At 74.2% G+C, this 56493-nt stretch carries 54 protein-coding genes (1 of these 54 only partly in view); 29 read left to right on the plus strand and 25 right to left on the minus strand.

Going from position 1 to position 56493, the window contains the following annotated elements; all coding sequences use genetic code 11:
* The first annotated feature begins 209 nt into the window (after positions 1–209).
* A complete protein-coding gene (locus K1Y72_RS08160) occupies positions 210–3023 on the plus strand; it encodes an aconitate hydratase (protein ID WP_220164793.1) in 2814 nt (937 codons plus the stop codon).
* An 80-nt stretch (positions 3024–3103) separates the two neighbouring features.
* On the opposite strand, the gene K1Y72_RS08165 is transcribed toward K1Y72_RS08160, so the two are convergent.
* Positions 3104–3775: a winged helix-turn-helix transcriptional regulator gene (locus tag K1Y72_RS08165; RefSeq protein WP_220164795.1), complete on the minus strand. Its 672-nt coding sequence runs from the start codon at positions 3773–3775 to the stop codon at positions 3104–3106.
* Between the two features lie 112 nt (positions 3776–3887).
* Between K1Y72_RS08165 and K1Y72_RS08170 the strand changes: the two genes are divergently transcribed.
* Positions 3888–4712 (plus strand): class I SAM-dependent methyltransferase, encoded by an 825-nt coding sequence (locus K1Y72_RS08170; protein ID WP_220164796.1) that lies wholly within the window; start codon positions 3888–3890, stop codon positions 4710–4712.
* Positions 4713–4724: 12 nt separating this feature from the next.
* Here the strand turns inward: K1Y72_RS08170 and K1Y72_RS08175 are convergent, their stop codons facing one another.
* Complete coding sequence (locus K1Y72_RS08175) at positions 4725–5441, minus strand: SDR family oxidoreductase (RefSeq protein ID WP_258572103.1); 717 nt, start codon at positions 5439–5441, stop codon at positions 4725–4727.
* 85 nt (positions 5442–5526) lie between these two features.
* On the opposite strand from K1Y72_RS08175, the gene K1Y72_RS08180 reads away from it, so the two are divergent.
* The 5 genes from K1Y72_RS08180 (at position 5527) to mug (ending at position 8833) form a co-directional block, all read left to right on the plus strand.
* On the plus strand, positions 5527–6111 hold the full coding sequence (locus K1Y72_RS08180) for a TetR/AcrR family transcriptional regulator (protein ID WP_220164798.1): 585 nt from the start codon (positions 5527–5529) through the stop codon (positions 6109–6111).
* A 60-nt stretch (positions 6112–6171) separates the two neighbouring features.
* A complete protein-coding gene (locus tag K1Y72_RS08185; protein WP_220164800.1) occupies positions 6172–7113 on the plus strand; it encodes an aldo/keto reductase in 942 nt (313 codons plus the stop codon).
* A gap of 83 nt (positions 7114–7196) precedes the next feature.
* Positions 7197–7412 carry a hypothetical protein gene (locus tag K1Y72_RS08190; RefSeq protein WP_220164801.1) on the plus strand — a complete coding sequence of 72 codons (216 nt, stop codon included), beginning with the start codon at positions 7197–7199 and terminating at the stop codon, positions 7410–7412.
* 115 nt (positions 7413–7527) lie between these two features.
* Complete coding sequence (locus K1Y72_RS08195; protein ID WP_220164802.1) at positions 7528–8247, plus strand: sulfite exporter TauE/SafE family protein; 720 nt, start codon at positions 7528–7530, stop codon at positions 8245–8247.
* 13 nt (positions 8248–8260) lie between these two features.
* A complete protein-coding gene (mug, locus tag K1Y72_RS08200) occupies positions 8261–8833 on the plus strand; it encodes a G/U mismatch-specific DNA glycosylase (protein ID WP_220164803.1) in 573 nt (190 codons plus the stop codon).
* Positions 8834–8863: 30 nt separating this feature from the next.
* Here mug and K1Y72_RS08205 read toward each other — a convergent pair whose 3' ends face one another.
* From K1Y72_RS08205 to idi, 7 genes are all read right to left on the minus strand, one after another.
* A complete protein-coding gene (locus K1Y72_RS08205; protein ID WP_220164804.1) occupies positions 8864–9304 on the minus strand; it encodes an ASCH domain-containing protein in 441 nt (146 codons plus the stop codon).
* A 227-nt stretch (positions 9305–9531) separates the two neighbouring features.
* Complete coding sequence (locus tag K1Y72_RS36040; protein ID WP_258572149.1) at positions 9532–10125, minus strand: class F sortase; 594 nt, start codon at positions 10123–10125, stop codon at positions 9532–9534.
* Positions 10122–11018, minus strand: a complete 897-nt coding sequence (locus tag K1Y72_RS36045) for a hypothetical protein (protein ID WP_258572104.1) — start codon at positions 11016–11018, stop codon at positions 10122–10124. The genes K1Y72_RS36040 and K1Y72_RS36045 overlap by 4 nt, the downstream gene beginning before the upstream one ends.
* A gap of 165 nt (positions 11019–11183) precedes the next feature.
* Positions 11184–12005 carry a carbohydrate ABC transporter permease gene (locus K1Y72_RS08215; RefSeq protein WP_308286950.1) on the minus strand — a complete coding sequence of 274 codons (822 nt, stop codon included), beginning with the start codon at positions 12003–12005 and terminating at the stop codon, positions 11184–11186.
* Complete coding sequence (locus K1Y72_RS08220; RefSeq protein WP_372452849.1) at positions 12002–12928, minus strand: carbohydrate ABC transporter permease; 927 nt, start codon at positions 12926–12928, stop codon at positions 12002–12004. Before K1Y72_RS08220 ends, K1Y72_RS08215 begins: the two co-directional genes overlap by 4 nt.
* Positions 12925–14214 carry an ABC transporter substrate-binding protein gene (locus tag K1Y72_RS08225; RefSeq protein ID WP_220164806.1) on the minus strand — a complete coding sequence of 430 codons (1290 nt, stop codon included), beginning with the start codon at positions 14212–14214 and terminating at the stop codon, positions 12925–12927. Before K1Y72_RS08225 ends, K1Y72_RS08220 begins: the two co-directional genes overlap by 4 nt.
* A gap of 128 nt (positions 14215–14342) precedes the next feature.
* The gene (gene idi, locus K1Y72_RS08230) at positions 14343–14918 is read right to left on the minus strand and encodes an isopentenyl-diphosphate Delta-isomerase (RefSeq protein WP_220164807.1); all 576 of its coding nucleotides are present in this window, start codon (positions 14916–14918) and stop codon (positions 14343–14345) included.
* Between the two features lie 152 nt (positions 14919–15070).
* Between idi and dxs the strand changes: the two genes are divergently transcribed.
* The gene (gene dxs, locus K1Y72_RS08235) at positions 15071–16987 is read left to right on the plus strand and encodes a 1-deoxy-D-xylulose-5-phosphate synthase (RefSeq protein ID WP_220164808.1); all 1917 of its coding nucleotides are present in this window, start codon (positions 15071–15073) and stop codon (positions 16985–16987) included.
* 22 nt (positions 16988–17009) lie between these two features.
* On the opposite strand, the gene K1Y72_RS08240 is transcribed toward dxs, so the two are convergent.
* Entirely contained in the window at positions 17010–17375 is a 366-nt protein-coding gene (locus K1Y72_RS08240; RefSeq protein WP_220164810.1) for a hypothetical protein, read from the minus strand.
* A gap of 144 nt (positions 17376–17519) precedes the next feature.
* Positions 17520–18851, minus strand: coding sequence for an FAD-dependent oxidoreductase (locus K1Y72_RS08245; protein ID WP_220164812.1), 1332 nt, complete (start codon positions 18849–18851; stop codon positions 17520–17522).
* 259 nt (positions 18852–19110) lie between these two features.
* Here K1Y72_RS08245 and K1Y72_RS08250 point away from each other — a divergent pair, with 259 nt between their 5' ends.
* Positions 19111–19512, plus strand: coding sequence for a hypothetical protein (locus K1Y72_RS08250; RefSeq protein WP_220164814.1), 402 nt, complete (start codon positions 19111–19113; stop codon positions 19510–19512).
* 924 nt (positions 19513–20436) lie between these two features.
* Positions 20437–20952 carry a hypothetical protein gene (locus K1Y72_RS08260; RefSeq protein WP_220164818.1) on the plus strand — a complete coding sequence of 172 codons (516 nt, stop codon included), beginning with the start codon at positions 20437–20439 and terminating at the stop codon, positions 20950–20952.
* A 4-nt stretch (positions 20953–20956) separates the two neighbouring features.
* Here the strand turns inward: K1Y72_RS08260 and K1Y72_RS08265 are convergent, their stop codons facing one another.
* The 4 genes from K1Y72_RS08265 to K1Y72_RS08280 all read right to left on the minus strand — a co-directional run bounded on the left by K1Y72_RS08265 (position 20957) and on the right by K1Y72_RS08280 (position 26671).
* Positions 20957–21544 carry a Uma2 family endonuclease gene (locus K1Y72_RS08265; protein WP_258572105.1) on the minus strand — a complete coding sequence of 196 codons (588 nt, stop codon included), beginning with the start codon at positions 21542–21544 and terminating at the stop codon, positions 20957–20959.
* 125 nt (positions 21545–21669) lie between these two features.
* Positions 21670–23166, minus strand: a complete 1497-nt coding sequence (locus K1Y72_RS08270; RefSeq protein ID WP_220164821.1) for an amino acid permease — start codon at positions 23164–23166, stop codon at positions 21670–21672.
* A 218-nt stretch (positions 23167–23384) separates the two neighbouring features.
* Positions 23385–25472, minus strand: coding sequence for a 3-hydroxyacyl-CoA dehydrogenase NAD-binding domain-containing protein (locus K1Y72_RS08275; RefSeq protein ID WP_220164823.1), 2088 nt, complete (start codon positions 25470–25472; stop codon positions 23385–23387).
* A complete protein-coding gene (locus tag K1Y72_RS08280; protein WP_220164825.1) occupies positions 25469–26671 on the minus strand; it encodes a thiolase family protein in 1203 nt (400 codons plus the stop codon). The genes K1Y72_RS08275 and K1Y72_RS08280 overlap by 4 nt, the downstream gene beginning before the upstream one ends.
* 218 nt (positions 26672–26889) lie before the next feature.
* On the opposite strand from K1Y72_RS08280, the gene K1Y72_RS08285 reads away from it, so the two are divergent.
* Positions 26890–28578, plus strand: coding sequence for an AMP-binding protein (locus K1Y72_RS08285; RefSeq protein ID WP_220164827.1), 1689 nt, complete (start codon positions 26890–26892; stop codon positions 28576–28578).
* A gap of 7 nt (positions 28579–28585) precedes the next feature.
* Here K1Y72_RS08285 and K1Y72_RS08290 read toward each other — a convergent pair whose 3' ends face one another.
* The 3 genes from K1Y72_RS08290 to K1Y72_RS08300 form a co-directional block, all read right to left on the minus strand.
* Positions 28586–29587 (minus strand): hypothetical protein, encoded by a 1002-nt coding sequence (locus K1Y72_RS08290; protein ID WP_220164829.1) that lies wholly within the window; start codon positions 29585–29587, stop codon positions 28586–28588.
* A gap of 96 nt (positions 29588–29683) precedes the next feature.
* A complete protein-coding gene (locus K1Y72_RS08295; protein WP_220164831.1) occupies positions 29684–30568 on the minus strand; it encodes an SMP-30/gluconolactonase/LRE family protein in 885 nt (294 codons plus the stop codon).
* A gap of 65 nt (positions 30569–30633) precedes the next feature.
* Positions 30634–31635, minus strand: coding sequence for a TY-Chap domain-containing protein (locus tag K1Y72_RS08300; protein WP_220164833.1), 1002 nt, complete (start codon positions 31633–31635; stop codon positions 30634–30636).
* A gap of 103 nt (positions 31636–31738) precedes the next feature.
* Here K1Y72_RS08300 and K1Y72_RS08305 point away from each other — a divergent pair, with 103 nt between their 5' ends.
* The 4 genes from K1Y72_RS08305 to K1Y72_RS08320 all read left to right on the plus strand — a co-directional run bounded on the left by K1Y72_RS08305 (position 31739) and on the right by K1Y72_RS08320 (position 35479).
* Complete coding sequence (locus tag K1Y72_RS08305) at positions 31739–32101, plus strand: hypothetical protein (RefSeq protein ID WP_220164835.1); 363 nt, start codon at positions 31739–31741, stop codon at positions 32099–32101.
* Between the two features lie 86 nt (positions 32102–32187).
* Complete coding sequence (locus K1Y72_RS08310; protein WP_220164837.1) at positions 32188–33711, plus strand: FAD-dependent oxidoreductase; 1524 nt, start codon at positions 32188–32190, stop codon at positions 33709–33711.
* Between the two features lie 14 nt (positions 33712–33725).
* Entirely contained in the window at positions 33726–34856 is a 1131-nt protein-coding gene (locus K1Y72_RS08315) for a hypothetical protein (protein WP_220164839.1), read from the plus strand.
* 5 nt (positions 34857–34861) lie between these two features.
* Positions 34862–35479: a TetR/AcrR family transcriptional regulator gene (locus K1Y72_RS08320; protein ID WP_220164841.1), complete on the plus strand. Its 618-nt coding sequence runs from the start codon at positions 34862–34864 to the stop codon at positions 35477–35479.
* A gap of 10 nt (positions 35480–35489) precedes the next feature.
* Here K1Y72_RS08320 and K1Y72_RS08325 read toward each other — a convergent pair whose 3' ends face one another.
* Together K1Y72_RS08325 and K1Y72_RS08330 are read right to left on the minus strand one after the other, a co-directional pair.
* Positions 35490–36743 (minus strand): ribonuclease D, encoded by a 1254-nt coding sequence (locus K1Y72_RS08325; protein ID WP_220165146.1) that lies wholly within the window; start codon positions 36741–36743, stop codon positions 35490–35492.
* Between the two features lie 70 nt (positions 36744–36813).
* Positions 36814–37392 carry a DUF3000 domain-containing protein gene (locus tag K1Y72_RS08330; RefSeq protein WP_220165147.1) on the minus strand — a complete coding sequence of 193 codons (579 nt, stop codon included), beginning with the start codon at positions 37390–37392 and terminating at the stop codon, positions 36814–36816.
* A 315-nt stretch (positions 37393–37707) separates the two neighbouring features.
* Here K1Y72_RS08330 and hemE point away from each other — a divergent pair, with 315 nt between their 5' ends.
* Positions 37708–38715 (plus strand): uroporphyrinogen decarboxylase, encoded by a 1008-nt coding sequence (gene hemE / locus K1Y72_RS08335; protein ID WP_258572156.1) that lies wholly within the window; start codon positions 37708–37710, stop codon positions 38713–38715.
* On the opposite strand, the gene K1Y72_RS08340 is transcribed toward hemE, so the two are convergent.
* Complete coding sequence (locus K1Y72_RS08340; protein WP_220164843.1) at positions 38712–39653, minus strand: DUF4349 domain-containing protein; 942 nt, start codon at positions 39651–39653, stop codon at positions 38712–38714. The genes hemE and K1Y72_RS08340 overlap by 4 nt on opposite strands.
* A 185-nt stretch (positions 39654–39838) precedes the next feature.
* Between K1Y72_RS08340 and hemG the strand changes: the two genes are divergently transcribed.
* The 3 genes from hemG to K1Y72_RS08355 all read left to right on the plus strand — a co-directional run bounded on the left by hemG (position 39839) and on the right by K1Y72_RS08355 (position 42617).
* Positions 39839–41350: a protoporphyrinogen oxidase gene (gene hemG / locus K1Y72_RS08345; protein WP_220164845.1), complete on the plus strand. Its 1512-nt coding sequence runs from the start codon at positions 39839–39841 to the stop codon at positions 41348–41350.
* Positions 41250–41945 carry a hydrogen peroxide-dependent heme synthase gene (gene hemQ, locus K1Y72_RS08350; RefSeq protein WP_220164847.1) on the plus strand — a complete coding sequence of 232 codons (696 nt, stop codon included), beginning with the start codon at positions 41250–41252 and terminating at the stop codon, positions 41943–41945. The genes hemG and hemQ overlap by 101 nt, the downstream gene beginning before the upstream one ends.
* A gap of 75 nt (positions 41946–42020) precedes the next feature.
* Positions 42021–42617, plus strand: a complete 597-nt coding sequence (locus K1Y72_RS08355) for a hypothetical protein (RefSeq protein WP_220164849.1) — start codon at positions 42021–42023, stop codon at positions 42615–42617.
* A gap of 16 nt (positions 42618–42633) precedes the next feature.
* Here the strand turns inward: K1Y72_RS08355 and msrB are convergent, their stop codons facing one another.
* Complete coding sequence (msrB, locus tag K1Y72_RS08360) at positions 42634–43035, minus strand: peptide-methionine (R)-S-oxide reductase MsrB (protein WP_220164851.1); 402 nt, start codon at positions 43033–43035, stop codon at positions 42634–42636.
* 88 nt (positions 43036–43123) lie between these two features.
* Between msrB and K1Y72_RS08365 the strand changes: the two genes are divergently transcribed.
* A complete protein-coding gene (locus K1Y72_RS08365) occupies positions 43124–44176 on the plus strand; it encodes a DNA polymerase domain-containing protein (RefSeq protein ID WP_220164853.1) in 1053 nt (350 codons plus the stop codon).
* Between the two features lie 68 nt (positions 44177–44244).
* Here K1Y72_RS08365 and K1Y72_RS08370 read toward each other — a convergent pair whose 3' ends face one another.
* Complete coding sequence (locus K1Y72_RS08370) at positions 44245–46203, minus strand: Xaa-Pro dipeptidyl-peptidase (RefSeq protein ID WP_258572106.1); 1959 nt, start codon at positions 46201–46203, stop codon at positions 44245–44247.
* Positions 46204–46416: 213 nt separating this feature from the next.
* Between K1Y72_RS08370 and K1Y72_RS08375 the strand changes: the two genes are divergently transcribed.
* Complete coding sequence (locus K1Y72_RS08375) at positions 46417–46632, plus strand: DUF4236 domain-containing protein (protein ID WP_258572107.1); 216 nt, start codon at positions 46417–46419, stop codon at positions 46630–46632.
* Positions 46633–46707: 75 nt separating this feature from the next.
* Here K1Y72_RS08375 and leuA read toward each other — a convergent pair whose 3' ends face one another.
* The gene (leuA, locus tag K1Y72_RS08380) at positions 46708–48390 is read right to left on the minus strand and encodes a 2-isopropylmalate synthase (protein WP_220165153.1); all 1683 of its coding nucleotides are present in this window, start codon (positions 48388–48390) and stop codon (positions 46708–46710) included.
* 277 nt (positions 48391–48667) lie between these two features.
* Here leuA and K1Y72_RS08385 point away from each other — a divergent pair, with 277 nt between their 5' ends.
* The 5 genes from K1Y72_RS08385 to K1Y72_RS08405 all read left to right on the plus strand — a co-directional run bounded on the left by K1Y72_RS08385 (position 48668) and on the right by K1Y72_RS08405 (position 53429).
* Positions 48668–49369, plus strand: coding sequence for a FadR/GntR family transcriptional regulator (locus tag K1Y72_RS08385; RefSeq protein ID WP_220164855.1), 702 nt, complete (start codon positions 48668–48670; stop codon positions 49367–49369).
* 60 nt (positions 49370–49429) lie between these two features.
* On the plus strand, positions 49430–49927 hold the full coding sequence (locus K1Y72_RS08390; RefSeq protein ID WP_308286951.1) for a GNAT family N-acetyltransferase: 498 nt from the start codon (positions 49430–49432) through the stop codon (positions 49925–49927).
* 180 nt (positions 49928–50107) lie between these two features.
* Positions 50108–50326, plus strand: coding sequence for a hypothetical protein (locus K1Y72_RS08395; protein WP_220164857.1), 219 nt, complete (start codon positions 50108–50110; stop codon positions 50324–50326).
* A 335-nt stretch (positions 50327–50661) separates the two neighbouring features.
* Positions 50662–51681 (plus strand): alpha/beta hydrolase, encoded by a 1020-nt coding sequence (locus K1Y72_RS08400; RefSeq protein ID WP_220164859.1) that lies wholly within the window; start codon positions 50662–50664, stop codon positions 51679–51681.
* Positions 51682–51803: 122 nt separating this feature from the next.
* Complete coding sequence (locus K1Y72_RS08405) at positions 51804–53429, plus strand: alpha-amylase family glycosyl hydrolase (RefSeq protein ID WP_220164861.1); 1626 nt, start codon at positions 51804–51806, stop codon at positions 53427–53429.
* Positions 53430–53478: 49 nt separating this feature from the next.
* Here the strand turns inward: K1Y72_RS08405 and K1Y72_RS08410 are convergent, their stop codons facing one another.
* Positions 53479–54888: an MFS transporter gene (locus K1Y72_RS08410; protein WP_220164863.1), complete on the minus strand. Its 1410-nt coding sequence runs from the start codon at positions 54886–54888 to the stop codon at positions 53479–53481.
* Positions 54889–54912: 24 nt separating this feature from the next.
* On the opposite strand from K1Y72_RS08410, the gene K1Y72_RS08415 reads away from it, so the two are divergent.
* From K1Y72_RS08415 to K1Y72_RS08425, 3 genes are all read left to right on the plus strand, one after another.
* Positions 54913–55347: a MerR family transcriptional regulator gene (locus tag K1Y72_RS08415; RefSeq protein WP_220164865.1), complete on the plus strand. Its 435-nt coding sequence runs from the start codon at positions 54913–54915 to the stop codon at positions 55345–55347.
* Positions 55348–55378: 31 nt separating this feature from the next.
* Positions 55379–56296, plus strand: a complete 918-nt coding sequence (locus tag K1Y72_RS08420; RefSeq protein ID WP_220164867.1) for a TIGR03854 family LLM class F420-dependent oxidoreductase — start codon at positions 55379–55381, stop codon at positions 56294–56296.
* Positions 56297–56442: 146 nt separating this feature from the next.
* Positions 56443–56493, plus strand: the 5' end (the start) of a protein-coding gene (locus K1Y72_RS08425; RefSeq protein ID WP_220164869.1) for a hypothetical protein. The gene runs 1047 nt beyond the window's last position; only the first 51 of its 1098 coding nucleotides appear in the window; it begins with the start codon at positions 56443–56445; its stop codon lies beyond the right edge, outside the window.

The following is a 56493-nucleotide window of genomic DNA, read 5'->3' on the forward strand; positions in this document are numbered from 1 at the left end:
TGATGTCGAGATAAATCGGAGATAGCTTGACGTCAAGAGAAAACCTGCCGAAGTTAGGCGGCCCTGAGTCCCGGGCGACCGCGCGGCTGCGGCAGGATACGTAGGGATAAGCAGAGAGCAGTAACGCCCCGACCTACCAGCGGGGACGACCCCGGCGCCCGCCGGCCCGGGGCCGCATAACAGACAGTGAGCACCGATGCCGTGCAGTCATGTCCCGGACCGGACGCGCGGCGGTGACGGAGGAGGAGTCCGTGTCCGCGAACAGCTTCGACAGCCGCAGCACACTGCAGGTGGGCGAGAAGTCGTACGAGATTTACCGGCTGGACGCCGTCGAGGGCTCGGCCCGTCTCCCGTACAGCCTGAAGGTGCTGCTGGAGAACCTGCTGCGCACCGAGGACGGTGCGAACGTCACCGCCGAGCACATCCGCGCGCTCGCCGGGTGGGACGCGCAGGCGCAGCCCAGCAAGGAGATCCAGTTCACCCCGGCCCGCGTGATCATGCAGGACTTCACCGGCGTGCCGTGCGTGGTGGACCTGGCGACCATGCGTGAGGCCGTGCGCGACCTGGGCGGCGACCCCACCAAGATCAACCCGCTGGCGCCGGCCGAGATGGTCATCGACCACTCGGTCATCGTCGACTACTTCGGCTCGCCGGACGCCTTCGAGCGCAACGTGCAGGTGGAGTACGAGCGCAACAAGGAGCGCTACCAGTTCCTGCGCTGGGGCCAGACCGCGTTCGACCAGTTCAAGGTCGTCCCGCCCGGCACCGGCATCGTGCACCAGGTGAACATCGAGCACCTGGCCCGCGTGGTGTTCGACCGCGACGGCGTCGCCTACCCCGACACCTGCGTCGGCACCGACTCGCACACCACGATGGAGAACGGCATCGGCGTCCTCGGCTGGGGCGTCGGCGGCATCGAGGCCGAGGCCGCGATGCTCGGCCAGCCGATCTCCATGCTGATCCCGCGCGTGGTCGGCTTCAAGCTGACCGGCGAGCTGCCGTCGGGCACCACCGCCACTGACCTCGTCCTCACGATCACCGAGATGCTGCGGCAGCACGGCGTCGTCGGCAAGTTCGTGGAGTTCTACGGCGAGGGCGTCGCGGCGCTGCCGCTGGCCAACCGCGCCACCATCGGCAACATGAGCCCCGAGTTCGGCTCCACCTGCGCGATCTTCCCGATCGACGACCAGACCCTCGCGTACCTGCGCCTCACCGGCCGCACCGACGAGCAGATCGCGCTCGTCGAGTCCTACGCCAAGGAGCAGGGCATGTGGCTCGACCCGTCGGTCGAGCCGGAGTTCTCCGAGTACCTGGAGCTGGACCTCGCGACGGTCGTCCCCTCGCTCGCCGGCCCGAAGCGCCCGCAGGACCGCATCTCCCTCGCCGAGGCCAAGCAGGCGTGGCGCAGCGACGTCGCCAACTACGCCGGCGGCAGCGTCAAGGGCCCGGCCGACGAGTCGGTCGCCGAGTCCTTCCCCGCCTCCGACGCCCCCGCGATCAGCGGGAGCGGCAACGGCGACAAGCCGCGCGTGCACGGCTCCGGCGACGAGGGCCGCCCGAACGACCCGACGCCGGTGCGGCTGGAGGACGGGACCGAGTTCGTCCTCGACCACGGCGCCGTCGCGGTCGCGGCCATCACCTCCTGCACCAACACCTCCAACCCCTTCGTCATGGTCGCCGCCGGCCTGCTGGCGAAGAAGGCGGTGGAGAAGGGCCTCACCCGCAAGCCGTGGGTGAAGACCTCGCTGGCCCCCGGCTCCCAGGCCGTCACCGACTACCTGGAGCGCGCCGGCCTCAGCCCCTACCTCGACAAGATCGGCTACAACCTGGTCGGGTACGGGTGCACCACCTGCATCGGCAACACCGGCCCGCTCCAGCCGGAGATCTCCAAGGCGATCAACGACAGCGACCTCGCCGTCACCGCCGTCCTGTCGGGCAACCGCAACTTCGAGGGCCGCATCAGCCCCGACGTGAAGATGAACTACCTGGCCTCGCCGCCGCTCGTCATCGCCTACGCGCTGGCCGGCACGATGGACATCGACATCCTCAACGACTCCCTCGGCGAGGGCGCGGACGGGAAGCCGGTGCACCTCAGCGACATCTGGCCGGCGCCCGAGGAGGTCGCCGAGATCGTCAACTCGGCGATCGGCCAGGAGATGTACGTCCGCAACTACGCCGACGTCTTCAAGGGCGACGACCGCTGGCGCGGCCTGGACATCCCGACCGGCGACACCTTCGAGTGGGACGCCTCCTCCACCTACGTGCGGAAGGCCCCCTACTTCGACGGGATGCAGACCGAGCCCGCGCCGGTCGCCGACATCCACGGCGCCCGCGTGCTCGCCAAGCTCGGCGACTCGGTCACCACCGACCACATCTCGCCGGCGGGCTCCATCAAGGTCGGCACCCCGGCCGCGCAGTACCTGGACGCCAACGGCGTGGCGGTCAAGGACTTCAACAGCTACGGCTCGCGCCGCGGCAACCACGAGGTCATGATCCGCGGCACGTTCGCCAACATCCGGCTCCGCAACCAGCTCCTGGACGGCGTCGAGGGCGGCTACACCCGCGACTTCACCCAGGACGGCGCGCCGCAGTCGTTCATCTACGACGCCTCGCAGAACTACCAGGAGGCCGGCGTCCCGCTGGTCGTCCTCGCGGGCAAGGAGTACGGCTCGGGCTCGTCGCGCGACTGGGCCGCCAAGGGCACCGCGCTGCTCGGCGTCCGCGCCGTCATCGCCCAGTCCTACGAGCGCATCCACCGCTCGAACCTCATCGGCATGGGCGTGCTGCCCCTGCAGTTCCCCGAGGGCGAGTCGGCCGAGTCGCTCGGCCTCACCGGCACCGAGACCTTCGAGATCACCGGTGTGGAGAAGCTGAACGAGGGCGAGACCCCGCGCGAGGTCACGGTGAAGGCCGACGGCAAGGAGTTCCGCGCCGTCGTCCGCATCGACACCCCGGGCGAGGCCGACTACTACCGCAACGGCGGCATCATGCAGTACGTGCTGCGCAACCTGCTTCGCAAGTAGGCAGAACGCGATTTCCGAGGGCCGCTCCCTCCCGGGCATCCGGGAGAGAGCGGCCCTCTCCCGTTCCGGGACCGGCGCTCCTAGGGGCGCGGCACGGGCGCCGTCTCCATCAGCAGGAACCACTCGGGCAGGCGGCGGCGCAGCGGCTCGGGCCCGTCCAGGCGGAGGTCGCCCGAGCGGAGCGCGGCCGTCCAGCTCTGGTCGCCGCGCCAGACGCCGACCAGCGAGCGCAGCACGGCCGTCACGGTGACGGTGACCTCGTGGCCGGGGTCGAAGTCGCAGACGTCGGCGTCGTCGCGGTGGATGACCAGCCACCAGTCGCGGCTGCCCGCGGGCGCCTCGGGGAAGCGGAACCGCACCACCGTGCGCGCGGCCGGGACGGCGCCGTGGTCGATGCGGCGGCGCATGTCCCACATCAGCAGCCGCGGGTCGAGGTCCCGGTCGCCCATCTCGCCGATCCAGCGGGTGCCCCAGACCGCCAGCGCCTCCACGACGGGACGCAGCTCGCGGCCGGGCTCGGTCAGCTCGTAGCAGACCTCGGTGCCGATCTCGCGCCGCTCCACCACGCCCGCCCGTACGAGCTGCTGGAGGCGCTTGGACAGCAGGGTGGGCGACATCCGCGGGACCCCGCGGCGCACCTCGTTGAAGTGGCGGCTGCCCGCCAGCAGCTCGCGGACGATGAGCAGCGTCCAGCGCTCGTCCAGCAGCTCCATCGCCTTGGCCACCGGGCAGAACTGGTAGTACGACCCCATCCTCGAAGGCTAGGCCGCGCCTCCCCGCCCCGGCCAGTACAGATCCAGGACTAGGTGGCCGGTACCGGCGTTCCTACGCTCAGCGGTGTACGGGGAACGAGGGGAGAACGCCATGGGCGAGCAGGACCGGGACGACACCGTCCTGAAGGGCAGGCACCGCGCGATGTGGGCGTCGGGCGACTACGCGGCGGTGGCCGCCGAGGTCATCCCGGCGCTCGGGCCGGTGCTGGTGGAGGCGTGCGGGGTGCGCGCCGGGCAGCGGGTGCTGGACGTCGCGGCGGGGTCGGGCAACGCCGCGATCCCCGCGGCGCTCGCGGGCGCCGACGTGGTGGCGTCCGACCTCACGCCCGAGCTGCTGGAGATCGGCCGCGCGGACGCCGCCGCGCGCGGCGCCGAGCTGGAGTGGCGGACGGCCGACGCCGAGGCGCTGCCGTTCGGCGACGCCGCGTTCGACGTCGTGCTGTCGTGCGTCGGCGTCATGTTCGCGCCGCACCACCGCGAGGCCGCGGGCGAGCTCGTCCGGGTGTGCCGGCCGGGCGGGACGATCGGGCTGGTCAGCTGGACGCCCGAGGGGTTCATCGGGCAGATGTTCGCGGCGATGAAGCCCTACGCGCCGCCGCCCCCGCCCGGCGCGCAGCCGCCGCCGCTGTGGGGCGACCCCGGCCACGTCGCCGGGCTGCTCGGCGACCGCGTCGAGGAGCTGGCGGCCGTCCGGCGGACGGTGCGCATCGACCGGTTCGGCAAGCCCGCGGAGTTCCGCGACTTCTTCAAGGAGCGCTACGGGCCGACCATCACCGCCTACCGCAACCTGGGCGGCGACCCCGAGCGGGCCGCCGCCCTGGACGAGGCGCTGGACGACCTGGCCCGCCGCCACGACCTCGGCGGCGGCGCCATGGAGTGGGAGTACCTGCTGGTCACCGCCCGCAAGCGCGGCTGACCGGAGCCGGGGTCACGGCGCGAAGCCGCCGTTCACCGGGATGACGGCGCCGGTCACGTAGCCGTTCTCCAGGGTCAGCACGACGGCCCCGGCGACCTCCTCGGCGGTGCCCACGCGGCCGGCCGGAAGGCCGGCCGCGTACTCGGCGAACAGGGCCTCGCGCTGCGCGGCCGGCACCGCGTCCCACCAGGGCGTCGCGATGACGCCCGGCGACACCGCGTTCACCCGGCGCGGCGCGAGCTCGGCCGCGAGCGGCCCGACCATCGCCTCCAGCGCCCCGTTGATGGCGGCGAGGCCGCTCGTGCCGGGCATCGCGGCCCGCGCGGACGAGGCGGTCAGGAAGGTGACCGCGGCGTCCTCGGTCAGATGCGGCAGCGCCGCTTGCAGGATCCGCAGGTGCAGCCAGAACTTGCCCTCGAACCCGGCGCGCAGGTCGGCGAGGTCCAGGTCGGCGATCGGGCCGCCGCCCGAGCCGCCGCTGAGGGCGAGGACCAGCGCGTCGTAGGCGGTGCCCTCGGCGAAGAACGCGGCGAGCGCGCCCTCGTCGGCGGCGTCCACCCGGCGGGCGGTGGCCTTGCCCTCGATCCCGGCGGCGGTCGCCGCGAGGCGCGCCTCGTCGCGGCCGGTGAGCACGACCTCGGCGCCGCGCGCGGCGGCGAGCGCGGCGGTGGCCGCGCCGATCCCCGAGCTGCCGCCCATGACCAGCACCCGGCGTCCGTCCAGCGTCATGATGACGCCTCCCTTTGTCGAGACTTGATGTCTCGACAAGTATTTGCCGAGACCGCCGGTTTCGTCAAGCCGGTAGGGTGGGACCATGCAGAGCGAGGAGGACGGGCGCCGCGCGCACACCGGGCGCCGCCGCAACGAGGCCGCGCGGCGGGCCATCCTGGACGTCGCGGTCGAGCTGCTCGGCCGGTCCGGCGGCGAGCCCGTCACGATCGACACCATCGCCGCGGCCGCCGGCGTCGGCAAGCAGACGATCTACCGCTGGTGGCCGTCCAAGGGCGCCGTCCTGCTGGAGGCCCTCGCCGAGCGGGCGGACGGCGACATCCCGCTGCCCGACACCGGCACGCTGGAGGGCGACCTCACCGCGTTCGTCACCGCCACCTTCGCGGTGAGCGGCCACCCGAGGACGGCGGCGGTGCTGCGCGGCACCATGGCCGAGGCGCAGCGCGACCCGTCCGCCGGCGAGCGGATGCGCGCCTTCATCGCCGTCCGCCGCGCCACCCTGCGCACCCTGTTCGACCGCGCCGACCTGCGGCCCGGCACCGACGTCGACCTGCTCGTCGACCAGATCTACGGGGTGCTCTGGTACCGCATCCTCGTCGGCCACGCCCCGCTGGACGCCCGCGCCGCCGCCGCGCTCGCCCGCACCGTCGCCGCCGCCGCGCAGGAGTGACGCGCCGGCGGGCGGGGAGGACACGGAATACCGGCACCGTTCCCGACCTTGCGAAAGAACATGGCTGACCTCACCAAGAAGATCGGTTCCCTGGACGTCTTCCCGCTGTCGCTCGGCGGCAACGTCTTCGGCTGGACGGCCGACCGCGACGCGTCCTTCGCCGTCCTCGACGCCTACGCCGCGGGCGGCGGCAACTTCGTCGACACCGCCGACGGCTACTCGGCCTGGGTGCCCGGCCACCAGGGCGGGGAGTCCGAGGAGACCATCGGCGCCTGGGTCGCCGGCCGCCGCAACCGCGACGACGTCGTCATCGCGACGAAGGTCGGCGCGCATCCGCGGTTCAAGGGGCTCGCCCCGGCGAACATCAAGGCCGCCGCCGAGGCGTCGCTCCGCCGCCTCGGCACCGACCGCATCGACCTGTACTACACCCACTTCGACGACACCTCCGTGCCGGTCGAGGACATCATCGGCGCCCTGGACGAGCTGGTGCGCGCGGGCAAGGTCCGCGAGATCGCCGCGTCCAACATCTCCGCCGAGCGGCTGGAGGCGTCCCTCGCCGCCAGCGAGCGCGACGGCCTCGCCCGGTACGCGGCGCTCCAGCCGCACTACAACCTGGTGTCCCGCGACACCTACGAGGGCGAGCTCCGCGACGCCGTGACCCGCCACGGCCTCGCCGCCGTCCCGTACTACGGCCTCGCGTCGGGGTTCCTCACCGGCAAGTACCGGCCCGGCGCCGACGTCGACAGCCCGCGCGCCGGGCGCGCCGCCGAGTACCTGAAGAGCGCGCGCGGCCCGAAGGTGCTGGAGGCGCTCGACACCGTCGCCGCCGAGCAGGGCGTGGAGGTCGCCGCCGTCGCGCTCGCCTGGCTCGGCGCGCAGCCGACCGTCGTCGCGCCGATCGCGAGCGCGCGCGGCGTCGACCAGCTCCCGCCGCTCCTCGCCGCCGCCCGCACCGAGCTGACGGCCGACCAGCTCGCGCTGCTGGACCGCGCGTCAGCCTGACCACGCGTTCGCCTGACCGAAGATCGAGCCGCCCGTTGCCCGCCCGTGGCCGTGCCGGGCCGCGGACCGGGCATGAGGCACCCATGGACAGGTACCAGAACGACCAGGGGGACCGCCGCGACGGCGACCGGACGGACGACCGCGACATGGACGGCGTGGACGGGGGGATGGACCCCGGCATGAACCGCGACATGGACGGGGGCCTGGACGACGGCGACCGCCAGATCGGCGCGGACGGCGACTACGGGCCCGACGACCGCATGGGCGAGGACCGCGACGACCGCGGCACCAGCATGTAGCACGGGCATGTAGCACGACCCGCGTCCGGGCCGGGGGGAACCCCGGCCCGGACGCGGGTCGCCGCTTGGGCGGCCATCCCGGGCGGAAATGCCGGGTTGTACCGTTCCAGGCGTGATGCCCCCCATGGAATTCCTGCTGGTCGGCGGCCTGGCCGCGCTGCTCGGCGCGGTGGTGCAGAGCAGCGTCGGGCTCGGCGTCGGGCTCGTCGGCACCCCCGTGGTGACGCTGCTGTTCCCCTCCCTCATGCCCGGCGCGATCCTCGTCGCCGCGACGGTGCTGCCGCTCGCCACGCTCGCGCGGGAGGTCCGGCACGCCGACCTGCGGGGGCTCGGCTGGGCGTTCGCCGGGCGGGTCGCGGGCACGCCGCTCGGCGTGTGGGTGGTCGCGGCGGTGCCGTCCCGGCCGCTCGGCGTGCTGGTCGGCGGCACCGTGCTCGCCGCGCTCGCCGGCACCGTCTGGCGGGGCGCCGTCCCGCGCAACGCCGGGACGCTGGCGGCCGCCGGGGTGCTCGCGGGCGCCGTCGGCACCGCCTCGGCGATCGGCGGCCCGCCGATCGCGCTGCTCTACGCCCGCGAGAAGGGATCGCGGGTGCGCGCCACGCTCGCGATCTTCTTCACCACCGGCGCGCTGATGTCGCTGCTCACCCTCGCCGCCCTCGGCCACCTGCCCGGCCGGCAGGTCATCGCCGGGCTCGCGCTCTGCCCGTTCGTCCTGGTCGGTTTCCTCGTCGCCGGCCCGCTCCGCCGCTTCCTCGACGGCGGCCGGACGCGCGCGGCGATCCTCGTCGTGGTGGCGGCCTCCGCGCTCACCCTCATCGCGCGCAGCCTGGCCTGAGTAGCCTGGTCCGATGCGTCCCACCAAGGCCGAGCAGGAGGCCGCCCGCGACCGCGTCATCCCCGACCTGCTGCCGCCCGAGGGCACGCCGTTCCGGGTGCTGTTCTGCGGCATCAACCCCGGCCTGTACTCGGGGGCGACGGGGCACCACTTCGCCCGTCCGGGCAACCGCTTCTGGCCCGCGCTGCACCGGTCGGGCTTCACCCAGCGCCAGTACGCGCCCGCCGAGCAGGACCTCCTGGGCGCCCGCGGCCTCGGCATCACCAACCTCGCGCCCCGCACGACCGCCCGCGCCGACGAGCTGACGGCCGAGGAACTGCGCGAGGGCGGCCGCGCGCTGCGCGCGCTCGTCGAGCGCCGCCGCCCCGCCTACCTCGCCGTCCTCGGCGTCACCGCCTACCGGACCGCCTTCGCCAGCCCGCGCACGCAGATCGGCGAGCAGGAGCAGGGCTTCGGCCCCGCCGGCCTGTGGATCCTGCCGAACCCCTCGGGCCTCAACGCGAGCTGGCAGCTCGACCGCATCGCCGCCGAGTTCGCCCGCCTCCGCGAAGCCGCCGACGCCGCCGTCGCCGACAGCCGGGCCTGACCCGGCGCCGACGGTCAAGCGCGGGGGCGGTCAGGGGCGGGGGTTCAGGGCGGCGGTGTTGGCGAGCATGGTCTCGACCTCGGCGACCAGGGACGGCTTGGGCTCCCAGGGGTCGGGGCGGCCGAGGGCGACGATGGGGCGGGGGAGGGGCAGCACGTCGGCGAGGTGCCAGTGGTGGCGGTCGGGGTCGGCCCAGGGGCCGCAGGCGCAGGGGACGCCCCGGACGGCGTCGGAGCAGACGTCGTCCAGGCGGGCGGTCGCGATGACGGCGCCGATGGTGGCGAGCGGGTCGCGCGGATCCCAGCCGGCGGCGAGGATCAGCGGGGAGTCGCACGCCTTGAGGTCCACCCGCATCGAGGCGTGGATCAGGAGGCGGCCCCGGTGGGCGGTGGGCACGCGCTGGTTGGAGACGGTCTTGCCGCCCCGCGCGATGGCGAAGGCCCAGGGCTGCTGAACGCTGATCGCCTGCACGCGGTCACCTCCCGGAATCGGCTGGTCCCATCTTCGCCCGTCCGTGCGGACGGTGATGCCCGGACGGGGACGGAGTAACCGGGGGAGGCGCCCGGACCGTCGCCGCGTGGCCAGGAGAACATGCCCGCAAAGTCAGGTTGACCGGACAACGTCGGGGACGGCCGCCCGGTTCACCCGCAGTTTTTTCACGACCGGGCCGCGCGGGGCAACCTGGCGCGCCGGAAAAGTCAGGCCTGCACCATTCGGGTGTAGGCGATGACGTTGTCGCGGTAGTGCCCGGACGCGGAATCGAACGCCCCGCCGCAGGTCACCAGCCGAAGCGCGGCGTAGCCGGTGCGCTCGGCGTACACCTTCCGCCCGGGGAAATCGGTCTTGGCGACGCGCTCCACGCGCTCCACGGCGAACGTCGCCGTCCGCCCGTCCCGCCGCTTCACCTGGACGCGGTCGCCGGGCCGCAGGTCCTTCAGGCGCGCGAAGACCGCGGGGCGGTGCAGCGCGTCCACGTGCCCGATGATGACGGACGGCCCGTCCTCGCCCGGCGTCGGCCCGCGCTCCCACCAGCCCGCCAGGTTCGGGCGGGACAGCGGCGGCGTCTCGATCCGCCCGTCGGCCCGCAGCCCGAGCTCGGTGACGGGCGCCGACACCCCGAGGCGGGGGATGGCTATGGTGGCCGGCAGCGAGCGCGGCAGCGGGCGCGCGGCTCCGGGCGCCGCCGTGCCGCCCGGGTCGACGGGACCGCCGGAGTAGTCGTCCGACCCGCACGCCGCCAGCGGCGCGACGGCGGCGAGCGCCAGGGCGCCGGCCGCCGCGCGCCGGTTCAGGCGCGCCCCTCGGCGCGCCGCCGGCGCACCGCGAGGACGCCGCCGCCGGTCAGGGCGAGGGCCGCGCCGGCGAGCGGCAGGACGGCGCCGCCCTCGGACGTCCCGTAGGTGCTGCCGTCGCCGGTGTCGGGGGCGCCCACCGGGATCGTCGGGTCGGAGCCCGTCCCCGTGCCCCCGCTGCCGCCCGATCCCGTCCCGGGCGTCCGCTCCGGGTGCGAGCTGTAGGAGACCGACCCGTATCCGGGGCACCGCACGACGAGCTTGACGGTCGACGGCAGCGACGGCTTGTAGTCCGAGCTGCCCTCCCACCTGTTCCCGCCGTTGCCGATCGCGTCGAAGCGCGGCGCGGCGACGAACGACCCCGAGGACGCGCTCGGCTGGACGGGGCAGGTCACGGTGATCGTGACGGCGCCGCCGGGCGTCACCGCGCGGGGCGTCAGCTTCACGTCGTCGGAGCCGAACGAGAAGCGGCCGCCGCCACCGCCGCCGTCCGACGGCGGCGGGGTCGTCGCGGGCGGCTTGCCGGCGCCCTTCGGCACCGTGACCGACAGCTCGAAGGTGCGGAGGCCGCCCTTGGTCAGGCAGGCGAAGCGGGTGACGTAGGAGTGGCCGCTCTCCAGGGAGCCGGCGGTGGCGCCGAACGCGCTCCACGCGCCGTCGCCCTCGTCGGCCCAGTCCTCGGGCTCGCCCTTGGCGAAGATCTCGTTGGGGGAGAGGGCGTACGGCCGGGACGCGCAGCCCGTCACCGAGAGCGCCAGGTTGTCGCCGACCGACGCCGGGAAGGCGCCGGCGGTGATCTTCGGGGGGTCGTCCGCGGCGGCGGCGGGCGCGGCCGCGCAGGCGAGCGCGGCGCCCGTGACGGCGCCCGCCACGGAGAAGCGGGTGATGCCCATGGTGCTCCTTGCCTGGGGGGTGGGCTCGGACCATCGGTCGTGCGGGGGGACGCGCCGCGCGGTACGGGGGTTGTCGCCGTGACCGCCGGGGAGCGTGGCGCGCCCATCGCGCAGTGTAAGGATCATGTGGTGGCCGGGGCGCCGGGACGCGGTGGCCGGATGAGGTCAGCCCTTCAGCGCCCCCGCCATCAGCCCGCGCATGAAGAACCGCCCGAGCAGCAGGTAGACCAGCAGCGTCGGCAGCGACGCGAGCAGCGCCGAGGCCATCTGCTGGTCGTACTGGACGGCGACCGCGCCCGATCCGGCGGTGTTGTTCAGCATCACCGTGACCGGCCAGCTGTCGGGCGCGCCGAGGAACACCGCGAACAGGAAGTCGTTCCACAGCGAGGTGAACTGCCAGATGACCGTCACCGCGAACGCCGGGCCCGACACCGGCAGCACCACCGAGGCGTAGGTGCGCAGCATCCCGGCGCCGTCCACCCGGGAAGCCTCGATCAGCTCGTCGGGGATCGTCACGTAGTAGTTCCGGAAGATCAGCGTGCAGATCGGCAGCCCGTAGACGACGTGCGCGAGCACCAGGCCGCGAATGGTGCCGACGAGCTCCATCCGGGTCAGCAGCCCGGCGAGCGGGATCATCACCGCCTGGTAGGGGATGAACATGCCGAACAGGAACAGCGTGAAGACCGCGTCGGCGCCGCGGAACCGCCACTTGGCGAGGACGTAGCCGTTCAGCGAGCCGAGCGCCGCCGAGATCACCGACCCCGAGATCGCGATCTTGAAGCTGTTGGCCAGGCCGGGCCGCAGCACCGGCCACGCCGCCTTCCAGCCCTCGACGCTCCAGTGCCGCGGCAGGCTCCACGCCGCGCTCGGGTCGGCCTCGGCGAACGGCTTGAAGCTCGTCACCAGCAGCACGTACACCGGGATGAGGAACACGACCGCGAAGGCCAGCAGCAGCGCCGGGCGGACGAGCCGCAGGACGCCGCTCACCGCGGCCGCTCCGCCCGCACCGTCCACACCAGGTAGGGGACGACCAGCAGCGCGACCGCGAACAGCAGGTAGCCGGCGATGGTGGCGCCGTTGGCGGGGTCGTGCCGGTCGAACACCTCGACGTAGGTCGCGACGGCCGGGACGTAGGTGATGATCTGCTTGCCGGCGATCGCCATGATGAGGTCGAACACCTTCAGCGAGATGTGCCCGAGGATGATCAGCGCCGACAGCGTCACCGGCCGGAGCTGCGGGAACACCACGTACCGGTAGACCTTCCACTCCGAGGCGCCGTCGACGCGGGCGGCCTCGCGCAGGTCCTCGGGGACGCCGCGGAACCCCGCGAGGTAGAGCGCCATCACGTACCCCGACATCTGCCAGATCGCCGGGACCGCCATCGCCGCCATGCCCCAGTGCGGGTCCTGCCACCAGTCGTTGGCGAGCCCGCCGAGGTGCACCTTGCGGAAGAGCTGGTTCAGCCCGACGGCCCGCTCGGGCGGCGCGGGGTTCATCAGCCACCGCCACACCACCCCGCTGGCGATGAACGAGATCGCCATCGGGAACAGGTAGATCATCCGGAAGCCGGCCTCGCCGCGCACGCCGCGGTCCATCAGGAACGCCAGGAACGCCCCGAGCAGCAGCGCCCCGAGGACGAACACGGCGGTGAACAGCAGCGCGTGCCGGACGGCGGGCGGCCAGCTCGACTGGTGCCACAGGTCGGCGTAGTTCCGGCCCTTGTCGAAGTGGAACGGCGACACCTCGTCATGGCGGCCGCTGACCGACTCGCGCAGGTTCCAGAAGATCAGCCCGTAGACGAACAGGCCGATCGCGGCGATCGACGGGGACAGCATCAGCAGGCCGGGCAGCGCCCGCCGGATCCGGACGGTCCGGCGGCGCCGCCGCGGCGCGGACGTCTCCGCCGTCACTGGCCGCTGTTCTTGGCGGCGGCGGAGAGGGCGGCCTGGAACTTGGCCACGTCCTTGCTCTGCAGGAACAGCCCGACCGCGGTGTCGATGTCGGTGTGCTGCTTCTTGGTGGCGTTCACGCCGTGCCAGAACGACCCGGCGAGCTTGATGCCCGGCTTGTGCCACTCGTTGTAGGCGTACTGCAGGTAGCCGGTGTAGAGGGCCTTGTCGGCGTCCGTGCGCGCCGGGATGGACCCCTTCTTGGGGTTGAACAGGTCCTGGCCCTGCTTGCTGGACGCCTCCTTCAGCCAGGCGAGCGCGCCCGCCCGGTGCGGGGCGCCCTTCGGCAGGGTGAAGGAGTCCGACAGCCACATGTAGGTGCCGTCGGTGCCGGGCGCCGGCGCGTACTTGAAGTCGGTGTCGAGCTTCTTGCCGAGGCCGTTCGGCGCGCCGCCGATGAAGTACCCGTACGCCCAGTCGCCCATGATGTTGAAGGCGGCCTTGCCGTCCACGACGTCCTTGGCGGCGCCCTGCCAGTCGGTGGAGGCGGCCTCGGTGTTGGTGTACTTCAGGATCTCCGCGAAGTCGGTCAGCGCCTTGGTGACGGCCGGGCCGCTCCAGTCGGCGCCCGGCTTCCACAGCGCGTTGTAGGCGTCGGTGCCGAGGTCGCCGAGCAGCACGTTCTCCAGCAGGTGGTCGGCGGTCCACTGCGCGCCGAGCGACAGCGGGATCTTCTTGGTCCTCTCCTTCACCATCTTCAGGTCGGTGATGAACATCGCGATCGTGGCGGGCGGGCCGCCGATCCCGGCCTCCTTCAGCACCGCCGGGCTGTACCAGAGCATGTTGGAGCGGTGGATGTTCACCGGCACCGAGTAGATCTTGCCCTGGTGGGAGATCTGCTGGAGGAGCTGCTGCGGGTAGACCGACCGCAGGTCGTTCTGGTCGTAGAAGGAGTCCAGCGGCTCGATCTGCGCGGCCTTGATGTAGTCGAGCAGCTCCGCGCCCGCGTGCCCCTGGAAGGAGTCGGGCGGCTTGCGGTTCTGCAGCCGGCTCGCCAGGACGGCCTGGGCCTGCGTGCCCGACCCGCCCGCGATGGCGGCGTTGACGAACTGGGTGCTCGGGTTGTTCTTCTTGAAGTCGGCGACCATCGCGGCCAGGCCGTCGGCCTCGCCGGGGCCGGTCCACCAGGAGAAGACCTCGACCTTGCTCGCGTCGTCGTTGCTCTTCTTGTCGCCGCCGCCGCAACCGGAGACCGCCAGCATTCCGCTGAGGGTGATCGCGGCGGCCGCCTTCCAGCGTCCACGCATCGCCTGTCCCTTTCGGTGACCCCGAGGAACCAAGCGTCCGTTCGGACGGCGGGCGGGTCAACGCCGCGCGGCGAAACTGTGATCTTCCGGTGACCCGGCCCCCGTCCGGTCCGCAGCAGTGGCGGGCGTCACCAGGGGAGGGCGGGCGGCAGCGCGGCCGTTCCGGCGTCCGGCCAGTCCAGGGGCGCCCCGAGCGGCGCGAGCTCGGCCATCTGGAGCCGGTACCAGGGCGAGGACGCGGGGTGGTCGACCAGGTCCAGGCACTCCTGCCAGGTCCACCACTCGGCGTCCTCGACCTCGGCGGGGTTGCGCCGCACGGCCTCGCCGGCCGCGACCGCCCGCACCACCGGGCAGCGCTCGTGCTCGACGGTGCCGTCCGCGGCGACGGCGCGGTAGCGGAAGGACGGCAGCACGCTGGTGATCTCGCCGGCCGTCACGCCGAGCTCGTCGCGCAGCCGCCGCCGGACGGCGTCGCGCAGGCCCTCGCCGGGGCCGGGGTGGCCGCAGCAGCTGCCCGTCCACACCCCCGGGAAGGTCCGCTTGGACAGCGCCCGGCGGGTGATCAGCACCCGGCCGTCCGGCGCGACGACGTAGCAGGAGAAGGCCAGGTGGTAGGGGGTCTCGCCGTGGTGGCTGGCGACCTTGTCCGCCGCACCGACCGCCTCGTCGGCGGCGTTCAGCAGCACGATCTCCTCGACGCTCATGCCCCAGTTGTATCGCAGGGGTCACCCCGGCCACATGTGAGCGCAGTCACCCCTGGCCGCGGGGCCACACACGCCGCACCCCAACGGTCTGTAAACTCGGAACCGCCCGACGACCAGGGGCGGACGAGCCCCTGATGGAGGAGATGACCAGCGTGACCCTGCTTGAGTCGATCACGAGTCCGGAGGACCTCAAGCGACTGGACGCCACGCAGCTGCCCCGGCTCGCGGCGGAGATCCGCGAGGCCCTGGTGGACGCGGTCTCCAGGACCGGCGGGCACCTCGGCCCGAACCTCGGCGTGGTGGAGCTGACGATCGCCCTGCACCGGGTGTTCGACTCGCCCCACGACAAGATCCTCTTCGACACCGGGCACCAGGCCTACGTGCACAAGATGCTCACCGGCCGCCAGGACTTCGCCGAGCTGCGCCGGCGCGGCGGCCTGTCGGGCTACCCGAGCCGCGCCGAGTCCGACCACGACCTGATCGAGAACTCGCACGCCTCCACCGCCCTGTCCTACGCCGACGGCCTCGCCAAGGCGTTCCAGCTGCGCGGCGAGGGCGACCGCGCGGTCGTCGCGGTCGTCGGCGACGGCGCGCTCACCGGCGGCATGTGCTGGGAGGCGCTGAACAACATCGCGGCCGGCACCGACCGCCCGGTGATCATCGTGGTGAACGACAACGGCCGCTCCTACTCGCCGACGATCGGCGGCCTCGCCAGCCACCTCGCCGACCTGCGCGTCACCCGCGGCTACGAGCACGCCCTCGACCTGATCAAGAAGACGGTGCCGCGCGCCCCGGTCGTCGGCGCCGTCGCCTACGAGGCGCTGCACGGCATCAAGAAGGGCCTGAAGGACGTCCTGCAGCCGCAGGCCATGTTCGAGGACCTCGGCATGAAGTACGTCGGCCCGATCGACGGCCACGACGCCGAGGCGATGGAGAACGCGCTCCGCCGCGCCCGCGGCTTCGGCCGCCCCGTCATCGTGCACGCCATGACCCGCAAGGGCCTCGGCTACGCGCCCGCGGAGAACAACGAGGAAGACTGCATGCACGGCGGCGGCGCCTTCGACCCCGCCACCGGCGAGACGGTGTCCAAGCCCGGCGGCGGCCCGTCCTGGACGTCGGTGTTCGGCGCGGAGATGGTCGCGATCGGCGCCGACCGCCCCGACGTCGTCGCGATCACCGCCGCGATGCTCTACCCGGTCGGCCTCGCGCCGTTCGCCGACGCCTACCCCGACCGCACCTACGACGTCGGCATCGCCGAGCAGCACGCCGCGACGTCGGCGGCGGGCCTCGCCACCGGCGGCCTGCACCCGGTCGTCGCGCTCTACGCCACCTTCCTCAACCGCGCGTTCGACCAGGTCCTCATGGACGTCGCGCTGCACAAGCTGCCGGTCACCTTCGCGCTGGACCGCTCCGGCGTCACCGGCGACGACGGCGCCAGCCACAACGGCATGTGGGACCTGTCGATCCTCAGCCTCGTCCCGGGCATGCGCATCGCCGTCCCGCGCGACGCCGCCCGCCTCCGCGAGCTGCTGCGCGAGTGCGTCGCGGTCTCCGACGGCCCCACCGCGATCCGCTACCCCAAGGGCGCCGCGCCCGCCGACGTCGAGGCGATCGGCACCGCCGGCGGCATGGACGTCCTCGCCCGCCACGACGGAGCCAACGGCACCCGGGTGCTGCTGGTCGCCGCCGGATCCATGGCCGGCACCGCCGTCGAGGCGGCGGAGCTGATCGCCGCGCAGGGCATCGGCGTCACCGTCGTCGACCCGCGCTGGGTCAAGCCGCTCGACCCGGCGCTCGTCCCGCTCGCCCGGCGGCACAGCCTCGTCGCGGTCGTCGAGGACAACGGCCGCACCGGCGCCGTCGGCGACGCCGTCGCCCGGCAGCTCCGCGACGAGGCGGTCGACGTGCCGCTCCGCACGTTCGGCATCCCGCAGGAGTTCCTCGACCACGCCTCGCGCGGCCAGATCCTCGCCGACATCGGGCTGACCGCGCAGGGCCTCGCCCGCGACGTCACCGAGGCCGTCGCGCGCCGCTCGGCCTCCCCGCGCGAGCACGCCCCGAGCGAGTAGCCGCCCGCCCGCCGGGGGCGCCTCAGACGCCCTCGGCGGACAGCAGCCGCCAGAAGTGGTCGATGGACGCGCCGGTCGTGCCGAGGTCGCGGCCCGCGTAGGTCCAGCGGCCGCGCAGCCGCCAGGGGCGGCCGGCGCCGTCCTGGACGAACACCTGCAGCGGGAAGCACGCGTCGTGGGCGCGGATCACCCCCGCCGGGTCGACGGCGGCCCGCAGCTCGGGCTCGCCCTCGCAGCGCACCCCCATCACGCGGGTGCCGCCGTCCTGGCGCAGCAGCCCCTGCGTCAGGTCGTAGACGAGCACCGACACGTAGTCGGGCCCGAGCCACCGCAGGTCGGGCAGCGCGCCGGGCGGAGGGAAGCCGTACAGCTCTGGACCATCGGGCACACCGGCACGCTAGCGCCCCGGTCGCGCCCGCGTCCGGCCTTCCCGGGGGCGGTCCCGCGCCCGGCCTCCGTTTGCCGTGATAGGCCCGGAAGGTCCGGCGATTCGGAAGGGGATGCCGCGAACCGCCGCCTCTTCGGTGGTTGGCTACCCCGGCCGGCAGGCGTTGCGCATGGCCTCCCAGTGGGCGAGCTTGACCCGCTCGCCGCGGCTCAGCGACCGGGCGAGCGCCACCTCGGCGGCGTCCAGGTTCAGCCAGTCGGCGTAGGTGACGACGGGCAGGGCGCGCGCCTCCAGCAGGTCCTCGACCGCGCCGGGCGCGGTGCCGGGCCGCACGTCCTCCAGCAGGTGGCGGACGGTCTCGGCGGCGTCGGACTTGTTGGTGCCGACGACGCCGGTCGGGCCCCGCTTGATCCAGCCCGCCACGTACTCGCGGGGCCGGCCCGCCACCCGGCCGCCGTCGTTCGGGACGACGTGGGCGCGCTCGTCGAACGGCAGGCCCGCCAGCGGCACGCTCTTGTAGCCGACCGAGCGGAGCACCATGCCGACCGGCAGCGTCTCGAACTCGCCGGTCCCACGGACCCGGCCGTCGGCGTCCGGCGCGGTGCGCTCCAGCTTCAGGCCGGTGACCGAGGACGTGCCCTCGATCTCCACGGGCGCGCGCCAGAACCGCACGTCGATGCGGCGGGGGCGGGTGCCGTCGGGGACGGTCGTCCAGCCGTCCATGACCTTGACGTTGCCGCGCACGTGCCGGTCGGCGTCCGCGAGGGCGCGGCTCGCCGCGTCCAGCTCCATGTCGCCGGGCTGGACGTGCACGTGCACGCCGTCCAGGGAGCCGAGCTCGCGGAGCTCCTTGGTGGTGAACTTGGCCTGCGCCGGGCCGCGCCGCCCGATCATGTGGACGCGGCGGACGCGGCTCGCCTCCAGCGCCGCGATCACCTGCTCGGGCATGTCGGTCGCGTGCAGCTCGGCGGGCGTCTTGGCGAGGATGCGGACGACGTCCACCGCGACGTTGCCGACGCCGATCACCGCGACCTCCTCGACCGACAGGTCGAAGGCGTGGGCGGCGGCGTCGGGGTGGCCGCAGTACCAGTTGACGAAGTCGGTCGCGGCGACGCTGCCGGGCAGGTCCTCGCCGGGCACGCCGAGGCGCCGGTCCACCATGGCGCCCGTCGCGTAGATCACCGCGTCGTAGCAGCCGAGCAGGTCGTCCCGGGTGACGTCGCGGCCGAGCTCGACGCCGCCGAGGAAGCGCACGTCGGGGTGTTCCAGCACCTTCTGCAGGTACTTGGCGATCGCCTTGATCGAGGTGTGGTCGGGCGCCACGCCGTAGCGCACCAGGCCGTAGGGGGTGGGAAGCCGGTCGAACACGTCGACGCGGGCCTCGCCGTCCGTCTGTTTCACCAGGGCCTCGGCGGAGTACAGGCCCGCGGGCCCTGAACCGATCACCGCGACGCGCACAGCAGCCATGCGGGCCATTGTGCACACCCGCCCGGCGGCCGAACACAGTGACCCGTGCCACTGAACGGTCCGCCCAGGTCACCAGGGTGGCCCGGGCCACGGGCCGCTCAAGACGACGAAGTTCGTTCAAAAGATGATCTCTAGCCCGCCATTGACCCTTTGACCGCCTTCGCAACTTGTGTCAAGGTCGGCGGCGAGAGATCGCCCCCGCCGCGATCGGCCGCGGTCCCCGCCCGCGCCTCCTGTGAGTGCCCGTCTGCCGGCAAGGACATCCGCGATGACGCACATCGATCGTCTGCTCGATACCAGGACACCCGATGAAAGACCCGACCCGCCGGCCCCGGGCTCGGAGAATTCCGATGGACAGGGCGTGACGGTGTACGCAGACCGCCTGAAAGCGATGGCTGGACCCGCCGACGACGCGCAGCGCCATATCCGAGCCGGCGTGTCCGCTACCGCTCCAGACTCCGATCGTGCCGCATCCTCCTTAGGAGTTGACTGGGCCAGCGCCACGGCGCTCCGGCAATTGACCGCCGGCTGGGAGGACGGACTGAACAAGCTGGCCGGCGAGATCGGTGGGGTCGGCCCGAAGATGCTTCGCACCGCCGACAACCACCTGCTGGCCGAGGCGGTCAACCGGCAGGCCGTGCAGGCCATCACGAAGGCGCTCGGCAGGTGAACCGGTGACGGTGACCTTCGCGGGCCTTCGCGACGCCAGGCTCGGTCCCCTGGCCGAGGCGTCCGACGCCTGGGTGAAGATGCGGGAGACCCTCACCGTCGCCCACGAACGGGTCAAGGAGATGCAGGAGCGCGGGCTCCAGGGTTGGACCGGAAAGGACGCCGAGGCCGCGCACGCGCAACTGCAGGTGCTGAGAGAGAAGACCTATACCGCCCGGGAAACGGTCGGTGGCATCGTGAAGGTGCTCGGCGCCGCCCGTCAGTCGTTCGGCGCGGCGCAACGGACACTGCAAGAGGCATTGGAGCAAGCCCGAACCTGGAAGTTCACCGTGGGGGACGACGGTTCGCTGCGGGCACCTGGCCCTTCGAGCGGGCAACCGCCGACCATCGCGCAGCAACTGACACTGCAACAGCAGACGACCCGGCTTCGTGCTCAGTTCGATGTGGCTCTACAAGCCGCACGGCAGGCCGATGGGAAAGTCGCGAAAACGCTCGGCATGTTGTCGGCCACGATCCTGGACTCGCCCACCGCCGATCCGGCGCTGAACGCCGCGCGTGCGTTCTGGGAGGCGAACCCCAATGATGTCGCGGGCCGCCGTTCCCTTGCCGAGATTGTGGCGCGCTACCAGGTGGAGAGCGATCCGGGCGGCATGGTCAAGATCGGCGATGTGGAGATGACCGAGCGTGAACTCCACGAGCTGATGCCCGGCCGGTTCGCTCCGCGCGAGGCGCTGGAGGCGTACGGACAGCGGGGTTTGAGAGACGAGGGTGGGCCGCCCGGCCGTTCTCCGACCGCGGAGAGCAGGACGGGCACCGTGACGCTTTCCGCCACGCCTACTGGAACGCGTTGATGGCCGGGCGGTGGAAGGCGGACGCGGGAGCGGTCGCAGGAGTGGTCGGGCTCTGGTCGGTGGTGGCGTTTCTCGTGGCCGACCCTTGGAACCTGCGCGAGCGGGCGACGCTGCTGGCGGTGATGCTGGCCGTGGCGTCGGTGGTGACGGCTGCGGCGCTGTACGCGCGGCTCGGCAGAGGAGCGCTCGCAGCGGCGGCGGGCATCCTCGTCGGCTCGCTGGGCTGCTCGGCGGCCGTGGTGGTCGGCTACGTCGACTCGCTGGCGCTGAAGGGGACCGTCGCGGCGCGCGTCGTCTCGGCGGACGGCCGGCACACGCTCGTGACGCTGTCCGGAACCGGGTTCTTCGACCCCTATTACGAGGTGGTCCTGCGGGCGGGGCACGGGCTGCTCGCCCAGCAGTCGGGCGTCTGGGAAAGCGTCGCGAAGGCAGGGGCGCCGAAGTCGGCGCGCTTCCTCGGGCCGGACCGGGTCGAGGTGGTCGCCGACAATGGCTGCCGCTACATCTCCTCGTTCGACCGCGGCTCCCTGGAGGCCGTCCCCAGATGGCGCATGACCGACAGGGGAGGCTGCGCCGCCGAGCGCTACTGAGCGGTCACCAGGTCACGTCGGGAAGGTCGAACTCCATGGGCCAGGGCCGGTCGACCTTGAGGACCTTGCGGTGGACGCCCGTCGGGGCGTACTGGCCGGTCGCCGGATCGAGCTCGAAGGTGTAGACGGCCATGCGGTCGTTCTCGTTCTCCACCCGCCAGAACAGGGCGATGCCCGCCTCGGCGTACTGGAGAGGGCGCAGCTTGCGGTCCTTGGTGCGGGTGCCGGGGGACACGACCTCCACGACAAGATGCACGTCGCTCGGGACGAAGGTGTAGCTGCCCGCGCTCACCGCGGACCTCGCGACCGCGAGGACATCGGGTTCGGGAGCGGTCCCGGCGTTGAGCTCCACGCCCTTCTCGGTCGTGATGACCCGGTCCTCCGGAGCGCTCCGCCGCAGGGCGTGCTTGAGGAGGTCCATGACCTCGTCGTGCCACACGGTGGTGGGCGCCATCATCATGATCGCTCCGTCGATGAGCTCGAAACGGGCGTCCACCGTTTCGGTCAGTCGAGGGAGATCCGCCACGGTGAACCCCCCAGGGGGCGGGTAGGGCAAAAAGACATGCTGGCCCTGGATCGGTTCGGCGGTCATTCCCGTACGCCCTTCGTGTTCGAGTCGTTACGCTCGCGGACCTTGATGCCTATGGTGACACCTCGTCCCAGGGTAGACCGGCGTTCGTCACGCGGGCTTGAAGGGCGGCAGAGCCGTGGTGCGGGTCAGAGGTGTTCGGGGTTGGGGGCGGCGTTCTCGCCCCGGCCGACGCGGCTGTGGCGGGCGCCGTAGAGGAAGTAGATGATCGCGCCGACGACGAGCCAGCCGAGGAAGCGCAGCCAGGTCTCGACCGGCAGGTTCAGCATGACGAACAGGCAGGCCAGGACCGACAGGATCGGGACGAGCGGCACCAGCGGCGTCCGGAACGAGCGCTCCAGGTCGGGGCGGGTGCGGCGGAGGATGACGACGCCGACCGACACGACCACGAACGCGAACAGGGTGCCGATGTTGACGAGTTCGGCGAGCTCCGACAGCGGGATGAAGCCGGCGAGGACCGCGACGATGCAGCCCATCAGGATCGTGCTGCGGTACGGGGTGCCGAAGCGCGGGTGGACGGCCGCGAGCCAGGGCGGCAGCAGGCCGTCGCGGCTCATCGCGAAGAACACCCGGCTCTGGCCGAGCAGCAGGATGAGCACGACCGTCATGAGGCCCGCGACGGCGCCGATGCTGATGACGGTGGCGAACGCCGGGTGGCCGACGGCCTTGAAGGCGTCGGCGAGGGGCGCCTTGGTGCTGAGGTCCTTGTAGTTCTGCATGCCGACGACGACGAGCGAGACCGCCGCGTACAGGACCGCGGTGATGACCAGCGAGCCGATGAGGCCGATGGGCAGGTCGCGCTGCGGCCGCTTGGCCTCCTCGGCGGCGGTCGCGACGATGTCGAAGCCGATGTAGGCGAAGAAGACGACGGCGACGGCGGCGAAGATGCCGAGCCAGCCGTAGCTGACCGGGCTGATGCCGAACAGCACCTGCATGAGCGGCGCGGCGAGGCCGTCGACCGACGGGTTGGACTTCGCCGCCGGGATGAACGGGTGGTAGTTCGCGCCCTTGACGAAGAACAGCCCCGCGAAGATCACCAGCAGCACGATGAAGAGCTTGACCGCCACCACGACCGCGTTGACCCGCGAGGAGATCTTCACGCCGGTGACGAGCAGCGCGGTGATGGCGAGCACCAGGATGATCGCCGGGACGTTGACGACGCCCCCGTCCTCGCCCGGTGGATTGGCGATCGCCGCCGGCAGCGTGATGCCCGCGCTGTCCAGCAGCGAGGCGAGGTAGCCGGACCAGCCGACGGCGACCACGGCCGCGCCGAGCGCCAGCTCCAGGATGAGGTCCCAGCCGATGATCCAGGCGGGGAACTCGCCGAGCGTGGCGTAGGAGAAGGTGTAGGCCGACCCGGCGACCGGGACGGTGGAGGCGAACTCGGCGTAGCAGAGGGCGGCGAGGCCGCAGACGACGGCGGCGAGGATGAACGACAGGGCGACGGCGGGCCCGGCCTTCTCCTTGGCGACCTCGCCGGTGAGGACGAAGATGCCGGTGCCGATGATGACGCCGATGCCGAAGACGGTGAGGTCGAGCGCGGACAGGTCCCGCTTCAGCCGGTGGGCCGGCTCCTCGGTGTCGCGGATCGACTGCTCGACCGACTTGGTGCGCAGCAGGTTCACCTCGGGCCTCCTCCTCGCGGTGCACAGGGGTCGACCTTGTGATCACCGGCGGGAGCCGCGCGAAACCAGACGGTGTCCGAAAGTCACGTTTATGAGGCGAAAGGCCTGTCCGTAAAAAGAAAACGGCGGAGCCCGCCGCGGACGTCGCGGCGGGCTCCGGTCGTGGATTCCGCGCGGGCCCGGGGGATCGCCCCGGGGCCCCGCGCGGGGTCTGGTGATCAGCCGAGCGAGGCGACGCCCGGCTCCAGGAAGCGGCGCCCGTTGACCTTCTCGGCGATGCCGGTGCGGTCCAGGTACGGGGTGATGCCGCCGAGGTGGAACGGCCAGCCGGCGCCGAGGATCATGCACAGGTCGATGTCCTGCGCGGCCGCGACGACGCCCTCGTCCAGCATGAGGCCGATCTCCTGCGCGAGCGCGTCGAGGGCGCGGGCGAGGACCTGCTCCTCGGTGGACGGCGCGGTGCCGCCGGAGAAGATCTCCACGGCCTCGGGGTCGAGCGTGAAGTCCGGCAGGTAGACGCCGCGCTTGCCGGCGGCGACGAACGCGCCGAACTTCTCCGACAGCGGGAACCGCTCGGGGAACGCCCCGTGCAGCGTCTCGTTGACGTGCAGCGCGATCGCCGGGCCGACCAGGCCCATCAGGACGAACGGCGGCATCGGCAGCCCGAGCGGCGCGGCGGCGCGCTCGGCGACGTCGATCGGGGTGCCCTCCTCGACCGTCTGGATGATCTCGGCCATGAGGCGCAGCAGGATGCGGTTGACCACGAACGCCGGGGCGTCCTTGACCAGCACGCACGACTTCTTCAGCTGCTTGCCGACCGCGAACGCCGTGGCGAGCGCGGCGTCGTCGGTGGCGTCGCCGCGGACGATCTCCAGCAGCGGCAGCACCGCGACCGGGTTGAAGAAGTGGAAGCCGACGACCCGCTCGGGGTGCGCCAGCCCGGACGCCATCTCCGACACCGACAGCGAGGAGGTGTTGGTGGCGAGGACGCACTCGGGCGAGACGTGCTGCTCGACCTCGGCGAACACCTGCCGCTTGACCGACATCTCCTCGAAGACGGCCTCGATGACGAAGTCGGCGTCGGCGAACGCGTCCTTGGTCAGCGACCCGGAGATCAGCGACTTCAGCCGGTTGGCCTTGTCGCCGGAGATCCGGCCCTTGCCGAGCAGCTTGTCGATCTCGCCGTGCGCGTAGCCGACGCCCTTGTCCAGGCGCTCCTGGTCGAGGTCGGTGAGGACGACCGGGACCTCCAGGCGCCGCGCGAACAGCAGCGCGAGCTGGGAGGCCATCAGGCCGGCGCCGACGACGCCGACCTTGGTCACCTTGCGGGCCAGGGCCTTGTCGGGCGCGCCCGCCGGACGCTTGGCGCGCTTCTGCGTCAGGTCGAACGCGTACAGCCCGGCGCGCAGCTCGTCGCTCATGATGAGGGAAGCCAGTGCTTCATCTTCGGCGGCGAAGCCCTCGTCGCGGGTGCGGTCCTTGGCGGCCGCGATGAGGTCCAGGGCGCGCACGAAGGACGGCGCGGCGCCGTGCAGCTTGCCGTCGACGGTCCAGCGGGCCAGGTTGACGGCGTCGTCCCACGCCTTGCCCTTGTCGACCTCGGGGCGGCGGACCTCGATCGCGCCGGTGAGGACGCGGGCGGTCCAGGCGAGCGACTCCTCCAGGAAGTCGGCCGCGTCGAAGATCGCGTCGGCGAGGCCGAGCTCGTACGCCTGCGCGCCCTTCAGCACGCGGTTCTGCGCGAGCGGGTTGTCGATGACGACCTTGAGGGCCTTCTCGGCGCCGACGAGGTTCGGCAGCAGGTAGGTGCCGCCCCAGCCGGGGACGAGGCCGAGGAAGGTCTCGGGCAGCGCGACCGCCGGGACGTTGCGCGACACCGTCCGGTAGGTGCAGTGCAGGCCGATCTCGACGCCGCCGCCCATCGCCGCGCCGTTGTAGTAGGCGAAGGAGGGGACGTCCAGCTCGCCGAGGCGGCGGAACACGTCGTGGCCGAGCCTGCCGATGGCGAGCGCGTCCTCGCGGTTCTGGATCAGCGGGACGCCCTTGAGGTCGGCGCCGACCGCGAAGATGAACGGCTTGCCGGTGACGCCGACGGCGACGATGTCGTCGCGCGCGGCGACGGCGTCGAGGGCGGCGTCCAGCTCGGCGAGGCCGTTCGGGCCGAAGGTGTTCGGCTTGGTGTGGTCGAAGCCGTTGTCCAGCGTGATCAGCGCCAGGGTGCCGGCCCCGAGGGGCAGCGCGACGTCGCGGACGCGGGCGTGCGTCACGACCTCGCCGGCGAAGATCTCGGTGATCGTGGTGCTCACTTGGCGCCCTCCCAGTTCACGTTCTCCCAGAGGACGGTCCCGCCCATGCCCATGCCGACGCACATGGTGGTGAGGCCGTAGCGGACGTCGGTGCGCTCCTCGAACAGGCGGGCGAGCTGGTTCATCAGCCGCACGCCGGAGGAGGCGAGGGGGTGGCCGAGGGCGATCGCGCCGCCCCAGGGGTTCACCCGCGCGTCGTCGTCGGCGATCTTGAAGTGCTCCAGGAACGCCAGCACCTGGACGGCGAACGCCTCGTTGATCTCGATGAGGCCGATGTCGTCGATGGTGAGGGAGTTGCGGGCGAGCAGCCGCTCGGTGGCGGGCACCGGGCCGATGCCCATGACCTCGGGCTCGACGCCCGCGAAGGAGAAGTCGACCAGCCGCATCCTGGCGGTGAGGCCGAGCTCGGCGGCGACGTCCTCGGCGGCCAGCAGGCAGGCGGTGGCGCCGTCGTTCAGGCCGGCGGCGTTGCCCGCGGTGACGTTGCCGGCGACGCGGAAGGGCGTCTTCAGCGCGGCGAGGGACTCCAGCGTGGTGCCGGGGCGCGGCGGCTCGTCCTCGGTGGCGAGGCCCCAGCCCTTCTCGGCGGAGCGGATCGCGGTCGGCACGAGGTCCGGCTGGATCTTCCCGGCGGCGTAGGCGGCGGCGACCTTCTGCTGGCTGCGTACCGCGTAGGCGTCGGCGCGGCCCTTGGTGATCTGCGGGAACCGGTCGTGCAGGTTCTCGGCCGTCGTGCCCATGACGAGCGCGGACGGGTCCACCAGCTTGTCGGCGAGGAAGCGCGGGTTCGGGTCGACGCCCTCGCCCATGGGGTGGCGGCCCATGTGCTCGACGCCGCCGGCGATGACGACGTCGTAGGAGCCGAAGGAGATGCCGGCGCCCGCAGTGGTGACGGCGGTGAGCGCGCCCGCGCACATGCGGTCGATCGCGTAGCCGGGGACGGTCTTCGGCAGGCCGGCGAGGACGGCTGCGCTCCGCCCGATCGTGAGGCCCTGGTCGCCGGTCTGGGTCGTCGCGGCGATCGCGACCTCGTCGACCCGCTCGGGCGGCAGCGACGGGTTGCGGCGGATCAGCTCGCGGATGGCGCGGACGACCAGGTCGTCGGCGCGGGTCTCGGCGTACAGGCCCTTCGGCCCGGCCTTGCCGAACGGCGTGCGGACGCCGTCGACGAACACGACGTCACGTGCGGTGCGAGGCACGGATCGCCCTCCCTGGAATGGCTCTGCGTGATCGGTCAGGTCGCGTCCCGCGCCGTCCCGCCCGGGGGACGGGGCGGTGCGGGTGCCCGCGAGCACGGTGCTACTCGCCGGTAACCATCATCCTACTCGTCAGTAACCACTGACGAGCTGCGCGGCCGTCCCTTGTCCCCCCACCTCCCCGTGGGTACCGTGACCGGTAAGTCACCGGAGGAGGCGCGGTGGTGCACGCGAGGCCCGTCTACCGCCCAGGACCGCGGCGGCGCGCCGGGCACGTCCGCGATCTCGCGTCGCTGCTCCTCCGCACCGGCCTGGTGCTGTCCGGCCCGCCCCAGCGCCTCCCGCGCCACCTCGGCGCGTTCCGCCGCTGGGGGACGACGCTCGCCGGGCTCGTCGCCGCCGGCGCCGCCCGCTCCCCGCACCGGATCGCCCTGATCGACGACCTCGGCGTCCTCACCTACGCCGAGCTGGACGCCCGCAGCACCCGGCTCGCCGCCGGGCTGCCGCTCACCGGGCCGCGCCCGCGCGTCGCGGTCCTCTGCCGCAACCACCGGGGCATGGCCGAGACGCTGCTGGCGTGCAGCAAGCGGGGCGTCGAGGTGGTGCTGCTGAACACCGGGTTCGGCGCCGGGCAGGTCCGCGCCGTCCTCGCCGAGCTGCGCACCGACCTCGTCGTCGCCGACGCCGAGTTCGCGCCGCTGCTCGCCGCCGCACCCGTCGCGCTCCGCCGCACCGTGGTGTGGGCCGACCGGCCGCCGGGGCCGGGCCTCGGCCCGACCGTGGAGCAGCTCGTCGCGGCGACCCCGGCGGCGGCGATCGGCCCGCCGCAGGTGCAGAGCCGCACGATCATGCTGTCGTCGGGGACGACCGGGCGGCCGAAGGGCGCCCGGCGGCCGCCGCGCCCGGGGCTCTGGCCGCTCGCCTCGATGGTCTCGCGGATCCCGCTGCGGGCCCGGCACACCATGATCATCGAGGCGCCGCTGTTCCACACCTGGGGCTACGCCGCGCTCCAGATGGCCTGGGCGCTCCGCGCGCCGGTCGTGCTGCGCCGCCGCTTCGACCCGGCCGCGACGCTCGCCGCGATCGCCTCCTACCGCGAGCCGGTCGTGTTCGCCGTCCCGGTCATGCTCCAGCGCGTCCTGGACCTGCCCGCGGGCGTCCGCGCCGCCTACGACACCTCCGGCCTCCGCGTCGTCGCGGTGAGCGGCGCGGCGCTGCCCGGCGACCTCGCCACCCGGTTCATGGACGCCTTCGGCGACCGGCTCTACAACGTCTACGGCTCCACCGAGGCGTCGTGGGTGTCCATCGCGACGCCGCGCGACCTGCGCGCCGACCCGCGCACCGCGGGCCGCCCGCCGCGCAACACCGCGCTCGCGATCCTGGACGAGGACGGGCGCGCGGTCGGCCGCTCCACCATCGGGCAGATCCACGCCGCCAACGAGCTGATCTTCGAGGGGTACACCGGCGGCGAGCCGGTCGAGGTCCGCGGCGGGCTGCTCGCCACCGGCGACCTCGGGCACGTCGACCACCGGGGCCTGCTGTTCGTGGACGGGCGGCGGGACGGCATGGTCGTGTCGGGCGGCGAGAACATCGTCCCGCGCGACGTCGAGGACGCGCTGCTGCGGCTGCCGGGGATCCGCGAGGTCGCGGTCGTCGGCGTCAGCGACCCCGAGTGGGGGCAGCGGCTCGCGGCGTTCATCGTCCCGGCCGACGGCGCCGAGCTCGACCCCGGCGCGGTGCGGGCCTTCGTGCACGCCCAGGTCGCCCGCTACGCCGTCCCGCGCGACGTGCACTTCCTGAAGGAGCTGCCGCGCAATGCCACCGGCAAGGTCGTCCACCGCTGGCTGACGTCGGGTCCGCGCGAGACGCGCCCCGAGGGCCGCGTCGCCTGGCCCGAACCCTCGGCGTGAGGCGGGGTCAGCGGCGCCGGCAGCTGAAGGTGACGGCGGCGGACGCGCCGGGGGAGAACGCCACGCCGCCCGTCCCGCGCCCGGCGATGTAGCAGCCGACCGTCGGCCAGATCGTGACCCGCGCGGTCGCGCTCTGCCCGGCGGCCAGGTGCCCGCGGCCGGACGCGGTGACGCGCCCGACGGTCGCGCTCGTCGAGGCCACCGACCAGTCGACGGCGCCGCCGGAGGCGCGCACGGTGATCGAGCATCCGGTCGGGATGCCCGCCACGCCGACGCCCTGGCAGCCGTTGCCGGTGACGGAGAGCGTCGCCGGGCCGCCGCGGGAGGGCTTCTTCTTCGGCGCCGCGGGCTTGCTCGGGCTCTTGGAGGGGCTCGGCGACGCGGACGGGGAGGCGCTGGGGGAGGGCGGCACGGACGTCGAGGTCGTCGGCTCCCCGGACGGGCCGCCGCTCGGCGTCGGCGCGTCGCTGGAGGCGGGCACCGGCGGCGAGCCGGTGACGCCGCCCGCGACCGGGGCCTCCTTGCGGACGGTGCTCCCGCCGTCCGGCCAGAGCACGGCGGCGGCGACCAGCACGGCGGCGGCCGCGAGCAGCCCGGCCAGGGCGAACGCCCCGGTCTTCCGGCCGACCTTCCCGACCCGGCGCGGCGCGTGCCGGGGCGCGGCCCGCCGAGGACGCGGGGCGGGCGGGGGCGCAGGCGGGGGCGGGACGGCGGCGGGCGCCGGTGCGGGCGCGACGCGCGCGGCGCACTCGTCGCGGACCATGGCGAACAGCCGGTTCCGCAGCTCCGCCGGATCGGGCACCTCGACCGGGCCGCCGCGCAGGGCCAGCAGCGCCGCCCGCACCGCCTCGGCGGCGTGCTCGGGCCCGCCGAGCAGCTCGCCGGCGTAGGCGATGAGCTGCGGCCCGTAGACGTTGTAGACGTGCCCGACCGCTCCGGGCCGCTGCTCGCGCAGCCCCTCGGCGAGGCGCAGGTCGTCCTCGTAGGTGGCGCCCGGTTCGGTGAACATCGCACGGATTATGGTCGAACGCCGAGCGAAGCGGATGCCTCCCGGCTGCGCGTCCCGCCCGCGGCCTTTGTCACCCCGGTGACAGAACGGGGGCGGTCACCCCGGCAGCGGTCCCGCGTAGGGCGTGCCGGGCAGGCCGCGGACGCCGGGGACGGCGGCGTACAGGCGGCCGGAGCCCGGCAGCGAGGCGCCGGGGACGCGGCCGGTCGTGACGACGAGGGTGCCGAGGTCGGGGCCCGCGAAGGCGCAGGCGGCGACGCGGTCGGCGGGGACGTCGAGGGCGGTGAGCAGGCGGCCCCCGGGGGTGTAGCGGCGGACCTGGCGGCCGGTCCAGGTGGCGGTCCACAGGCAGCCCTCGACGTCGACGGCGAGGCCGTCGGGGACGCCCTCGGCCGGGGCGAGGCGGACGACGGTGCGCGGGCGCCCGACGGCGCCGGCGACCGGGTCGAAGGGGTGGGCGGTGATGGTGCCCGGCCGCGCGTCGGTCACGTACATCGTGCGGCCGTCGGGGCTCCACGCCAGGCCGTTGGGGGCGGTGAGGCCGGTCAGCGCGCGGACGGCGCCGCCGGGGCCGATCCGCATCAGCAGGCCCGCGCCCTGGGCGACGCGCCGGTCCATCGCGCCCGCCCAGAGGCGCCCGGACGGGTCGCAGGCGGCGCCGGTGAACCGGAGCGTCCCCGGCGGCACGAGCGGCCGCAGGGCGCGGGCGCCGCCGCCCGCGGGCAGGTGGACGAGGCCGTTGCCGGCCACGGCGACCAGGCCGCCGGGCGGCCCGGCGACCGGGACGGCGGCGCTCAGCGTGGCGGTCCAGGCGAGCGGCAGGTGCCGGCCGACGTCGACGGTCCGCGCGCGGCCCTTCCAGGGCGCGGCGTGCAGCCGGGCCCGGTGCAGGTCCGTCCAGCGCAGGGTGCCGGTCGCGGCGTCCCAGCGCGGCCCCTCGCCGAGGTCGCAGACGATCTCGGGGTGGATCGGTTCGAGCAACCGCGCCCCCCTCCGCCGCGCGCCCCACACCGTCGATCTTAGGGCGCGTTCCGGCGGTCGCGCGCCTAGCCGGCGTCGGGGTCGCCGCGGTGGACGCCGAGGGCGTCCAGGCGGGGCAGGACGAGGTGGAAGCCGCTGCCGCGGCCGACCACCGACCCGCTGTAGTTCAGCTCGGCCGGATCGACGCCGAGCCGCCGCAGCATCCCGGTCAGCATCGCGGCGCCGGCCCGCGACGCGGGGCCCGGCCGGTCGCCCGCGTCGCTCCAGCGGCGCTGCCAGACCGGCGGGTTGCGCGTCCAGCCGTCGGCGCGGAGCCGCTCGTCGCTCACCGCGCCGGGGACGTGCAGCAGGCCGGTCGCCTCGATGACCAGCTCCATGCCGTCGTTCCAGCACTGGACGAAGCGGGTGGGGTCGCGGTCGGCGCCGAGGTGCAGGATGAACCGGCCCGGGTAGAGCGGGACGCCCTTGCAGAGCTCGTAGAGGCCGTCCTCCAGGCGGCGCTGGAAGCGGTCCCAGGGCATCTGCGAGCCACGCCAGAGCCGCGCCGGCGGCACCTCGGCGGGGTAGGCGGTGTACCAGTCGCCCGCCGGGGCGGTCCGCTTGGCGCTGAACAGGTCCAGGACGATCTGGTCGCCGTCCAGCCGCACCCGGATGTCGGCGCCGCCGCGCTGCCAGAGCATCCCCGGCCCGTTGATCCACCGGGTGGGCGCGTCGAGGACGGTCTCGGCCTGGTACCAGGCCGACCGCAGCAGGTCGACGTGCGCGTAGGGGTCGGCGTCGTAGCGGATGTACTCGACGGCGAGGACGCTGACCCGCGACACCCGGTCGGAGGCGTCGCCGAGGACCGTCGCCGTCCCGAGGCCGGGCCCCTCCGGCGACAGCCGCTGGAACAGCACGTTGGCGGGCAGGTGCGGCGAGGGCGGCGGCGTCCGCTTCCAGCCGGCCGTGGTCAGCGCCGCCGCCACCTCCTCGCGCCGCCAGGTGCCCATGTCGATCGGTGCGAGCCGCTCGACCAGGCCGCGGAAGAGCGCGGCCTGCCCCCAGGAGCCTTGCGGAATCGTCCCCATGGCGCCGCAGCGTAGCGTTACCGGCTTGTCTGGTCATGGCACTTGAAGTCAAGGCATGATGACAAACGGCCGATGACGCCCACCATGAGAGGTGTGCCCTGCGATGCCGCTACCGCGACCGGTGCGCGAGCGCTGCCGTGAGTTCCTCGCCGTCGACGGGCAGATCCGGTACATCTTCCCGGCGTCGGCGCGCGGCGGCGGGGCCGGCTTCCTGTTCGTGGTGACCGACGACCGGATCGCCGTGCTGTCCACCGGCTCCCTCGGCCGGAGCCGGCCCGACGGCGTGTGGGGCAGCTACCCGCGCGGCACCCGCCTCGGCCCGGTGGAGACCGGCGGCGGCGCGAGCTTCGAGTTCGCCGGCGCGTCCTTCGAGCTGGACGACGAGTACGTGCCCGTCCTCAACGCCGCCGACGCCGAGGTCTTCGCCCGCGACAGCCTGCCCCGCGACCCCCTGCCCGACCTCTGAGCCGCCTCCCTCCGCCGGACGCGGGGTGTTGACCCGCCGCGCCCTGAATCATACATTCATGCAACGCCTGTATGAATGGAGTCGCGATGCGGGGACGGACGGCCGTGGTGCTCGGCGGCAGCGTGGCGGGGCTCTGCGCCGCCGGAGCGCTCGCCCGCCACTTCGAGCAGGTGCTCGTCCTGGAGCGCGACCGGCTCCCGCCGGACGCCGAGCACCGCCGCGGCGTGCCGCAGAGCAAGCACCCGCACTTCCTGCTGAACTCCGGCCGCCGCGCCATCGGCGAGATCTTCCCCGGCTTCGAGGAGGCCCTGATCGCGGCGGGCGGGATGCACCTGATGCCGTCGATGGACGCCGCCTACTGCGAGAACGACGGCTGGGCGCCGCGCAAGGCGGGGTCCATGACGATGGTCTACAGCTCCCGCGTGCTCATCGAGCGGGTGCTGCGCGACAAGGTCCGCGAGCTGCCGGCCGTCGAGATCCGCGAGGGCGCGACCGTCACCGGCCTGCGCTGCGCCGGCGGCGGCGCCCCGGACGGGCGCGTCGAGGGCGTCGCGTACCGCGCCGAGGACGGGACGGAGGCCGTCCTGGACGCCGACCTCGTCGTGGACGCGCTCGGGCGCGGCTCGCCGGTCGCCGCCTGGCTCGCCGAGGCGGGCTGGGACGCGCCGCCCGAGCGCACCCTCGACGCCAAGGTCACCTACACCTCGCGCTGGTACGACCTGCCCCCGGCGGGCGGGCGCCCCGCCTCGTGGTGGTGGAAGCACCTGGTCGTCACCCCGACCCAGGACACCGGCGACCACCCCGACGAGCACGAGTTCCTCAGCAACTTCTTCCCGATCGAGGGCGACCGCGCCATCGTCTGCATGGGCTCGTGGGGCCTGCCGATGCCGCGCGAGACCGCGGCGTTCGAGGCGGCCGCGGACCGCGTCCGGGCGACCGCCTTCGGCCGCGCCGCCCGCGCCTGCACCCCGACGTCGGAGGTGCACCTGACCCGCTCCACCGGCAACAGGTGGCGCCGCTTCGACCTGCTGGACGCGCCGCCCGCCGGGATCGTCTCCATCGGCGACGCGATCTGCGCCTTCAACCCCTTCTACGCGCAAGGGATGAGCTCGGCCGCCCGCTCCGCGCTCCTCCTCGGCGCGGCGCTGCGCCGCCACGACGCGGTCGGCGCCGCGTTCGCCCGCGACTTCCTGACCCGGCAGAAGGCGTCCCTGGACGTGCCCTGGATGCTCGCGATGGCCCGCGACCAGGCGTACGACTTCGCCACCGGCACCGAGACCGTCCCGCGCTGGCGGCGCCGCCTCGCCGCCCGCCTCAGCTGGCCGATCTTCAACGCCATCACCGCCGCGAGCCGCGAGGACGCCTACGTCGAGCGGACCTTCGCCCAGGTGTTCAACCTCGACCGGTCGCTGCGGCAGATGGCGGCCGACCCCCGGTTCTGGTTCGGCATCGCCCGCTACAAGGTGCGCGAGAAGCTCGGCCGCACCGTCGTGCCCGGCGGGTTCGACGAGCGGGAGGACCCGCCCGGCACCGACTACACCGGCCGCACCGATCCCGCGGGCGCGCCGTCCGCGCGGACGGACCGCGGCGACGACCTCGTCGGCGCCTGAGCGGGGGAACGTCCATGGGATACACCTGCGAACCGGCGGCCGAGCGCGTCGCGGAGAAGCTCGGCTTCTCCTGCCACGGCGCCCACCCCGTCGTGACGTTCCGCGACCCGTTCGACCTGGCGAGCGGCACCATGCCGGTCCTGGAGCTGCTCATCGTCGGCGGCGCGGTGTTCGCCCTCGTCCACGCCCGGCGGCGGTGGCGGCGCGACGGCGACCCCGCGAACCTGGTGCTGTGGATCGCCTCGGTCGTCTACCTGGCGGTGATCGAGCCGCCGCTGTACTTCCCCGGCTGGTTCGGGCTCCAGGACCAGGTCGGGTTCATCTTCTCGCACAACGTGTTCAGCGTGCAGTTCATGTACGACCGGCTGCCGCTCTACATCGTCGCGTTCTACCCGGCGATCTCCCAGCTCGCCTACGAGCTGGTCCGCGCCCTCGGCGTCCTCACCCGGCGCGGGCCGCTCGCGGGCGCGGTGGCCGTCGCGTTCGCCTGCCAGGTCTTCTACGAGGTCTTCGACCAGCTCGGCCCGCAGCTCGGCTGGTGGGCCTGGAACCCCGGCAACGAGACGATCAACCGGCCGGCGCTGGCGGCGGTGCCGATGAACAGCATGCTGCTGTTCGCCTCGGTGTCGTTCGGCGCGATGACCTACCTCGTCGTCCGCCTCACCGGCGCCCGCGACGGCCTGAGCGGCCTCCAGATCGCCTGGCGCGCGGTCGTCGCGGGCGCCCTCACCCCGCTGGCGATGATCGTCGCGAGCGCGCCGAGCGGCGCCTTCCGGGGCGCGGACCGGGCGGGGATCCAGGCGGCGATCCTCGGCGCCGAGCTCGCCGCCGTCTGGGCCGCCGGCCTCTGGCTGCTCGCCGACGCCTGGCGGGCGGTGCGCGCCGGGACGGTGCCGCCGCCGGCGTCCCCCCGGTTCGCGCGGGTCTACCCGGCGCTCTACCTCGGCGTCCACGCCGTGCTCTGGCTCGTCGCGCTGCCCGCCTACCTGGCGGCGCGCGGCGGCGTCACCGAGGACGGCACGCCCGTCGGGAGCCTCTGGTACGCGGCGCTCTGCGCCGTCGCGGCGGCGGCGATCCTGCTCGCCGCGCTGCGCGCGACCGCGGCCCGGCCGGCGCCGGAGGCCGCCGCGCCTGTGCGATCCTAGGGGGCATGGCGCGCCACGGCTGGGGAGGACGGCCCCCCGCATCGGACGCCGAGGCCCGGCAGCGCATCGTCGACGCGACCGCCCGCTGCATCGACCGGCACGGCGTCGCGAAGACGACCCTGTCCGACGTCGCGGCCGAGCTCGGCGTCACCCGCCAGACCGTCTACCGCCACTTCGACCGGATCGGCGACATCGTCGGCGAGGTCGCCGCGCAGGGCGCGGAGGCGTTCGTCGACCGGCTCATCGCCCACCTGCAGGGGACGACCGACCCGGCGGAGGCGGTCGTCGAGGGCCTCGTGTTCTGCGTGCGGACGATCCCGACCGAGCCGCACCTCAGCCTGCTGCTCCAGGTCGGCGACTCCGGCGCGTTCGCCCGCGGCGCCACCACCGCCGACGCCATCGCCTACGGCGCCGCGATGCTGGAGCGCTTCCCGGTCGACTGGGCCGCCGCCGGCATCACCGGCGACGACCTCGGCGGCCTCGCCGAGATCATCATGCGGCTGCTGACGTCGCTGCTCCAGCGCCCCGGCGAGCCGCCGGACGAGGCCCGCCTCCGCGCCCTCCTCGGCCGCTGGCTGGCCCCCGCCCTCGCCCCGTCGCGCGCGCCCGCCGGCCGCGCCTGACGGACCGGCGTCAGGCGTCCGGGTCCGCGGGCGCGGCGTCCGGCTCGGCGAACGCCGCCGCGAGGGGCGCCGCGACCAGGCCGACCTGCCAGGGCCGGGCGCCGAGGGCGCGGAGCGCGCCGCCGATCGCGGCGGCCGACGCCTCGGCGGGCGGCGACCAGGCCAGGCGCCGCACCGAGTCGGGCTGCAGCAGGTTCTCGGCGGGCAGCGCGTGCTCCTCGGCGAGCGCGGCGACGACGGCGCGGGCGGCGGTGAGGCGCGCGGCGGCGGCCGGGTCGCGCTCGGCCCACCGGTGCGGCGGGGGCGGCCCGTCGCCGGGCAGGTTGGCCTCCGGCAGCGCCCGGTCGGGCAGCGTCCGGGCCCGGGTGACCGCGCGCAGCCACGCCGACGAGTGGCGGCGGGCGCCGCGGCCGCGCATCGCGTGCAGCGCCTGGAGCTCGGCCTGCGTCTTCGGCGGGTGCAGCGCCAGCTCCACGATCGCGGTGTCCTGCAGCACCCGGCCGGGCGACAGGTCGCGCTCGCGGGCGATGCGGTCGCGGGCCTCCCACACCTCGCGGACGATCGCGAGGGCGCGGCGGTTGCGGACCCGGTGGATGCCGGACGTGCGGCGCCAGGGGTCGGTGCGCGGCGGCTTCGGCGGCGTCGCGAGGATCGCCGCGTACTCCTCCAGCGCCCAGCCGAGCTTGCCGGCCGCGGCGAGCCGCTCCCGCAGCGCGTCGCGCAGCTCCACCAGCAGCTCGACGTCGAGCGCGGCGTAGCGCAGCCAGTCCTCGGGCAGCGGCCGGGTGGACCAGTCGGCGGCCGAGTGGCCCTTCTCCAGCGTGTAGCCGAGGACGGTCTCCACGATCGACCCGAGCCCGACCCGCGGGTAGCCGAGCAGCCGCCCGGCGAGCTCGGTGTCGAACAGCGCGCCCGGCACCATGCCGACCTCGGCGAGGCACGGCAGGTCCTGGTTGGCGGCGTGCAGCACCCACTCGGCGTCCGCGAGGGCGGCGTTCAGCGGCGCCAGGTCGGGCAGCGCGATCGGGTCGATGAGCGCGGTGCCGGCGCCCGCGCGGCGCAGCTGGATCAGGTAGGCGCGCTGCCCGTACCGGTAGCCCGAGGCGCGCTCGGCGTCCACCGCGACCGGGCCCTCGCCCGCCGCGAACGCCGCGACGGTCGCGGCGAGCCCGTCCAGGGTCTCCACCACGGGCGGGACGCCCTCGGCGGGTTCCAGCAGGGGGACCGGCGGCGGCCCTTCGGGCTCGGTTGCGGACACGGCCACGGGCCCGGTGCTGTCGCCGGCCGCCTCGGTCTCGGACGCTGCTCTTCCCACGTCCCCTACCGTACGACGTTCAACGGCCCGCGCCGCCCCGGCGGCCCGGCAGCGGCACGGCGCCGGACGGCGGCAGCCCCGCCGTGACGCACATCACCTCGCACCACGCGGCCACGTGCCCGGCCAGATCCGGCCCGGTCGGCGACCAGGACGCGCGCAGCTCCAGCTCCGTCGCCGCCGGTTCGTCGGCCTTGTCGCCGAAGCTCTCGGAGACCGCGACGGTGACGGTGCCCGACTCGCCGGCGTACCCGGCGGGCTCCAGCGCCTCCAGCAGCCAGCTCCAGGCGACCGAGCCGATCAGGTCGTCGGCGGCGATCTCCGGCTCCAGGTCGGCCTGGATGTAGGCGACGACGCGGAACCCGCCGGTCCAGCCGGCCCGCCCGTCGGGGTCGTAGAGCACGATCAGGCGGCCGGTGGCGGCCTCGGTGTCCTCGTCGCGCCACACGCTGCCCGACAGGGCCGCGGCGTAGGGGGCGAGGCGCTGCGGGGCCGGCATGTCCTCCAGGTCGAGCTCGGGGCGGAGCGGCGGGCCGTCGAGGACGGCGCGCAGGGCGGCGGCGGCGCGCCGGAACTCGGGCGGGTCGGCGGGCGCGGTCACCGGCGCGGCCGCCGCCGGGGACGCCGGGACGGGCGGGGGGAAGGGCGGGGATGTGAGCACAGCACAGGTTTCGTCTCAGGAAATCGATCAGGCGGCGGAACGGCGCAAGGGGGACCTCCCTCGGCTATGACCCGCATCACGTTGGCACGCCGGGGCGACAGAATGCGGGACTTCGCTCGGCGTGTCCGGAACTTCGTCCCGGCGTACCGCGCAGGTCGGTGCGCCCGCCGGCGGCGGCCGTGGGACCATGCGGGGGTGGCTGAAGACACCGTTGCCGACCAGGCCGTGAACCCCGCCCTCGCGGCGAGCCCGTTCCTGCGGGCCTGCCGCCGCCAGGAGGTGCCGCACACCCCGGTGTGGTACATGCGGCAGGCGGGCCGCGCGCTGCCCGAGTACCTGCGGGTGCGCGAGGGCGTCCCGATGCTGGAGGCGTGCGCCCGCCCCGAGATGATCGTGGAGATCACCCTGCAGCCGGTGCGCCGCTACGCGGTCGACGCGGCGATCTTCTTCAGCGACATCGTGGTCCCGCTGAAGGCCGTCGGCGTGGACGTGGACCTGAAGCCCGGCGTCGGCCCCGTCATCGCCGACCCGATCCGCGACGCCGCGGACGTGCGGGCGATCCGCGCCCTCACCCCCGCGGACGTGCCGTACGTGACCGAGGCCGTGCGCGGCCTCGTCGGCGAGCTCGGCGCGACCCCGCTGATCGGGTTCGCGGGCGCCCCGTTCACCCTCGCGGCCTACCTGATCGAGGGCGGCCCGTCCAAGACCCACGACCGCACCAAGGCCCTCATGTACGGGCGCCCCGACCTGTGGCACGAGCTGATGGACAAGCTCGCCGACATCACCGTCGCGTTCCTGAAGGTGCAGATCGAGGCGGGCGCGAGCGCCGTCCAGCTCTTCGACTCCTGGGCCGGCGCGGTCGCCCCCGACGACTACCGCGAGGCGGTGCTGCCGCACAGCCGCCGCATCCTCGCCGAGATCGCCGATCTCGGCGTGCCGCGCATCCACTTCGGCGTCGGCACCGGCGAGCTGCTCGGCCTGATGGGCGAGGCGGGCGCCGACGTCGTCGGCGTCGACTGGCGCGTCCCGCTGGACGAGGCCGCGCGCCGCGTCGACCCCGGCAAAGCCCTCCAGGGCAACCTGGACCCGGCGGTCCTGTTCGCGCCCTGGGACGTCGTGCAGCGGCGCGCCAAGGACGTCCTGGACCGCGGCCGCACCGCCGAGGGCCACATCTTCAACCTCGGCCACGGCGTGCCGCCCTCCGCGGACCCCGACGTCCTGGCGCGCCTCGCCGACTTCGTCCACGAGACGTCGGCCCGCTAGCCGGCGTCGGCGGGCTTCTCCACGGCCGGGGCGGGCCGCCCGCGCAGGCGGCGGCGGAGGAGCAGGGCCGGGACGGCCACGACCAGCGCCACGGCGGCGAACGGCAGCAGCCAGCCGAGCAGCGTCAGCAGCGCCCCGACGGCGGCGGCGAGGGCGTGCCAGCCGTCCTTCAGCGCGGGCACGAAGCCGTGCTCCTCGGGCTTCCCGGCCGTGGCGACAGGCGGCGGCGCGAGGCGGACGGTGAGGGTGGCGTAGGAGGTGCTCTGCGCCAGCGCCCGCTGCCGCGCCTGGAGGGCCTCCAGGTCGGCCTGGCGCTGCTCGATCTGGTTCTCCAGCGAGGTGATCTCCTCGATCGTCCCGGCCCGGTCCAGGAGCTTGCGGAACGAGGCCAGCGACGCCTGCGCGGACCGCACCCGGCTGGTCACGTCGGCGACCTGCTCGGTGACGTCCTCGGCCTGCTGGTGCAGCGCGGTGCGGGTGCCGAGCCGGGACCCGAGCCGGTCCAGGGCCGCCGGGTAGCGGGCCGTCGGGATCTTCAGGACGAGGGTGGCGCCGGACCGGCCGCTGGAGGTCGTCTCGCTCGCCACGTAGCCGCCGGCCTCGGCGGTGAGCCGCTTGGCCTCGGCGGCCGACGCCGCCACGTCGCGGGCCTGGACGCGCAGGTCGGCGGTGTAGACGACCGAGCGGCCGGCCACCGCCTGCGCGACGTTGACGTTCTTGCCGGTGCCGGTACTGGCGCCGGCGGTCGCGCGGCCCGCCTGCGCCCCGCCCGCCGCGGCCTTGTTCGGCGCGGCGGCGGGGGCGCGGGCGTCCGTCGCGGACTCGCCGTGGGAGCCGCCGCCGGCGCAGCCGCCCAGCAGCAGGGCGGCGAGCAGGGCGGCGGGCAGGGCGGGGATCAGGACGCGGGGGACGGTGGACGTTCTGCCGGAGGTCCTCATGACGTTTCGATGGGTGTGTCCCGCGTCACGGTTCCGGCGCCACGGTCGCGAAAAGGGCACGAAGGGGACGCGCACGGGTCACGGCACGGCCCTTGGCTCTTCCCTGACTCCCGCATGGCCGCCGTTTGGCGACGGAAAGGCCGCCCCGGTGCGGACCACCGCGCGGTACGTGGAATCGTGGAGGCATGACCACCTCCCATGTCGTCGTCGTCGGTGGCGGCATCGCGGGCCTCACCGCCGCGCGCGCGCTGGCGCGCCGGGGCGTGCGGGTGACGGTGCTGGAGGGCTCCCCGCGCATCGGCGGCAAGCTCCAGGTCAGCGAGATCGCCGGGCTGCCGGTCGACGAGGGCGCCGAGTCGATGCTCGCCCGCCGCCCCGAGGCCCTGGACCTGGTGCGCGACCTCGGCCACGGCGACGCGCTGGTGAACCCCGGCACGACGTCCTCGGCGATCCTCAGCCGCGGCGCGCTGCACCCGCTGCCGTCCGGGCAGGTCATGGGCGTCCCGTCCGACCTGCGCGCGCTCGCGGCGTCCCAGGTGCTGTCGGCGCCCGGCCTCGCCCGCGTCCCCCTCGACCTGGTGCTGCCCGAGACCCGCGTCGGCTCGGACGCGTCGGTCGCCGACTTCATCGGCGCCCGCGTCGGCCGCGAGGTCGTGGACCGGCTCGTCGAGCCGCTGCTCGGCGGCGTCTACGCGGGCCGCGCCGAGCTGCTGTCGTTCGAGGCGACCATGCCCGCCGTCGCGGCCGCCGCCCGCGCCCACCGGTCCCTGATCAGCGCGGTGCGCGGGGTGCGCGCCGCCGCTCCCGCGAACCCCGGGCCCGTCTTCGCGACGCTGCCGGCCGGCCTCGGCACCCTGCCGCACCTGGTCGCCGCCGACCTGGCGGCCGCCGGCGGCACGATCCGCACCGGCGCGACCGTCCGCGAGCTGCGCCGGACGCCGGACGGCTGGCGGCTGACCGTCGGGTCCGCGCGCGAGCCGGAGGCGGTCGACGCCGACGCGGTGGTCGTCGCGGTCCCGGCCGCGCCCGCCGCCCGGCTGCTGGAGCGCGACGTGCCGGCCGCCGCCCGCGAGCTGGCCCGCATCGAGTACGCCAGCATGGCGATCATCACGCTGGCCTACGCCTCGACCGCGTTCCCCCGGCCGCCGCGCGGCAGCGGCTACCTGGTGCCCTCGGTCGAGGGCCGCGACGTCAAGGCCGTCACCTTCAGCTCGGTGAAGTGGCCGCACCTGCGCGAGCGCGACCCCTCGCTCGTCGTGGTGCGCTGCTCCATCGGCCGCTTCGGCGACGAGCACGCCCTCCAGCGCTCCGACGAGGACCTGCGGGCCGCCGCGATGGCCGAGCTCGCCGCGACCGCCGGGGTGACCGAGCTGCCGCTGGAGACCCGCGTCACCCGCTGGGGCGGCGGCCTGCCGCAGTACAACGTCGGGCACGCCGACCGGGTCGCGCGCGTCCTCGCCGCCGTCAAGGCCGCCCCCGGCCTCGCGGTGGCGGGCGCCGCCTACGCGGGCCTCGGCGTCCCGGCGTGCGTCGGGACGGCGCGCGCGGCCGCCGCCCGGGTGCTGGACCATCTGAACAACCGGGGAGAATCGAACCATGGCAGCGACGGACAAGCCCAAAGCACGCGAACTGAACCAGGTGATCCGCTACACGATGTGGTCGGTCTTCCGGGTGACGAGCCCGGCCGGCCTCGGTGAGCGCGACGCCGCCGAGGTGCAGGACCTGCTCGACCAGGCCGCCGAGAAGGACGTGGTGACCCGCGGCCTCTACGACGTGGCGGGCCTGCGCGCGGACGCCGACTACATGATCTGGTGGCACGCGCCGAGCTCGGACGACCTCCAGGAGGTCTACTCCCGGTTCCGCCGCACGGCCGTCGGGCGCGCGAGCGAGCCGGTGTGGTCGCAGATGGCGCTGCACCGGCCCGCCGAGTTCAACAAGAGCCACATCCCGGCCTTCCTCGCCGAGGAGGAGGCGCACGACTACATCTGCGTGTACCCGTTCGTGCGGTCCTACGAGTGGTACCTGCTCCCCGACGAGGAGCGCCGGCGGATGCTCGCCGAGCACGGCAAGATGGCGCGCGGCTTCCCCGACGTGCGGGCCAACACCGTCGCCTCGTTCGCGCTCGGCGACTACGAGTGGATGCTGGCGTTCGAGGCCGACGAGCTGCACCGCATCGTCGACCTCATGCGGCACCTGCGGGCCTCGGACGCGCGCCGGCACGTCCGCGAGGAGGTGCCGTTCTACACCGGGCGCCGCAAGGCGGTCGCGGAGCTGGTCGCCAACCTTCCCTGAAGGTGACACATCACGGGCCCCGGACCTTGACCGATTCTCTCGAACGGCCGGCAAACCGCCGGTAAAGTGCGGGCCGTGACCGATGATCCCGCTCCCGCCCGGCCGCCGCGCGGCCGCCACGCCCGGCCGGCGAGCCCGATCGGCGGGCGCGGCCCCGAGGCGTGGCTGCGCCGTTTCGACGCGATGGGCGAGGACGCGCGGCGCCGGTTCTTCCTGGCCGGCGCCGGCGTCGCCACCGCCGTGCTGCTCGGCACTCTCGCCACCGCCGGGCTCGCCGCCGGCGGCGGGGACCGTCCGGCGCGGGAGGCGGCCCGGTCCGGGGCCGCCGCGCCGCCGCTGGTGGAGCAGCGGGCCGCCGCCGTCGGCCCCGACGACGTCCCGGACGCGCTCGCGTTCCTGCGCGCGCAGGACGCGGGCGGCGCGACCGTCCGGCACGTCACCGCGGTCCGGCGGAGCGGCGACTTCCTGCGCGTCTACACCGACCTCGGCGAGGGCGACGAGAACTCGCGCCCCGCCGTGGCGCTCTGCGAGTGGACCGTCCGCTACCTCGCCGGAGACGGCGACGCCGCCCCGCGCGTGTTCGTGCACGGGCGGAGCGGCGACAACGGCAGCGTGGTGCTGGCCAATAAGCAGGGCGCGGGCGACGACTGCAAGGTCGACGAGACGCGCTGAGCGTCGGCGCGGCGGGCTATTCGGCGGGCTCCAGGGTCAGGCTGATGCTGTTGATGCAGAACCGGTCGTCGGTCGGCGTCGCGTAGCCCTCGCCGTGGAAGACGTGCCCGAGGTGGGAGTCACAGACGGCGCAGCGCACCTCGGTGCGCACCATCCCGAGGCTGCGGTCCTCGATCAGCACGACGTTGTCGGCCTCCGACGGTGCGTAGAACGACGGCCAGCCGCAGTGCGACTCGAACTTGGTGTCGGACCGGAACAGCTCGGTGCCGCAGGCGCGGCAGCGGTACACGCCGGTGGTCTTGGTGTCGGTGTACTCGCCGGTGAAGGGGCGCTCGGTGCCCGCCTCGCGCAGCACGTGGAACTCCTCGGGCGACAGCTGGGCGCGCCATTCCTCGTCGCTCTTGCGGATCTTCTCCATGGTCCGAAAATACCTCGCCGGGACGCGGTCCTGCCTGTTCGGGCGGCCGGCCGGCCGTTCTGTCGGACCCCTGGGCTACCGTGCCGGTATGGCCTCGCCCTTCATCGAGATCCCGGTCGGCGACCGGCTCGTCAAGGTGACCAATCCCGACAAGCCCTACTTCCCCGAGCGCGGCTACACCAAGCGGATGCTCGTGGAGTACTACCTGGCCGTCGGCGAGGGCGTGCTGCGCGCCACCCGCGACCGGCCCACCACGCTGGAGCGCTGGCCGTCGGGGGTGTTCGAGGGGGCGAAGCTCGCCACCCGCGCCGACGGCCGCGGCGCCGACGCGTTCTACCAGAAGCGCGCCCCGAAGGGCGCCCCCGACTACGTCCGCACGGCCCGCATCGCGTTCCCCTCGGGGCGCTCGGCCGACGAGGTCATGCCGACCGAGCTCGCCGTCATCGCCTGGGCGGCCAACCTCGGCACCCTCACCTTCCATCCGTGGCCGGTGCGCGGCGGCGACGTCGACCACCCCGACGAGCTGCGCATCGACCTCGACCCGCAGCCCGGCACGACCTTCGCCGACGCCGTCGCGGTCGCGCTCGGCCCGGTCCGCGAGCTGCTCGCCGAGCACGGCCTCACCGGCTTCGTGAAGACCTCCGGCAAGCACGGCGTGCACGTGTACGTGCGGCTGGAGCCGCGGTGGACGTTCACCGAGGTGCGGCGGGCGGCGCTGGCGTTCGGCCGCGAGCTGGAGCGCCGCGACCCGTCCCGCGTCACCACCGCCTGGTGGAAGGAGGAGCGCGGCGAGCAGATCTTCGTCGACTACAACCAGAACGCCCGCGACCGCACGATCGCGTCGGCCTACAGCGTCCGGCCGGTGCCGGACGCGACGGTCTCGGCGCCGGTCACCTGGGACGAGCTGCCCGACGTGGCCACCGAGGACTTCACCATCGCCACCATGCCCGAGCGGTTCGCCCGCCTCGGCGACCTGCACGCCGCGATCGACGACCGCGCGTTCGGGCTGGAGGGGCTGCTGGAGCTCGCCGACCGCGACGAGAAGGACCACGGCCTCGGCGACGCGCCCTACCCGCCCAACTACCCGAAGATGGCGGGCGAGCCGAAGCGCGTCCAGCCGAGCAAGGCCCGCACCGGCTGACGGCGCCCGCCGTGCCCCGGACGCGCGTCCGGGGCACGGCGGGCGGTACCGGCCAGTTGGTGTACCGGCTAGCGCAGGTCCTTCTCCTGCCGGGGCAGGACGGGCCGCGCCGGGCCCTGCCAGGTGGTGAGGCCCTTCGGCGCCACCAGCGACGGGTCGGCGGTGGCCGGGCCGGCGGTGACGGGGACGGTCACCGACGATCCGGCGAGGTCCACGGTGACCTTGGCGCCGGTCGGGGTGTCCTCGTTGTAGTCCCCGTCGGTGCCGGCGAGGACGAGGGCGAGGCGGTGGCCCTTGGCGAAGACGTAGTCCTGCGCGAGGTCCTGCCACTTCACCGAGTAGTACTTTCCGGGAGTCAGCGGCGTCTGGCGGCTGAGCGAGACGCGGTTCTGGGCGTCCATCCAGCCGCGGGCGACGACGTTGACGTCGGAGGTCACCGTCCTGATCTGCGTCTGCCGGTAGCAGGCGTCGTCGTAGGCGGTGCTCTCGCCGTGGCAGTCCTCGGTGGCGAGGGTGCGGATGCCCGAGCCGGGGCCGAGGTAGTCCACGCGGGTGGCGGTGCCGTAGTCGACGAGCAGGGCGGTGAGGTTGGCGGCGGGCTTGTCCAGGCTGATCCGCAGGTTCGCCGTCGGCCGCCCGGACAGGCGGGCGTCGACCGGCAGCGGCGCCGAGACGTAGGCGAGCCGGTAGGGCAGCGTCGCGGTCGGGTCGGCGACCATCTCCTGCTCGGGGTGGCCGTAGCCGGTGGTGCCGGCGTCGTCGGTGAAGGTCCCGGTGGCGCCCCGGGCGGCGGGCTTCAGGCCGAGCGAGCCGTCGGCGGCGGGCCGCACGGCGACCGGCAGCGTCCGCGCGGGCCAGTCGGCCTGGGTGACCCACCGGTCGGGGCCGAGCTGGACGTCGGCGCGCGGCTGCTCCAGCACGTCGTTGTCGATCTTGTAGAGCTCGTGGTCGAACCACCGGTGCAGGGTGTCGACCCACTGGTCGCGGCGGATGTCGAAGGGGTCGACGTGGCCGGTCTGCGACAGCCACACCTTGCGGCGGACGCCGTTCGCGGCGAGGCCCTTCCACCATTCGGCGAAGTGGTCGGTCTTGACGTTCAGGTCGTTCAGGCCGTGGTAGGCGAACACGCTGGCCCGCACGTTGCGGACGTCGCCGATCGTGCCGTGGCGGTAGTTCGCGGTGGCCCAGTAGGCGTTGTAGTCGCCGGTCTCGTCCTCCTCGGCGCGGCCCATGGCGTCGCGGACGGCCTGGCATTTGGCGGGCGGGTCGGTGTCCACGACCTCGGCGAGGTAGGGCTGGTAGCCGTTGGCGTACTTGACGCCGTTCATGCGGCTGTAGTCGTACCAGCTGCTGATCGCCGAGATCGGCACGATGGTCTCCAGGCCGCGCACGCCGGTGGAGGCGACGCCGTTGGCCAGGGTGCCGTCGTAGGACTTGCCGATCATGCCGGTGCGGCCGGTCGTCCAGCTCGCCTTCACCGGCGTCCCGGCGGCGGTGACGGCCTCGCCGCGGCCGTTCAGCCAGTCGATGACGGCCTTGACGCCGAGCACGTCGGAGGGGCCGCCGGTGGACGGGCAGCCCTCGGAGCGGGCGGTCCCGGCCATGTCGACGGCGAGGAAGGCGTAGCCGCGCGGGACGAAGTAGTTGTCGTAGAACAGCGGGAACTTCTGCGGGTTCCCGGCGGCGTCGTAGGTCTTGCGCTCGCCCTCGTTGCCGCGCCCGAGGTTGTCGTAGTACGGGCTGGCATCCATGATCACCGGGACCTTGAGGTCCCGCCCGCTCTCCTTGGGGCGCACGATGTCGACGTTGACGAGGTCGCGCTTCCCGTCGCCGTCGCCGTCGAGCGGGGAGCGGACGTACACGTGCTCGCGGATCGCGTCCGCGTAGGAGAAGGCGGGCTGCGTGGCGCCGTCCTTCACCACGATCTTCGGGGCCGGCGCGGCGGCGGCGGTGCCGTTCACCGACAGGGCCGCGGCCAGCGTGGCGGCGGCGAGCGCGGCCGTCCATCTCAGGGAGCGCCTGGGCAACCCGCACCTCCGGGGGAGTCCGAGGGGAGATGATCCGTACGGGCTCACGGTCCTCGCCGCGGCGGCGGCCGTAAACGGGTGCGGGCAAGGAAGTCCGCCCGCTTTTGGGCACAATTTGCCGTTGCGCACCGCGCTGGCCAGCCGGAACGTCCGTTGCGGACGATCCGCGATCGAACAGGTGAGTGAGCGCCCCGAAAAGGGGCACCCCTCCGCATGATCGCCACGACCTGGGAGGACGTCATGGGCTGGAGCTACCGCAAGTCGTTCAAGATGGGCCCCGTCAAGATCAACCTGTCCCGGCACGGCGTCGGGCACAGCGTCGGCGGCCGCGCCGGCCGGGTGACCACCAGCGCCGACGGCCGCAAGACGATGACGCTGCGCATCCCCGGCACCGGGATCTCCTGGCGCCGCCAGATCAAGAGCCGCTGATGGCCCGGCGGCGGCCGCCGTGCGCGCGGCCGGGGCGGGCCGGACCACCGGGTCCGGCCCGCCCCGGCGCACCCGTCAGGCGCGGGCGCGGTTGACCGCCGACAGCACGGCCCGCACCGACGCCGTCAGCACCGAGGTGTCCTGCCCGGCGCCCCAGCACGTCACCCCGTCCACGCGGCACTCGGCGTAGGCGACGGCGGCGGCGTTCTGGCCCGGCTCGACGGTGTGCTCGGAGTAGTCCAGGACGTCGACCCGGACGCCCGCCCCGGCCAGCGCGGCGGTGAGCGCGTCCAGCGGGCCGTTGCCGGTGCCGGTGTGCTCGCGCTCGGTCCCGCCGGTCCGCAGCGTGCCGGTGAAGTCGTGGCGCGCCGGGCCGGTGCTCGCCGTCCGCCACCCCACCAGCTCGACCGGGCCGCCGTCCGCGCGGTCCAGGTACTCGGCGCGGAACAGCTCCCACAGCTCCTTGGCCGTCACCTCCTCGCCGCTGTCGTCGGTGGCCCGCTGCACGACCTTGGAGAACTCGATCTGCAGGCGGCGCGGCAGGTCCAGGCCGTGCCCGGTCTGCAGCAGGTAGGCGATCCCGCCCTTGCCGGACTGGCTGTTGACGCGGATCACCGCCTCGTAGTCGCGGCCGACGTCCGCCGGGTCGATCGGCAGGTAGGGCACCTCCCACGGCGCCTCGCCGGCCGGCACGCCGAGCTCGGCGGCGCGCGCGGCGTGGTGCGCCATGCCCTTGCGGATGGCGTCCTGGTGGGTGCCGGAGAACGCGGTGTAGACGAGGTCGCCGCCGTAGGGGTGGCGCGGGTGCACCGGCAGCCGGTTGCAGTGCTCGACGGTGCGGCGGACCTCGTCGATGTCGGACAGGTCGATCCGCGGGTCGACGCCCTGCGCGTGCAGGTTCAGCGCGAGCGTGACCAGGTCGACGTTGCCGGTCCGCTCGCCGTTGCCGAACAGGCAGCCCTCCACCCGCTGCGCGCCGGCGAGCAGCGCCAGCTCGGCGCAGGCGACGCCGGTGCCGCGGTCGTTGTGCGGGTGCACCGACAGGATCACCGCGTCGCGGCGGGCCAGGTGGCGGTGCATGTACTCGATCTGGTCGGCGTACACGTTCGGGGTGGCGATCTCCACCGTCGCCGGCAGGTTCAGGATCACCGGCCGGTCGGGGGAGGCGTCCCAGAGCGCGGTCACGCCGTCGCAGACCTCCAGGACGTAGTCCGGCTCGGTCAGGTTGAACACCTCGGGCGAGAACTCGAACCGGACGCCCGGCCGGTCCCCGGCGAGCCGCCCGACCAGCGCCGCCCCGTCCATGATCAGCCGGTGCACCCCGGCGCGGTCGCGGCCGAGCACCACGTCCCGCCAGACGGGCGCGGTCGCGGTGTACAGGTGCACGACGGCGCGCGGCACCCCCTCGATCGAGGCGAAGGTGCGCTCGATCAGCTCGGGGACGGCCGGGGTGAACACCACGATCGTCACGTCGTCGGGGACGGCGCCGGGGGCGGCGAGGCGCCGCACGAAGTCGAAGTCGGCCTGGCTCGCCGACGGGTAGCCGACCTCGATCTCCTTGAAGCCCATGACCGTCTGCAGGTCGAACATGCGCTGCTTGCGGGCCGGGTCCATCGGCTCGGCGAGCGCCTGGTTGCCGTCGCGCAGGTCCACCGGCACCCACAGGGGCGCTTCGGTGATGCGCGCGGACGGCCAGGACCGCGCGGCGTCCGGTACGGCGACGCGCTCGTGCGCGGGCCGGTAGCGGTGGGACGGCATCGCGCTGCCGCGCTGGGGGTTCCAGAAGGGGGCGCCGTCGGGGACGGGGCCGGCGGGCGTGCGCAGGGCGGGAGAGCTGGAGCTCACGTGGGGTTCCTTCGTCATGCCTGGAGGGGGACGGGATCCGTCCCGGGACTCGACCGGCAGCACCGGACCCCGCGGCGGGGTGCCGGCCGTCAGGCCCCGCCGCGGCGACCGAGAAGGAGGACGCGCCACGTCATGGGGAGTAACCTAGCCACCTCTCAGCTCCTCAGACAAGTGGGAAGATCGCCGAACCATGCCGCTGCCGCCGCTCCGCCCCAGTCCCCTCGTCGCCCAGGCGGCCGCCCGCCTGCGTGGGCAGATCGCCGCGGGGGAGTGGCCCGTCGGCGCGAAGCTGCCGGGGGAGGCCACCCTCGCCCGCGAGCTCGGGGTGGGGCGCTCCACCGTCCGCGAGGCGATCCGCGAGCTCGCCGGCGCCGGGCTCGTGCGGGCCCGGCAGGGCGCCGGCGTCTACGTCGTCGCGACCGAGCCCGGCGAGGACTGGAGCGCCCGGCTGCGCCGCGCGTCGGTGGCCGACGTCTACGAGATCCGCATGATGGTCGAGGTGCGCGCCGCCGAGCTCGCCGCCGGGCGGCGCACCCGCGCCGACCTCGCCCGCATGGACCGCGCGCTCGCCGCCCGCGACCGCGCCTTCGCCGGCCCCGACGACGCCGCCCTCGTCGACGCCGACATCGCGCTGCACGTCGCGGTCGTCGAGGCCGCGCACAACCCGCTGCTGACCGACCTGTTCGCCGGGTTCGCCCCGGTCCTGCGGGAGGGCCTGCTGGACCTCGTCCGGCTGGTGGACGTGCGCGCGTCCGACGCCGCCCACGGCCGCACCGCGCACGCCGGCCTGGTGGACTCCGTCCGCGCCCGCGACCCCGGGGCCGCCCGCCGCACCGTCGAGGCCGAGCTGCGGCGCACCCTGGACGCCCTGGGCGCGCTGCCGGGCCGCTGACCGGCCCGCCGGACCGGACGTCCTTTTTGTCGCAATCGTCGGAGTCCGTAGAGTGGGGGCGTGGAGATCACGCCCCTGCTGCCCGAGCACGCCGACCAGGTCCTCGCCATCTTCCAGGCCGGCGTCGACGGCGGCAACGCCACCTTCGACACCGCCGCCCCCACCTGGGAGCACTTCTCGGCGGCCAAGCTGCCCGACCACCGCCTCGTCGCGGTGGAGGACGGCCGCGTCCTCGGCTGGGTCGCGCTCGCGCCGATCTCCGCCCGCCCGGTGTTCGCCGGCGTCGCCGAGGTGTCGATCTACATCGACCCGGGCGCGCAGGGCCGCGGCGTCGGCCGCGCGCTGCTCGCCGCCGTCATCGACTCCAGCGAGCGCGGCGGCCTGTGGACGCTCCAGGCCGGCATCTTCCCCGAGAATGCCGCGAGCCTTGCCCTGCACGAGAAGCACGGCTTCCGCACCATCGGCGTGCGCGAGCGCATGGCCCGCCACGACTTCAAGGGCGCCTCCCGCTGGCGCGACGTCGTCTTCCTCGAGCGCCGCAGCCCCGTCGTCGACTGACCCCCCGGTCACCGTCCGTCGAGATGCGGCGTGTTGGGCACTTTCGATCTTCGAAGTGCCCAACACGCCGCAAGTCGACGAATAATGACCGGGTGGTCATGGGAGTGGGGGCGGTCGGGCGGACTGGAGTGGATCATCGGGGGTAGGGGCAGGGCGACGGTTCGTCCCCCGGGAGGTCCCATGAGTTCACCGTCCCCGTCCGACCAGGCGCAGGCCGAGGCCCGCACCGCACTGCTCCGCGCCATCGCCCGGCAGGCCGCCGAGATGGCCGACGACCCGGGCTCCCGCGACGCGGCGTCGCTGGCCAACCTCGCGCACGCCTACGCCGCCGTCGTCTCGGCGGTCGACGCCGAGACCGTCGTCGCCGCCGCGCCCCTGGGACCGTCCGGTCTCGCCTGAGGGCCCGGCCCCGGACCCCGACGCGGTGGGCGGCCTTCGGGTTGACAGCGGGGCGGGGGCGGCGGCCTGATCCGGTCGTGATGTGCGCCACCCGGGACAACATTCGTCCCGGGTGGCGGGCGTTTCCGCCGGAAAATAGGCAACGACGCGCACATCGGATACTTCCGGTAATGCTGCGGGGCCGCTATTGTCACCATGTCTAATCGGGGTGTACATGGGGTCCGGCGGCGCGATGAGCGGAGCGCGCCGGGCGATGTCCCCGCAATCAGCAGGACGGTGACCCCCCCACGCGCGGCGGTGACCGTCCGTCTCGGTCACACGGAACGGAACAAGGTTTGACTCCCTCCTCACGCCGCCGCCGTACCACCGCCGTCGCGCTCGGGTCCGCCGCTGCCGCGGGCCTCTCCCTCGTGGCCGCCGCCCCGTCGCAGGCCGCCGCGTTCCGCAAGGCCGACGACGGCGCCGCGATCACGGCCACGAAGTGGCTGAACAGCGCCAAGACGGAGTTCGACTTCACCGTCAAGTCGCCCGCCCTCGGGACCTCCGCCAAGGTGCGCGTGCTCGTGCCGAAGGGCTGGAAGTACGGGGCGTCCAAGAGCTACCCGGTGCTGTACGCGCTGCACGGCGGCAAGGACACCTACGTGTCCTGGACGCGCAGCACCGACATCGAGCAGGTCGCCGCCAAGTACAACGCCATCGTGGTCATGCCCGAGGGCGCCAACGGCTCGTACACCAACTGGTACAACTACGGGAAGGGCGGCACCCCGCGCTGGGAGGACTTCCACCTGCGCGAGGTCCGCCAGCTCGTCGAGCGCAACTACCAGGCGGGCGCGTCCCGCGCCGTCATGGGCCTGTCGTCGGGCGCGCAGGGCGCGTGCAGCTACCCGGGCCGCGCCCCCGGCACCTTCAAGTACGCGGCGTGCTTCAGCGGCGTGCTGTCGATGTCCTCGCCCGGCATCCCGGCGCTGCTGATGTACACCAACGTCTCCGAGGCGAGCCAGGACCCGTTCGCGATCTGGGGCGTCCCGCGCGTCGACCAGGCCAACTGGGACGCCCACGACCCGATCAAGCTGCTGCCGAAGATGACGAACGTCAAGTTCTACATCTCCGCCGGCACGAGCGGCCAGCGCGGGCCGCTGGACGACCCGAGCAAGGCGCCCTGGGACATCGGCTACCTGTCCGAGCCGCCCATCGGCGCGACCAACAAGGAGTTCCTGGCGCGCGCCCAGCAGCTCGGCATCAAGATCCAGTCGCACATCTACACCGACGGCTCGCACACCTGGCCGTACTGGCAGCGCGAGATGCACACCGCCTACCCGTCGATCATGGCGGCGATCGGCGCGAAGAAGGTCTGACCCCGCGCCGCGAACGCGCCGCCGACGCCCCCCCGCGCCTCCGGGCACGGGGGGCGTCCCGCGTCCGTTCCCCGCGAGTAACATTCGGGGCACCCTGCCGCCCGACCCCCGAGGAGAGCCGTATGACCGCAAGCGAGCGCTGGTGGCGGGACGCCGTCGTGTACCAGGTGTACCCGCGCAGCTTCTCCGACGGGAGCGGCGACGGGGAGGGCGACCTCGCGGGCGTGCGGGCGCGCCTGCCGTACCTGGCCGACCTCGGCGTGGACGCGATCTGGCTGAACCCGTTCTACCCCTCCCCGCAGGCCGACGGCGGCTACGACGTCATCGACTACCGCGACGTCGACCCGCGCTTCGGCACCCTCGCCGACGTGGACGCGCTCATCGCCGACGCCGCCGCGCTCGGCATCCGGATCATCGTGGACGTCGTCCCGAACCACTGCTCGGTCGAGCACCCCTGGTTCAAGGCGGCGCTCGCGGCGGGCCCCGGCAGCCCCGAGCGCGAGCGGTTCCTGTTCCGCGACGGGGGCCCGGACGGCGCGCCGCCGAACAACTGGCAGTCGATGTTCGGCGGCCCGGCCTGGACGCAGGTCCCCGACGGCCAGTGGTACCTGCACCTGTGGGACTCCAGCCAGCCCGACTTCAACTGGCGCGACCCCGAGGTGCCGGCGCTGTTCGAGGACGTGCTGCGGTTCTGGCTGGACCGCGGCGTCGCCGGCATCCGGGTGGACGTCGCGCTCGGCCTGTTCAAGGCCGAGGGCCTGCCCGACCTCGGCGAGGGCATGCCGACCGTCGGCCCCGGCGTCCCGTACGTGGCGCAGCCCGAGACGCTGGAGACCTTCGCGTCCTGGCGGAAGCTGCTGGACTCCTACCCGCCGGACGTCTTCCCCGGCGCCCGCGCCGCCGTCCTGGAGGCGTGGTTCGACGACCGCGACTTCATGGCGCCCTACATGGCGCACGGCCAGCTCCACCAGGTGTTCAACCTCGGCATGCTCGGCACGCCGTGGTCGGCCGCCGACCTGCGCAAGGCCGTCGACCTGGCGCTGGACGTCTGCGGCGACTCCGAGACGCGCGCGCCGTGGGTGCTGGAGAACCACGACTTCCCGCGCCTGGTCACCCGCCTCGGCATCGACCAGGAGCTCGTCCGCAACCCGACGATCGAGGTCATGCAGGGCAAGGTCGACGTCGACCTGGCGCTCGGCCGCAGGAGAGCCCGCGCGGCCGCGCTGCTGCTGCTCGGCCTGCCGGGCTCGGCGTACCTGTACCAGGGGCAGGAGCTCGGCCTGAACGAGCACCTGGACATCCCCGCCGACCGCCGCCAGGACCCGCTGTTCACCGTCTCCGGCGGCATGATCATCGGCCGGGACGGCTGCCGCGTCCCGCTGCCGTGGTCGGGCGACGCCGCCCCCTACGGCTTCACCGAGGGCGCCGGCACCTGGCTGCCGCAGCCGGCCGACTGGGCGGCGCTGACGGTCGAGGCGCAGGCGGCGGACGAGGGCTCGACCCTGGCGCTGTACAAGACGGCGATCCGGATCCGCCGCGCCACCGAGGGCCTCGGCGACGGCGCGCTGGAGTGGCGCGACGCCGGCCCCGACGTCCTGTCCTTCGTCCGCGACGGCGTCCTCGCCGTCACGGTCAACCTCGGCGACGCGCCCGTCGAGCTGCCCGCGGGCGAGCACGTCCTGACCAGCGGCCCCCTGGACGGCGGCCTGCTGCCCCGCGACACCGCCGCCTGGACGCGCCTGCCCTGACCCCGGCACGCCGGGGCCACAACCACCGGTTGTGGCCCCGGCGCCGCCGTCAGGTCTCGGCGGGGGACGCGGCGCGGGCCGCCGTCGCGCGGGCGCGGCGTCCGGTGCAGAGGAGGCCGAGGGCGGCGATGCCCGCGCCGATCGCGATCACCAGCCACCAGACGCCGTGCGCGGCGCGGGTGAAGGCGGCGGCGCCGGCGGCGGGCCCGCCCGCGATCGTCCCGGCGAGCGCGACGCCGAGCGCGGTCCCCGCCTGGCGGCCCGACGACACCAGCGCGGCGGCCGTCCCGGCCCGCGAACCGGGCATGCCGGAGACGCCGGTGGTGGTGATCGGCGGGTTGACGGCGCCGAGGAACAGGCCGAACGGCGCCAGGACGGCGAGGACGGCCGGGAGCGGCGCGTCCGGGCCGAGGAGGAGGGCGGCGCCGCCGCCCGCGGCGAGCGCGGCGCCCGCGACGACCAGCGGCCCGCGCGGTCCCCGCGCGCCGACCCACCGCCCGGCGAGCGGCGAGACGACCAGGACCGGCACCCCGACCGACACCAGGCAGAGCCCCGCGCCGAGCGCGCTCATCCCGCGGACCTCCTGGAGGTACTGCGTCGCGACGAACAGGAACGCGCCGAAGGCGCACAGCGCGCCGAGCGCCATCAGGATCGCCCCGCTGAACGGCACGCTGCGGAACAGCCGCGGCTCCAGCAGCGGCTCGGCGCGGCGCGGCTCGTACCGGACGAGGCCGGCGGCGGCGAGCGCGGCGGCGGCGAGCAGGGCGAGGACGGGCGGCGACGTCCAGCCGAGCGGCCGCGATCCGATGACGGCGCCGACGCCGCAGCCGAGCAGCGCGACCGTGAGGAGCTGGCCCACCGGGTCGAAGCGGCGCGGCCGGGCGGCCCGCGACTCCGGGACGACCAGCGCGGTCGCGGCGATCGCCGCCGCCGCGATCGGCACGTTGACCCAGAACACGGCGCGCCACCCGAAGGCGTCCACCAGGACGCCGCCGAGGACGGGCCCGAGCGCGAGCGCGAGGCCCGACATCGCGCCGAACACCCCGACGGCCCGCGCCCGCTCGGCGGGCTCGGGGAAGACGGTGGCGACGATCGCGAGCGCGACCGGGTTCAGCATCGTGCCGCCGGCGGCCTGCACGGCGCGCGCCGCGATCAGCCAGCCGATGCCGGGCGCGAGGGCGCAGAGCAGCGAGCCGGAGGCGAACACGGCGAGGCCGAGCTGGAAGACGCGGCGCCGCCCGAACCGGTCGGCGGCCGCCCCGGCGGGCACCAGGAACCCGGCGAGGACGAGGGTGTAGGCGTCGACCGTCCATTGCAGGCCGGTCTCGGCGGCGCGCAGGTCGCGGCGGATCGCCGGGAGCGCGACGTTGACGATGGAGATGTCCATCACGACCACGACGATGCTCGCGCAGCAGACGGCGAGGACGAGGGCGCGACGGCGGGAGCTCAACTGGGGCATGCCGCCGAAGCTAGGATTGAGAGCGTGCTCGAAGTCAACGCCGGGCCCGTTCCCCGGACCGGGCTCACCATCGCCGACGCCGCGCGCCGCACCGGCGTCAGCGTCCACACCCTCCGCTACTACGAGCGCGCCGGCCTGGTCGTCACCCCGATCGACCGCAACGCCGCCGGCCGCCGCCGCTACCACCGCCTCGACCTGGAGTGGATCGCCGTCTGCACCCGGCTGCGCGCCACCGGCATGCCGATCGCGACGGTCCGCCGCTACGCCGAGCTGGTCGCCGCGGGGCACGGCAACGAGGCCGAGCGCCTCGCCCTCATGGAGGCCCACCGCGCCGCGGTGACCGCCCGCATCGCCGAGCTGGCCGAGAACCTGCGGCTCATCGACCACAAGATCGGCGTCTACCGGGGCCGGCTGGAGGCGGGCGAGGCCGACGGCCTCTGGGCGCCGGTGCGGCCTTGACGGTGGGGGCGGGCGGGTATCCGATGGCGGTATGAAGATCCGTATCGGGGCGGGGCCCGTCGTCGAGGACGGCGCCCGGCCGGACGACAGCGGCCTCGCGGGCCTCGCCGCCGGGGCCGAGGAGCGCGGGATCGACTCGATCTGGCTGTCGGACCTGGCGTCGGCGCCCCACATGGTCGATCCGCTCGTCGGCATGGCCTACGCCGCCGGCCGCACCGAGCGGCTGAAGCTCGGCACCGGCGTCCTGGTCCTGCCCGGCCGCAACCCCGCGATCGTCGCGGCGCAGCTCGCGGGCCTCGCCGCGCTCGCGCCGCGCCGCATCCTGCCGGTCTTCGGCGTCCGGCCCGCGCGCCGCGCCGACCGCCCGCTGTTCGCCGTCCCGGGCGGCCGCCGCGCCGAGGTGTTCGAGGAGGCGCTGCGGGTGGTGCGCGCGCTGCTCACCGAGCCCGTCGTCACCCACCACGGGACGTTCTTCCACCTGGACGAGGCGTCGGTGGCGCCGCTGCCCGCCAAGCCCCTGGACCTCTGGCTCGGCGGCCGCATCCCCGTCGCGATGGACCGCGTCGGCCGCCTCGCCGACGGCTGGCTCGGCAGCAACGTCACCCCGGCCGAGGCCGGGGCGTGCCGCGCTCTGATCGAGCGGGCCGCCGCCCGCGCCGGCCGCGCCGTGGACGACGACCACTACGGCACCAATCTCGCCGTCGTCCTGGACGGCACCGACGAGCGGCTGGTGGACCTGCTCCGCGCGCAGATCGCCCGCACCCGCCCCGACCTCGACGACCCCGATGCCCTGCTCTGCCGCGGCTGGGACGCCCTGCGCGCGCAGCTCGGCCGGTACGCGGACGAGGGCCTGTCGAAGTTCGTCGTCCGCCCCGCCGGGCCGGTGCGCTCCCGCGCCGAGTTCCTGGACGCCTTCGCCGCCGAGCTGCTGCCGCTGGAGAACCGCTAGAGCTGTCCGTTACGCCGGTGTTCCGCCAGAATTCCCGTGATCTTGATCGAGGGGCACATGGCGGAGCCGTTGCGGCCCGTGGTCGATCCGGCGCTGCCGCCGGGCGAGCGCTGTTCGGGACGGGCGGCCTCGCCGCCGGCGCCGCCGTGCAGGCGGGCCTGGCGGCGGCGTGGTGGTGGCAGGGGCTCGGCTGCTTC

The sequence above is a fragment of the Actinomadura parmotrematis genome, from assembly GCF_019458805.1.
In the GTDB taxonomy this organism is placed as follows: domain Bacteria; phylum Actinomycetota; class Actinomycetes; order Streptosporangiales; family Streptosporangiaceae; genus Spirillospora; species Spirillospora parmotrematis.

Coding starts and splice junctions, on each gene's coding strand:
- K1Y72_RS36045 (WP_258572104.1), bottom strand. CDS start 11,018: ATGGGCATCACCCGCTTCTCCGTGGCGGGCGCCGTCACGGGCGCCGCG.
- K1Y72_RS08170 (WP_220164796.1), top strand. CDS start 3,888: ATGGGCGAGCAGGACCGGGACGACACCGTCCTGAAGGGCAGGCACCGC.
- hemG (WP_220164845.1), top strand. CDS start 39,839: ATGACCACCTCCCATGTCGTCGTCGTCGGTGGCGGCATCGCGGGCCTC.
- K1Y72_RS08165 (WP_220164795.1), bottom strand. CDS start 3,775: ATGGGGTCGTACTACCAGTTCTGCCCGGTGGCCAAGGCGATGGAGCTG.
- K1Y72_RS08315 (WP_220164839.1), top strand. CDS start 33,726: ATGGGATACACCTGCGAACCGGCGGCCGAGCGCGTCGCGGAGAAGCTC.
- K1Y72_RS08305 (WP_220164835.1), top strand. CDS start 31,739: ATGCCGCTACCGCGACCGGTGCGCGAGCGCTGCCGTGAGTTCCTCGCC.
- K1Y72_RS08180 (WP_220164798.1), top strand. CDS start 5,527: ATGCAGAGCGAGGAGGACGGGCGCCGCGCGCACACCGGGCGCCGCCGC.
- K1Y72_RS08160 (WP_220164793.1), top strand. CDS start 210: ATGTCCCGGACCGGACGCGCGGCGGTGACGGAGGAGGAGTCCGTGTCC.
- K1Y72_RS08420 (WP_220164867.1), top strand. CDS start 55,379: ATGAAGATCCGTATCGGGGCGGGGCCCGTCGTCGAGGACGGCGCCCGG.
- K1Y72_RS08185 (WP_220164800.1), top strand. CDS start 6,172: ATGGCTGACCTCACCAAGAAGATCGGTTCCCTGGACGTCTTCCCGCTG.
- K1Y72_RS08395 (WP_220164857.1), top strand. CDS start 50,108: ATGAGTTCACCGTCCCCGTCCGACCAGGCGCAGGCCGAGGCCCGCACC.
- K1Y72_RS08320 (WP_220164841.1), top strand. CDS start 34,862: ATGGCGCGCCACGGCTGGGGAGGACGGCCCCCCGCATCGGACGCCGAG.
- K1Y72_RS08265 (WP_258572105.1), bottom strand. CDS start 21,544: ATGACCGCCGAACCGATCCAGGGCCAGCATGTCTTTTTGCCCTACCCG.
- K1Y72_RS08245 (WP_220164812.1), bottom strand. CDS start 18,851: ATGGCCCGCATGGCTGCTGTGCGCGTCGCGGTGATCGGTTCAGGGCCC.
- K1Y72_RS08410 (WP_220164863.1), bottom strand. CDS start 54,888: ATGCCCCAGTTGAGCTCCCGCCGTCGCGCCCTCGTCCTCGCCGTCTGC.
- idi (WP_220164807.1), bottom strand. CDS start 14,918: ATGAGCGTCGAGGAGATCGTGCTGCTGAACGCCGCCGACGAGGCGGTC.
- K1Y72_RS08190 (WP_220164801.1), top strand. CDS start 7,197: ATGGACAGGTACCAGAACGACCAGGGGGACCGCCGCGACGGCGACCGG.
- K1Y72_RS08195 (WP_220164802.1), top strand. CDS start 7,528: ATGCCCCCCATGGAATTCCTGCTGGTCGGCGGCCTGGCCGCGCTGCTC.
- K1Y72_RS08300 (WP_220164833.1), bottom strand. CDS start 31,635: ATGGGGACGATTCCGCAAGGCTCCTGGGGGCAGGCCGCGCTCTTCCGC.
- mug (WP_220164803.1), top strand. CDS start 8,261: ATGCGTCCCACCAAGGCCGAGCAGGAGGCCGCCCGCGACCGCGTCATC.
- K1Y72_RS08365 (WP_220164853.1), top strand. CDS start 43,124: ATGGCCTCGCCCTTCATCGAGATCCCGGTCGGCGACCGGCTCGTCAAG.
- K1Y72_RS08290 (WP_220164829.1), bottom strand. CDS start 29,587: ATGTTCACCGAACCGGGCGCCACCTACGAGGACGACCTGCGCCTCGCC.
- K1Y72_RS08405 (WP_220164861.1), top strand. CDS start 51,804: ATGACCGCAAGCGAGCGCTGGTGGCGGGACGCCGTCGTGTACCAGGTG.
- K1Y72_RS08340 (WP_220164843.1), bottom strand. CDS start 39,653: ATGAGGACCTCCGGCAGAACGTCCACCGTCCCCCGCGTCCTGATCCCC.
- K1Y72_RS08225 (WP_220164806.1), bottom strand. CDS start 14,214: ATGCGTGGACGCTGGAAGGCGGCCGCCGCGATCACCCTCAGCGGAATG.
- K1Y72_RS08250 (WP_220164814.1), top strand. CDS start 19,111: ATGACGCACATCGATCGTCTGCTCGATACCAGGACACCCGATGAAAGA.
- K1Y72_RS08385 (WP_220164855.1), top strand. CDS start 48,668: ATGCCGCTGCCGCCGCTCCGCCCCAGTCCCCTCGTCGCCCAGGCGGCC.
- K1Y72_RS08310 (WP_220164837.1), top strand. CDS start 32,188: ATGCGGGGACGGACGGCCGTGGTGCTCGGCGGCAGCGTGGCGGGGCTC.
- K1Y72_RS08375 (WP_258572107.1), top strand. CDS start 46,417: ATGATCGCCACGACCTGGGAGGACGTCATGGGCTGGAGCTACCGCAAG.
- K1Y72_RS08175 (WP_258572103.1), bottom strand. CDS start 5,441: ATGACGCTGGACGGACGCCGGGTGCTGGTCATGGGCGGCAGCTCGGGG.
- leuA (WP_220165153.1), bottom strand. CDS start 48,390: ATGCCGTCCCACCGCTACCGGCCCGCGCACGAGCGCGTCGCCGTACCG.
- msrB (WP_220164851.1), bottom strand. CDS start 43,035: ATGGAGAAGATCCGCAAGAGCGACGAGGAATGGCGCGCCCAGCTGTCG.
- hemQ (WP_220164847.1), top strand. CDS start 41,250: ATGGCAGCGACGGACAAGCCCAAAGCACGCGAACTGAACCAGGTGATC.